We start from the raw sequence: 41,389 nt of genomic DNA on the forward strand, positions 1-41,389 counted from the left end.
TCATTCGTGCCAACAGTCGATTAAGTTCCAAACAGAATGGCGCACTACACTAGCTCCTGCCCAAACTCATAGAGTGCAGCTTTGAACTGCTCTTCCATCTCCAGATTGAGCATGGCGTTGCTCAAAGTGCGCCCCACGAGGAATTCCAGCGACAGATAGTAGATACGTTTGGCATCGTGCTCGTAGTAGCGTTGCATCGTCTCCATCCAACGTTCGACAAGGCGGTTGCGCACGGTATGAGCGGTGGTTTGAAACCAGTCGCGCGTTGTCGCATTGCTGTGATATTTGCTGTTGGAATAGACCAGATGATCCGCAAGTGAAGCCTGAATCGCCTCTTTACTCATACCTGCACTTCGATGCTGTAGTTTGGCTTTGTTACTCATTACGACCTCCATAGTTTATGAATGTTCGTGATGCATATAAGTCCGCGTTGATTCTCTGCGCATGGATAAAGCGTGTCAACTCAAGTTGTCAACCACAGCGGAAGGTATTGAACCAGTCAAACGTAATATGAAACAGCGAGTCCATTAGCGCCTCACCAAACATCGACCACGACCAGTCAATTTTGGGCAAAACAAAAGCGAGCTGCTGATTATTAATGCATAGACTGGCGCAAGAAAATTGAATGTGTGATGCTTTGATGGTGGCGCAAAGAGTAATGCTTACCGAACACCATGAACAATGCATCCATATCAGGAAACATACTCCCAGCGATGAATGCGACTCTCGCAATGGGGACATCATCATCCAGTGCCCCCCAGAAATCCGGCACCACCAATCAAAGCGTGATGAACAATATTCAACAGCCCCCCTTCATTGTTATTTCGTGTAGACAGAAGTCAAGTATAGAAGAATCTATGTATTGCTCTTTACTTCAGGGAGGAATGCTAGGGATTTTAGGTGGTGGGGCGTTAAATGCGGGCTAAAGTCCAAATGGCAAGAATATTGCTGTAGATAACGTCTGCACCACGCGTGTAATGCCGCGCTGCATCTTTTCCGATAACGTAATTGCGAACATATCCAGGCTACCGATAATTTTGCCGAACTCACGTTCAAAGCTAAGATTATGCTCGTGGGCATTCAGTTCATTGGTGAACAAATAAAGCTGCCCTTTGTCATCGCGCTTATTGGAGAGCTGCCACACAACGATTTCCATGTTACGTGCGGCATTAAAGATGTTTTGCGGTTCTATGCTGTCGGTAAAATAAAACTCGGTTTTCCCGCCATGTGCTTTGATCAGCATCGTTTGCAGGCCTACTATCAACGACATTACCCGGTCGCCTTGGTAATCAGGCCGGAATGCCTGTTGAATAGCATTGGAGCCTTGTGCTTCGTTAATTTCCTTGAAACGCCAGCCATGCTGGTTTTCGAATATTGATTTCACCATCTCTTCCGCGTTAGCTGTGGTGTTTTTTCTAAGTTCGCGCGGATTCCGCTTGTATAGTTTTGTCATTAACGTACGCAGGATTTGGGTATTTTCACGTATCTCTACATCAGCCAAACGATCAATGTCTGATTTGCCAAGCTGACTCAGTAAATTTCGGTCACTATTTTGAGGAATGTGCTTGCTATTTTTGGCAGGTTCTGTAGTGGAGCAGGCGACCAGTAATAAGGCTGCGGCACTGAGGACAAGCCGACGGTAACCACATAGTAATTTTTGAGTCATGCGGTTTCGCAACTATCGTAATTGTAAGATCGTTAGTGAGTCGAACTGCGTTAGCATGGTAACCTCTTAAATGACCAAGGAAAGCAGTATAAATGAATCTACACATACACATTTGCGATGTGGCAATATTAATTCATGGCTTTAAAGAAAGCAGGTTTGAGTCAGACTCAAGGGCGCTTCTATAAAGCGCAACTTGGTGAGCAGCCACTTTGCGGCGATAAGATGGAAGCAGGGGCACCATGAATAGCGACCAAAGTTGGTAGCGGCATTACGGAAACCCTTTCTGGTTGGATTCAATTCCTGCTAGTCTTGCATCATAATCTGTTCATAAATTAATTCGTAGACCCGCCATGAAAAGTTACTTAAATCGCATTCTCACCGCCCGCGTCTATGACGTGGCTATTGAAAGCCCGCTGGATGTTGCGCCCAATTTGTCCGCGCGCATCGGAAACAATGTACTTCTAAAGCGTGAAGACATGCAGCCGGTATTTTCTTTCAAACTGCGCGGGGCCTATAACAAGATGGCGAAATTGACGTCGGCGCAGTTGAAGCGCGGTGTCATTGCTGCATCTGCCGGTAATCACGCGCAGGGCGTGGCGTTGTCGGCGCAGAAACTGGGGTGCAAGGCCATCATTGTCATGCCAGTGACCACGCCGCAGATTAAGGTGGAAGCGGTTGCCAGCCGTGGTGCGTCAATAATATTGCATGGCGATTCTTATTCTGATGCCTATTTGCATGCATTGGAGCTGGAGCAGAAACTCAAGCTGACCTTCGTCCATCCTTATGACGATTCCGACGTAATTGCCGGACAGGGAACGATCGGTATGGAAATTCTGCGACAGCATAGTCAGCCCATCCATGCTATTTTTGCGCCCATCGGTGGCGGTGGCCTGATCTCAGGTATTGCTGCTTACGTCAAAACGGTACGCCCGGAAATAAAGGTTATCGGCGTGCAACCATTGGAGTCCGATGCCATGAGCCGCTCAATTAAGGCCGGTCGGCGTGTCACGCTTGAGCATGTCGGCTTATTTGCTGATGGCGTGGCTGTAAAACAAGTCGGGCAGGAGACTCTCCGTTTGTGTCGTGAATTGGTGGACGAAATTATACTGGTGGATACCGATGCCATCTGTGCAGCGATCAAGGATGTGTTCGAAGATACCCGCACAAATCTTGAGCCTGCTGGAGCGTTGGCCATTGCAGGTGCCAAGCTGTATGTGGAGCGTGAAAAATTAAAGGGCAAGACGCTGGTGGCAATTGCTAGCGGTGCCAACATGAATTTTGACCGTTTGCGTTTCATCGCGGAGCGAGCAGAACTCGGTGAAAAACGCGAGGCTATTCTGGCGGTGAGCATACCGGAAACGCCTGGCAGCTTTCGCAAATTTTGTACTTTGCTAGGCCAGCGGAATATCACTGAATTCAACTATCGCTATGCGAACCCCAAGGAGGCGCATGTGTTTGTCGGTGTGCAGGTGAAAGATCAGTCTGAAACCACCAAGCTAGTTGCCACGCTGGGGAAGCATAAACTGCCCACGCTGAATTTTACTGACAACGAGATGGCCAAGCTTCATGTACGTCATTTGGTAGGGGGACATGCACCTGGTTTGCAGGATGAAATCCTGTTTCGCTTTGAATTTCCAGAACGCCCCGGCGCATTAATGACTTTCCTTAATAGCATGAACCATAGCTGGAATATTAGCTTATTCCACTATCGCAACCATGGTGCGGATTACGGCCGCGTGCTGATCGGCATGCAAGTGCCAAATCATGACAAGAAACCGCTGCGGATTTTCCTGGATAATCTCGGCTATCGTTATTGGGATGAGAGCGATAATCCGGCATACAAACTGTTCTTGAACTGACGGCTAAATTGTAATTAGTATGGGCGAACTTGATTCCCCTACTTATAAAATATGCAGCTTTCTTCCGTGAGTCCATGCTGGAAAGATTGTCAGGGTAGCTGTTCATAGCAACTTCATATTCTGCGGTTATGACTTAAACGGCGGAGAATATTTTTCGCCACACTGGATGGCATTCCGAAATCAATTCGGGTTCCGTGACGACTTATTCAAGTCAGCATCCGGTGGTGTTTGCCGCGTTCACAGCAAGAGTCTTGAACAGCTGCTGTGAAGTGTCTGCTGATATTTTAGAAAATACCGTTCACTTGAATCTATGAGCAAAGATAATCCGCCCATGACAACTCAGGTTATGAAACAGGCTATCAGACAACGTATAATTGCCGACCGTGAACAATTGACCGTGGCTGAGAGGGTATGCTTAAGTCGTGCCATCGCGGAGCGCATCGCAAACTTGAATGTTTATCGCACGGCCAATACGGTGCTAGCTTACATGAGCTTCGGCGCGGAGTTCTCCACCGAAGAATGGGTGCAACAGGCATTGCGCGATGGTAAGAGCGTACTATTGCCCAAGGTGAACCGCGCCACGAAAGAATTGGATATTTACCGCGTAACGAATTTGCGGACTGATTTGGCACCTGGCCAGTGGAATATACGAGAACCATTGGTTGAGCGCTGTGCCAAGATAAATTCTTTGCAAGAATTGGATTTTATCTTGTTGCCGGGAATAGCATTCGGATGCGACGGTGCGCGACTAGGTTACGGCGGTGGGTTTTATGACAAGCTGCTGGCGCGAATTAAGGATGCGAACCAGGGTTTATGTCCTGCGCTGGTCGCCGGGGCATTTACTATCCAGCTGGTTGAAGGTCTACCACAGGAAGCCACCGATCACAAAGTGGAATGGGTAGTGACGGAAAACGAGACGATACAGTGCGTTTCTGACCTGCCTCTGGGCAAATAGCGCGGCTTAACGCCATCACAAAATATACAGCTTGGTGCGTGCATCGACCAACAACAACGAGTGATAGAGAGTTGATATATGGCAGATTTACCTGATTCCGATTCACAGGAAACACAAGAGTGGCTGGATGCGCTGGACTCGGTGCTGGAGAATGAAAGCGCGGAACGCGCGCATTACTTGATCGGCCAGCTGATTCGAAAAGCGCATTTGGCCGGTGTCGCTCTGCCGATTAGCACAATCACGCCTTACTTGAACACCATACCGCTCGACAAAGAGCCGCGCTCGACCGGCAACTATGAACTTGAGCATCGCATTCGTGCTCTGACACGATGGAACGCGATGGTTATTGTGTTAAACGCCAATCGCGAGTCGTCTGAGTTGGGCGGACACATCGCTACCTTTGCTTCAGCGGCCACGCTTTATGATGTAGGCTTCAACCACTTTTTCCATGGCAAGACCGAAAATCACGGCGGCGATCTGATTTATTTTCAGGGACATGCTTCGCCCGGTATATACGCACGGGCCTTTCTGGAGGGCCGCCTCAGCGAGGAGCAATTATACAATTTCCGCCAAGAAGTAAATGGCGGTGGTTTACCCTCTTACCCGCATCCGTGGCTGATGCCCGATTTCTGGCAGTTCCCCACTGTGTCCATGGGCTTAGGTCCACTGATGGCGATTTACCAAGCGCGCTTCATGCGCTATCTGGAATATCGGGGTATCGCCAGTACCGATGGACGCAAGGTATGGGCATTCCTCGGTGATGGTGAAACTGATGAACCGGAATCACTGGGGGCGATTTCGATGGCCGCGCGTGAAAAACTGGATAATCTGATTTTCGTCGTTAATTGTAACCTGCAACGATTGGATGGCCCCGTCCGCGGCAATGGCAAGATCATCCAGGAGCTGGAAGGTGTATTCCGTGGTGCGGGCTGGAACGTGATCAAAGTGGTGTGGGGCGGGAAATGGGATCGTTTGTTCGCGAAGGACAAAACAGGACTTTTGCTAAAGCGCATGGAAGAAGTGGTAGACGGCGAATATCAGACATATAAATCCAAAAATGGCGCTTATGTGCGCCAACATTTTTTCGGCAAATACCCCGAGTTACTGGAGCTGGTCGCCGATATGTCGGACGATGAGATCTGGTATCTGGATCGTGGCGGCCACGATCCGCATAAAGTTTTTGCAGCTTACGCGGCCGCAGCAAACCATAAGGGACAACCCACCGTCATTCTGGCTAAGACCATCAAGGGCTATGGTATGGGTGAAGCCGGTGAAGCTCAAAACATCACCCACCAGCAAAAGAAAGTAGGCGATGAAGCATTGCGCAAATTCCGTGATCGCTTCAATATTCCTGTGACCGATGATCAGCTCAGCAAATTGCCATTCTGTCGTCCACCCGATGATAGTTTGGAAATGAGTTATCTGCGCGAGCGTAGCAAGGCCATGGGCACAGTACCCGATCGAAAAATAGTGGCAGAGCCTTTGCAAATCCCAGGGCTGGATGCCTTCGAAGTATTGCTTAAAGGTACCGAAGAGCGCGAGATTTCCACCACCATGGCTTTTGTGCGTATGTTGGGCATTCTGGTGAAGGACAAAAATATTGGCAAGCTAGTGGTGCCCATCGTGCCGGACGAATCGCGCACTTTCGGTATGGAAGGATTGTTCCGTCAGCTCAGCATTTTTTCTCAAGTTGGCCAGCTATATACGCCGCAGGATGCGGATCAGCTGATGTTCTACAAAGAAGATAAGGCTGGCCAGATTTTGCAGGAAGGCATTAATGAAGCTGGCGCGATGTCCTCGTGGATTGCTGCATCCACGGCCTACGCCAACCATGGTGTAGCAATGGTGCCGTTCTATATCTACTATTCCATGTTTGGCTTTCAGCGCGTCGGTGATTTAATCTGGGCGGCGGGCGACCAGCGTGCGCGCGGCTTTCTGCTGGGGGGCACTGCCGGACGGACCACATTGAATGGCGAAGGTCTGCAACATCAAGACGGTCACAGTCATCTGATGGCGGCGACCATTCCTAACTGTGTGTCCTACGATCCAACTTTTGCTTACGAGTTGGCGGTGATTATTCAAGATGGTATGCGCCGCATGTATCAGGAACAAGAGGACGTGTTCTATTACCTCACTGTGATGAATGAAAATTACGCGCATCCGGCCATGCCTGAGGGTTCGGAGACTGGCATTATCAGGGGTATGTATTTATTCAATGAAGGTAATGCTCAATCCGATACGACACTTACGGTGCAACTTCTGGGCAGTGGGACTATTCTGCGCGAAGTCATCGCAGCAGCTGAATTATTGATGAAGGATTTTGGCGTAGTTTCCGACATCTGGAGCGTGACCAGCTTCAATGAGTTACGTCGGGATGGATTGGACTGTGAGCGCTGGAACATGCTGCATCCCGAATCAGAACAACGTGTAAGTTATGCCGAACAATGCTTGGGTAAGCGCAAGGGGCCAGTAATTGCTGCAACGGACTACATTAAAAGCTACGCTGATCAAATTCGTGCCTTCTTGCCTGGCAAATACAAAGTTTTGGGCACGGACGGTTTTGGCCGCTCCGATACGCGTAAAAAGCTACGCCATTTCTTCGAGGTTGATCGTTATTATATTGCAGTCACCGCGCTGAAAGCGCTGGCTGATGAAGGAACGGTAGCCATGAGCGAAGTCAGCAAGGCGCTCAAACTGTACAATATCAATCCCGACAAACCGAATCCAACGACGGTTTGAGCGGGCAGGAGACACGCGTGGCAGAAATCAAACAAGTACTTATGCCGGACATCGGTGATTCTCAAGATGTGCCGATAATAGAAGTAATGGTAAAAGCGGGGGACAAGGTCAAGGCTGAGCAGTCCCTGCTTACCCTGGAAACTGACAAGGCTACAATGGATGTGCCCGCTCCATTTGATGGGGTGGTGAAGAATGTTAGCGTTAAAGTGGGCGACAAAGTATCGGAAGGCACACTGATTTTATTGATGGAAAGCAGTGCAACGGAAACGTCTGCTACAGTTAGCCCCACCACAACACCAGCTCCGGAAAAAGACGCTGAAAATTCAGGTGCATCCCAATCTGTTGCAGCACCTGCAGCACCTGCAACGCCCGCAGTCGCGCCGCCAACTGGTTTGCCAAGTAACCATACAGGCAAGGCGCATGCCAGTCCGTCCATTCGGCATTTTGCGCGCGAACTGGGAGTTGATCTCACGCGAGTAAAAAGCAGCGGAGAAAAGGGACGCATTACCAAAAATGACGTGCAGAGCTTCGTTAAAACTTCGCTTGCAAAACCGCAAGAAGGCACGGTTGGCGGTGGTTTACAGGTATCAGCCATGCCGATAGTGGATTTTTCCAAGTTTGGTGTCATCGAAACCAAACCGCTCTCGCGCATCAAGAAGCTTTCTGGTGCCAATCTTCATCGCAACTGGCTCTCCATTCCGCATATTACCCAGCACGATGAGGCTGATATCACCGAGATGGAAGTTTTCCGCAAGGAGCTGGGCGAGGAATACTCAAAACAGGGAATAAAAATTACTCCGCTGGTGTTCTTGCTTAAGGCTGTGGTGACAGCGATGCATCAATATCCAAATTTCAATTCATCATTAGATGCTAGCGGTGAAAACTTGGTGCTGAAAAAGTATTTTCACATCGGTGTGGCAGTGGATACGCCGGATGGACTGATGGTGCCAGTGTTACGTGATGTGGATCAAAAGGGTATAGTTCAACTGGCCAAGGAGTTGGGTGAGATTAGCGTCAAGGCACGGGAGAAAAAGCTCCCTGCAACCGCCATGCAAGGCGGCTGTTTCACTATTTCCAGTCTGGGCGGCATCGGCGGAACAGCATTTACACCTATAATTAATGCGCCAGAAGTGGCTATTCTGGGTGTATCCAAAGCGAGCGTAAAGCCAGTATTCAAAGAGGGTGAGTTTGAGCCGAGGCTCATATTGCCACTGTCGCTGTCATATGATCATCGCGTAATCGATGGTGCGGAGGCAGTCCGTTTCACGAGTTATCTTGGCAGCGTATTGTCCGATGTTCGCCGATTGGTGCTATAACCTGTGAATCAATCCCCCATCGGTATCTTGGGCGGCACGTTCGACCCTGTCCACAACGGTCATCTGCGTCTGGCACAGGAAGCGCTGGAACAATGCAACCTGGCTGCAGTACACTTTATTCCAAGCGGTACGCCACCGCACCGCACCGCGCCGCAAGCAAGTGCAGTGCAGCGTCTGGAGATGGTTCGTCTGGCACTGCAAGGCAACGCGGCATTCGTGTTGGATGATCGTGAAATATCTCGCGTCGATCCATGTTATACGGTGGACACACTTACTGCGCTGCGTGCCGCGCTAGGTAAGCAACAGCCGTTGTGTTTGTTAATGGGCGGCGATGCCTTCCTGCTGTTACACTCTTGGCATGAGTGGAAAAATTTGTTCGAACTGGCACACATCGTAGTCATGCAACGTGCCGGGCACCCACTTGGCAACATTATAAATGGGGCTAACGAGGCTTTGCGCGATGAATACAGGGCGCGCCTTGCTCCAGTGCCCCGCATTCTGCGTGACTCGCCTGCTGGAGCGATCCTGGTGGCAGATATGCCTGACCTTGAAATTTCTGCCACTGATATTCGTAAACGGTGCGCCCAAAATAAAAACATACATTACCTGCTACCAGACTTGGTAGCCGGTTACATTCAATTACATCACCTATATACCTAACATGCTAACCATAGAAGAAAAAATCCTGGCCGTAGTGACCGCATTGGAAGACATTAAAGCCAATGATATCAGCGTACTTGATACCAGCAAAAAGAGTCAGCTATTCGAGCGCATGGTAATTGCCAGCGCCAATTCACCGCGTCAAACCAGGGCGTTAGCTGATCATGTATCCAAACAACTCAAGCTACGCGGCGAGCCAGCACTCAGCATAGAAGGTGAAGAAAGCGGGGAGTGGGTACTAGTTGATCTCGGCGAAGTGGTCGTGCATATCATGCAGCCTGCAGTGCGCGCCTACTACCAGCTGGAAGAGCTATGGAGCATGCGGCATCTGCCGCCTAAGTCGGATAGCGAGACAATATGAAACTGTGGCTGGTGGCCGTCGGGCACAAGATGCCAGCCTGGATTACCACAGGCTTCACAGAGTATGTTAAGCGCATGACACGCGAGGCCCAAATCGAACTTATAGAAATAAAACCGGAGCCGCGAACCACCGGTAAGAGCGTAGCGCAGATGATGGAGGCAGAAGCGCTACGTATAGTAACCGCTCTGCCGAAGGAGGTGCTGCGCATCGCGTTGGATGAGCGCGGTGAGCATTTCTCCACCAAACAGCTGGCACAACAAATGCAAAATTGGATGGGCGGCGGACGCGACGTGGCCTTCATTATCGGAGGTGCGGATGGCTTGCACGAATCCATAAAAAACAGTGCGCAGCAGTTGCTAGCACTGTCAATTATGACACTGCCGCATGGCTTGGTACGTGTATTGCTGGCAGAACAGTTGTATCGCGCCCATAGCTTGATGCACAATCACCCTTATCATCGTGAATGATGCGGTCCGCTACTATAGGATTTTAAAAAGCCATGACTCCCCGCACTCGTATTTACCTCGCCTCGCAAAGCCCGCGTCGCCGAGAGCTGCTGAAGCAGATTGGGATTAATTTTGAAACGCTGCTGTTACGTTCTAGCTTATCCCGTAGAGTGGATGTGGATGAAACTCCACGCAAAGATGAGTCACCTGAAGCCCATGTGCAAAGGGTTTGTCAGGAGAAAGTGAATGCCGGATGGATGTTACTGCAATTCCGTAATTTATTGCCCCTCCCGGTTTTGGCTGCCGACACCAGCGTTATTTTAGACGGCAAGATTATTGGCAAGCCGCAAGATCGTGAACAGGCTGCAGCTACTCTACGTGTTCTTTCTGGACGCCAACACCAAGTATTGAGTGCCGTCGCAGTTTCCTTCGAAGAACGTACAGAAATGCGCTTGTCGATCAGTAAAGTAACCATGGCAACGCTAAACGAAGAGCGCATCCGGCGCTATATTCTCACCAGCGAGCCACTAGACAAAGCTGGCGCGTATGGTATCCAAGGCCACGCTGCGGCATTCATACAACACATAGAAGGCAGTTACTCAGGTGTAATGGGCTTACCCCTGTTCGAAACGGCTGAACTGCTGAAAATATTCGGTTATCCCACTCTGTGAGTGACGAAATCCTGATCAGCGTTACCCCGCAGGAAACCCGCGTTGCAGTAGTGCAACAGGGAATTGTGCAACAACTCCACATTGAGCGCGGCAGTAATCTCGGAGTAGTCAGTAATGTGTATGTCGGGCGCGTGAAACGCGTACTGCCAGGCATGCAATCCGCCTTCATCGACATTGGGCTGGAACGCTCGGCTTTCCTGCATGTTGCGGACATCTGGGAAAACCGCAATAACAGCGATGCTGCTAAGCCCATCGAGAAAATGCTGTACGAGGGGCAGAGACTGCTGGTACAGGTTATCAAGGACTCCATCGGCGGCAAGGGTGCCAGACTTTCCACGCAAATTAGTATTGCCGGACGTCTGTTGGTGTTGCTGCCGCAGCAGGGATCACACATCGGGGTATCGCAACGCATTGAGCATGAAGTCGAACGCGAACTACTACGCGCCAAGCTGCAACAGTTGCTGCCTGATAATAGCAGCGGCGGCTACATCATCCGCACCATGGCGGAGACTGCGACAGACAAAGAACTGTTCGCCGACATGGAATATCTCAACAAGCTGTGGATTAAGCTCCAAGAGCAAGCGAAAACATCTTCAGCGCCTTTTTTGTTATACCAAGAGCTCAACATCAGTCTCTGTGTGTTACGTGATTACGTCAACGAAGGTACCACGCGAATCTTGGTGGATTCACTCGAAACTTATCAACGAATGGCTGCCTTCGCACAGGATTTTATCTCTAGCGCGATGTCTCTGCTGGAGCACTATGTCGGCGAACGTCCGCTATTTGAACTGTATGGAGTAGAAGAGGAAATTGAGCGTGCGCTGTCGCGCCGCGTGAATCTCAAGTCGGGAGGTTATATCATCATTGACCAGACTGAAGCACTCACCACGGTCGACGTTAACACCGGTGGTTTCGTTGGCTCGCGTAATTTTGACGACACCATATTCAAAACAAATCTGGATGCTGCACAAGTCATAGCGCGCCAGTTACGCCTGCGAAATTTGGGCGGTATCATCATTTGTGATTTTATTGACATGCATAACCAGGAGCATCGTGATGCCGTGCTGGAAGAATTAAAAAAGTCGCTAGCATGCGATCACACCCGTATCACTGTTAACGGTTTCTCCACTTTGGGACTGGTGGAAATGACGCGTAAACGTACGCGCGAAAGTCTTGCGCACACACTATGTGAGTCCTGCCCCACCTGCGATGGACGCGGCGAAGTCAAGACTGCGCAGACCATATGCTACGAAATTGTGCGCGAAATTACGCGCGAAGCGCGCCAGTTTAACGCTCGAGAATATCGCATCCTGGCTTCGCAACTGGTCATCGACCTGTTTCTCGACGAAGAATCGCAAAGCTTGGCTCGGCTTTCTGATCATATCGGTAAACCGGTGTCACTACAGGTGGAAAACTTGTATAGCCAAGAGCAATACGACATTATTTTAATGTGATTTTTGCTGCAATATCTATGCTGAGCGCGGCTTGGTTAGCTTAAGCACCATGACAGGAATCGGAAACTGTGGAACAAGATTCGATTTTCAGGAATGCGAATATTCCTGTTATCGCAGAGGTTTGTGTTAACTGCTTGATAGAAAATGTAAACCACTGGCGGCGATCATGGTGCACCCAGCGTGCAACCAAGGCTCAAAAGTTCGCACAAATGATGAGTTGTCGCCATTTGAACACTATTTTTAGTGAAAGCTATACAATCTTAGAATGCTGTTGGGATAAATGTACGATACAAAAATATTCAACATGTGGTTTAACCAACAGCCTGCCCCATCTTGAAAATAGGCAAGTACATCGCTACCACCATACCGCCGATTAGTGTACCTAGCACCACCATGATGATGGGCTCCATCAGGCTGGCCAGCGCCGCCACTGCATCGTCTACTTCCGCTTCAAAAAAATCTGCCACTTTGTTTAACATGCCATCCAGTGAACCTGCTTCTTCTCCTATTGCTACCATTTGCAGTACCAAGCTGGGGAATACTCCTACATCTTGCATGGCTGCCGTCAGGGTGCCGCCTTGACTGACTTCCCGCTGGATTACTTTGGTCGCATCAAAATATACCACGTTGCCAGCTGCGCCTGCTACCGAGTTAAGCGCCTCCACCAGCGGCACTCCGGCGGCAAACATGGTTGCCAGTGTGCGTGTCCATCTTGCTATGGAGGCCTTACGGATTACGCTTCCGAAAATTGGAAGTTTGAGCATTATTCTATCCATGGCATCCTGCATTTTTTTGCTACGCTTCCAGAAATAGAAAAATGCGTAAAGTCCGCCTCCTAAAATACCAAAAATCGCCCACCAATAAGCAACGAAAAAATCGGAGATACTCATCATAATTAGCGTAGGTGCGGGCAAGTCTGCGCCAAAGCTGGAGAATAACTGTTTAAACGCGGGTATTACAAAAATCATAATTACTGCGGTGATAATAAAGGCGACTGCAATAATTGCAACTGGATACATTAACGCGCCTTTGATTTTGCTCTTGATAGCCAGCGTTTTTTCCTGATAGGTCGCCAAACGTTCCAGTAAACTGTCCAGAATACCAGCGTGCTCACCTGCGCCTATCAAATTGCAAAACAGATCGTCAAAATACAGTGGGAATTTACGGAATGCCTGTTCCAAGCTACTACCAGTTTCTACGTCGGTTTTAATGTCGCTCAGCAGGCGGGAAACAGAAGGATTGTGGTGTCCTTTGCCTACAATGTCGAATGATTGTAGTAGAGGTACGCCGGATTTCATCATAACTGCTAGCTGGCGCGTAAACAGGGTGAGATCTTTCTCTGTGATTTTTTTCCCTCCACTAGTGCGGGATTTTTTTATACGGGTAACATTTATGCCTAGACGCCTCAGCTGAGTGGCAGCAACGGCATCGCCGACAGCACGTACCTCACCTTTTACCAGTTTGCCGGATTTATCCTTACCCTCCCATTGATATTGGGATTCTTTTTTTTTCAGTTTTTCCGCTGCCATGGCGTTTCCTTAATGACAATTTGCTACAAAGTTAAGCAATCTGTTAGGGAGTATAAAGTTGCTCAGTGCAGGATGATCAGTATGTGACAGCCTTGGTTCATTAAAGCAGCTTGCGTTTACTAGTATCGGACATTTCAAGCCGAGCTTTAATTGCTTTGTAAATATGCGGCTAATCCTCAATAATTTTGGTGGCAGCTCTGTGATGATTTCGGTCCTCCTTGCTACATACAAGACCTGGGGGCTGGCTTGTCTAAATTGGGCAATCTGGCGAAATTTTAAGAGTAACGCCCCCTTCGCAGGCTACTGACTCGGCAATTAAATGTTCAACTTAATTGCCAATTTGATGCCATGATTGAGCATGGAACGACAAGACAGAAGGACACTCTCGATGCAGGCATTAGCCGAAAGGCGCAGGTGTGCAGTCAAACTTCGGGAAAAAGGAATGCGGGTGAACGAAGTTGCACGGGCATGTGAGCTATCGCGTGGGACGGTCATCGCTGCGCATAAGACATATTGTCTGGGTGGCTGGACGGGGATGGCATTAAAACCCTGCGGGCGCTCCACGGGAGCAGGACGAAGGTTGAATACTGAACAGGAGCGCGAAGTTCAGAAACTGATTCGCGACGAGACCCCTGACCAGATAAAGATGCCTTACGCCCTGTGGGGTCGAACGGCGGTGATTGCTGAACGCGCTAAAGTAGAAAACGCTGAAATCCACTGGGGAGATGAAACTGGATTACGTAGCGATGACGTGCGCGGACGTTCTTTTGCACCCAAAGGGAAAGCCCTCGTGGTGCGAGTCAACAGCAAACGCGAAAACGTGGGACTTATCTATACGGTCACGAACCAAGGCAAGGTCAGGTGGATGGTGCTGAACGGTGCGTTGGATTCAGATCGGCTCATCGTATTTCTGAAGCGATTGGAGAGAGATGCCAAGCGCAAGGTATTCCTGATTCAGGATAACTTTCGAGTCCATCATGCCAAGCTGGTTAAGGCATGGCTAGCAAAACATCAGGACGAAATTGAAGTATTTTATCTGCCGAGTGACAGTCCTGAGTTGAATTCAGATGAAATGCTCAATGCCGATCTCAAACAGGCAGTGACGACCAAGGCACCTGCCCGAACAAAGGGCCAACTTCTCAAGACGACTACCAGCCAAATGCGCAAGCTACAGAAATTACCCGAGCGTGTAAAAAGTGACTTTGCACATACTCCTGTAAAGGATGCAGCTTAAGTTCAACAATTTATTGCCGGATCAATAGTTGTCGCTTCAAAATTCAACTATGAGGCGTGGAGGCAACAATGGTAATCACGCAGGCGTTATTCAGGATATATCTTCGTGGCGAGCGGACGGTGAAATCGATCGCGGAAGAATTCAACATCAATTTTCACCCGTTAAAAAATTGGATGAAAAGAAAAAATAGATTGCTATTGGTGTATCGGTCAAACAAGAGTGACGTCCCCATAATTTGCATGCCAAGCAGTAGCTGGTGGCGTTGCATGACACCCATGCCCTGTCGGGGGTGAACCATTGAAATCTGGTGTAGCTAAAACGGCATATTTACCTATCACCTCACCAAAGAGAAAGCGGATTTGTAAAGACTGCAACAGGCAGCAGTGAAATCCGCGACATGAAAGATGAGAACGAACGGCCCAAGCGTGATTTAACCAGCAGAACGCCTATTGGCGGGGGCAGCAATGCTACCGTCACCCTGTATGAGCTTGACCAATACCACTTTCGAAGGCGCAGCTGAGGCCAATCAAAATGCGCTGCAGATTGCCATCGAAGCCAATCTGACTGAGCTGGTAAAACACGGTTATTGCGATCTGGAGGTGTGGCGAAACAGGGTGTGGCAATTTGATGAAACGCAGGCTAGGACGATCAATACTATCGGCGATGAGCCGATCCGATCGGAGCTAGTACAGGTGAATTGCTCTGTTTTATCTTGCACGGCTTGATACGCCTGCAACTTCTTCACACAATAATTTTGCCGCTATCACCACGTACTTCAACTGCGCGAACTTGCGCGGCCACTTTGTCCAACACGCCGTTTACGAACTTGTGCCCGTCTGTACCACCAAAAGTTTTGGCAAGTTCTACCGCTTCGTTGATTGCCACACGGTAGGGGATTTCTGAAAGGTATATTAATTCATATGCGCCGATCAGCAGCACGGAAAACTCAATCGGACTGAGTTCATCCAGGGTGCGATCAAGATGCATGGCAACTGCCGTCTCAAGAGCGGCATGTTGTGTCAATACACCACGCAGCAGCTTACTGAAAAACTCTACATCGTAGCGCCCCATTCCCTTTTCAGCGCGAATTTGTTTTTCGATTTGCTCTTGGTCGTCGCTAGTCAAGCGCCATTGATAAATACCCTGCAAAGCTAGTTCGCGCGAGCGGCGGCGCGAATTTTTGGGAGATGCTTTCGCTTTGACTGCTTCTTCGCTCATGCCAATTCCTTCAATAAATTTGCCATCTCAATTGCCACTAGTGCAGCTTCTGTGCCTTTAGTCGTCATGCGTTCCTCTGCCTGCTCATCGACATCGGTTGTAAGAATGGCATTGGCGATGGGCAAGCCGCCATGCAGCTGCACTTCGTTTACCCCGCGCGCGGATTCATTCGCTACAACTTCGAAGTGGTAAGTGTCCCCGCGAATTACCGCGCCCAGCGCTATAAGCGCGTCGAACCTTCCACTTTGTGCCATGCGTTGCAGCACCAATGGGATTTCCAGTGCGCCCGGCACGCTTGCCAACGTGATGTCCGCATCGCTCACACCTTGCTGGACAAGCTGCGCTCTGCAAGCAGCCAGAAGGCCTTCGCAAATTACAGAATTGAAGCGGCTTTGTACGATACCAATGCGCATTCCTGCACCGTTCAAATTTTTTTCGATTTCTTTCATATTTATCCTGATAGCTCGCCCAGCTTACCTTTGTCAGGAAAAACTGAAAGTGCTTGTAATGTGATGAGCAATTGGAGATATACCTGAATTACTCGTGCGGTGCATAACCAACAATTTCCAGACCAAATCCTGTCATGCTCGGCAGCTTGCGCGGGGTAGCTAGCAGGCGCATCTTGCCGACATTCAGGTCGCGCAGAATCTGCGCACCAATGCCGTAACTGCGCAAATCCCACTGGGGGATATGGTGCGCCTCAGGCGTTACTTCAACACGTGCTAATAAGTCACTCGATGTTTCGTTGCGATGCAATAACACCAACACCCCGGCGGATGAATGACTAATTTTCAACATTGCATCATGCACACTGATTGAATTCGTGAAACTTGCCTGTTCCAGAAAATCCAGTACTGACAGCGGTTCATGCACGCGCACCAGCGTCTCAACTTGCGGCTGAATATCACCCTTAACCAAAGCCAAATGGGTGCGCTGCGTAGTTTTGTCCACATAGCTGATCAGATCGAATGCGCCATAAGCAGTTTGCACTGACCGTGTTGCGACGCGCTCGACGAGCTTCTCGTGCTGGCTACGATGCTCGATCAGGTCGGCGATAGTACCAATTTTCAAGCCATGCAGTTGCGCGAACGCTATCAGGTCAGGCAAGCGTGCCATCTCGCCGTCATCTTTTAAGATTTCGCAGATAACCGAGGCGGGGGTCAGCCCCGCCAATTGCGCCAAATCACAACCCGCTTCGGTATGACCCGCGCGCACCAGTACACCACCTTTTTGTGCCATCAGCGGAAAAATATGTCCCGGCTGTACGATGTCTGCCGGCTTGGCATTCTTACTGACAGAAGCCTGCACGGTGCGAGCACGATCGGTTGCAGAAATCCCCGTTGTAACGCCGCTCGCTGCTTCAATGGAAAGTGTGAAATTGGTTCCCAACGGTGAACCATTGTCGCGCACCATTAACGGCAGGTTAAGCTGCTTACAATGTGCGTCGGTCAAGGTAAGACAAATCAGCCCGCGGCCATGCTTGGCCATGAAATTTATTTTTTCAGGCGTAACGAATTCGGCGGCAAACAACAGATCACCCTCGTTCTCACGATCTTCCTCGTCCACCAGCACTACCATGTGTCCGGCGCGAATTTCGGCAATTATTTCTTGTATTGGTGCAATATCTGTCATGTTCACTAACCCTGTGCTTGCATAATACGTTCAAGGTAACGCGCAATAAGGTCAATTTCCACATTGACCTTATCCCCGGCACGCAACTCGTTCAGCGTGGTCACCTCTAAAGTGTACGGAATTAAATTCACGCTGAACATATCACCTTCAACCTGATTCACTGTCAGACTCACCCCATTGATTGTGATGGAGCCTTTTACCGCGATGTATCTAGCCAATGATTGCGGCACACGCACGCTAAGTTTCCAGCTTTCGTCGAGATCAGTGAATTCCACCACCGCACCCACGCCATCCACATGCCCACTCACCAGATGTCCGCCCAGCCGGTCAGCCAGGCGTAGCGCTTTTTCCAGATTGACGCGAACACCCTGTATTTCCAGCCCAACCGTACAATTCAATGTCTCGCGCGACACATTTACGCTGAAACGATTACCCTCAATTTTAACGACAGTCAGGCACACGCCGTTCACAGCAATACTGTCGCCAAGTTGTACATCATCCATGCCGAGCGCACGAGTGATTACGGAGAGATCCAGACCCCCATCACGGTTTTCCGTGCGTTCAATGATGCCTACGTCTCCGATGATGCCACTAAACATGCTGCACTCGAATCAAGTCCCACTCCCCTGAAAGCGTATCTAATCTAACCAAGCACATATTCATTTATGGCGCACTCGTGACACGATGCGTAAATCCTTTCCGACATTACGCACATCCTGCCATTCCAGTTCTACGCACTGATCCAGCATAGTCAATTCACCCAGTTGCGCCATACCGCGCGCCATATCACCGAGCAACTGCGGTGCCACATACAGCACCAATTCGTCCACCAGTCCCGCTTGGAGCAGCGCGCCATTCAATAGACTGCCCGCTTCCACCAGCACTTCGTTGCAGCCGCTTGCAGCCAGATCGCGTAACATCACAATCAGATCTACACGCCCACACGCATCCGGCAACACAACTACGCGCACACCCGATTTTTCGAGTGCGGCCATTTTTTGGAAGTCTTGTGTTGCAGTGTAAACCACCGCATTTCCTCCGCACAGGATGCGTGCTGTTAGCGGCAATTGCAGCTGGCTATCCAGCACCACACGCAATGGCTGACGCATGGCTTTTATCTCAGAGACACCCGATTTCGGCTCATGTATGGCCAATTGCGGTTCACGTACATTAAGCTGCGGATCATCAGCCAGCACTGTACCGATGCCGGTAAGCACTGCGCAGGAACGCCCGCGCCAGTGTTGAACATCTTGCCGCGCTGCTGCGCCAGTAATCCACTGGCTCACACCATTATTCAATGCCGTGCGACCATCCAGACTCATGGCTATCTTGCTGCGTAGCCACGGTAAACCACGCGTCATACGTGAGGAAAATCCAATGTTCAGTTCACGCGCCTCACCTTCCATCAATCCGCACTCGACCTCGATACCTGTAGCGCGCAATTTTTCCAGACCTTGTCCTGCCACCTGCGGATTAGGGTCTTGCATTGCTACTACCACGCGTGTCACACCTGCACCGATCAACGCGTCGGCGCAAGGAGGCGTTCTGCCCTGATGGCTGCAGGGCTCCAGCGTAACGTAAGCAGTTGCCCCGCGCGCCGCCTCCCCGGCGGCGCGCAACGCATGCACTTCCGCATGAGGTTCGCCAGCATATTGGTGCCAACCCTCTCCCACGATTTTGTCATCGCGCACCAGCACACAACCGACTCTCGGATTGGGGCTGGTTGTATACAGTCCACGCTCTGCCAGGCGCAACGCACTAGCCATCCACAAACTATCTTGCGTAGACAGCATGTTTAACTCACTCGAGGTTTGGACTTTACAGGCGATTTGCGCACTGCCTCGACCGCCTCAGAAAAATCTCTCACATCCTGGAAGCTTTTGTAAACCGACGCGAAACGAATGTAGGCCACCTTGTCCAGCTTCAATAATTCCTTCATCACCATCTCACCGATTTGCCGGGAGTCGACTTCACGTTCGCCGAGAGCGAACACACTTTGTATCACGTGATCTATGGCCGCATCCACCAGTTTGGTGGGAACCGGACGTTTATGCAGCGCACGATTAAAGCTGGTGTTCAGCTTTTTTTCATCGAACTCAGCGCGCATGCCGTTCTGCTTGACCACCTGGGGCATTCGCAGCTCGACTGTTTCATAGGTGGTAAAGCGTTTTTCGCAAGATAGGCAGCGGCGGCGGCGGCGGATGCTATCGCCCTCCTCACTTTCGCGTGTATCCACCACTTGGGTGTCGGGGCCTTTGCAAAATGGACATTTCATAAGGTTAAAGAATAAAAAGCTGGAGTTGGCAGTCGAAAAACGAAAGTTGAGGCGTAATGAAGCGAACAAAAAGTCATAGTGCCTCGGTTTTTCTTAGCTCTCTTTCCTTAGTCTCTCCCTCCCTATTGTTACGCTAACCATACACTGGAAATTTCGCGCATAGCTGCTTCACATCTTCCGCCACGCGGTTGATCACCTCATCATCATTCGGTGCATTCAGTACATCCGCAATCAGGTGCGCCAATTGCTCCGCCTCCAGTTCTTTAAAGCCGCGCGTGGTCATGGCTGGGCTACCGATGCGAATACCGCTGGTAACGAACGGCTTTTGGGGGTCGTTAGGGATAGCGTTCTTGTTCACCGTGATGTGGGCTCGACCCAGCGCCGCTTCGGCTTCCTTGCCGGTGATGTGCTTGGATTGTAGATCCACCAGAAACATGTGGCAGTCGGTGCGTCCGGACACAATGCGCAGGCCACGTTCCTGTAAGACCTTGGCCATCACGCGGGCGTTATCAATCACCTGTTGCTGGCATTCCTTGAATTCCACACTCATCGCCTCCTTGAACGCCACGGCCTTGGCGGCGATTACATGCATCAAGGGGCCACCCTGTATACCAGGGAATATTGCGGAATTGAGCACTTTTTCAAATTCTGCCTTAGCCAGGATAATGCCGCCACGTGGGCCACGCAACGTTTTGTGGGTGGTGCTGGTGACAAAATCAGCGATACCCACCGGGCTGGGATAAAAACCGGCCGCCACCAATCCGGCATAATGAGCCATGTCCACGAACAAATATGCCCCTACGCTGTCGGCGATGGCGCGGAAGCGCTTCCAGTCGATCACTAGCGCATAGGCGGAAGCACCGGCAACGATCATCTTGGGCTTATGTTCCTGAGCCAGCTTTTCCACTGCGTCGTAGTCAATCTCTTCTTTTTCATTGAGACCGTAAGCAATTGCGTGATACAGCTTGCCACTAATACTCACAGAAGCGCCATGAGTCAGATGGCCGCCATGTGCCAGTGACATGCCCAGAATGGTATCGCCCGGCTTGAGTACTGACATATATACCGCCTGATTGGCTTGCGAGCCGGAATGAGGCTGGACATTGGCATATTCAGCACCAAACAAAGCTTTTACGCGATCAATAGCCAGCTGTTCCGCCACGTCCACGTATTCGCAGCCGCCATAGTAGCGCTTTCCGGGATACCCTTCGGCATACTTGTTGGTCAACTTGCTGCCCTGCGCCTCCATCACTGCCGGGCTGGTGTAATTTTCTGAAGCGATCAACTCAATATGATCCTCCTGACGGCGACTTTCATCTTGGATCGCTGCCCATAATTCAGGGTCGGCATGAGCTATAGTGTTTTTGATAGAGAACATGACTGATTTCCAATAGGTCAATGAAGGAGAAAAGGCGTGTATTTTATCACGTTGGCTGGGAACAAACTTGTTACAGCCTTGTGAGCGCATGCACTATAAAGTGCACATCACTTAGTAGACCCGAGTCTCACCAGTAAGAAATGGGGGGTTATCAGCTGTACACGGCAAAAATGAGATCGTTGATAACGATGCATCGCCGTGCTTTGACTGGCTGTTTTTCCGTTGATGGGGCTTTGTGAAGCTGTAAAAATAGTTGGATTGGGTTGCATTACAGATAATAAATAATTGCTTTACATTAAATGGGATGTTTTTCGCTACGGTCGGTCCACTCTGGTATGAAGCTGGGCACGGCATCCAACTTTCTTTTTGTCGAAAGCAAAACTCCGAATGATTCCGCGAGTACGGATACCCGACCCGAGGCGATCCTTTTAGCAGGATCGGGCGGAGCACTGTTGCGCTAGCATCGCCTCAATTTGCTCCGAAGACACGGGCGGACTGAATAAATAGCCTTGCATCTGGTCGCATTCGAGCGATCTCAGCAATTGCGCCTGCTTTTTTGTTTCAACCCCTTCTGCGACTACCTTCAGATTTAGCGAGTGAGCCAACAATATGATGGTCGAGACAATAGCTCTGTTTTCCACGCTGTTTTCTATATCGACGATAAAAGCGCGATCAATCTTCAGTATGTCTATCGGAAGTTTCGCGACGTAGGCAAGCGACGAGTATCCCGTTCCAAAATCGTCAATTGCTATGAGTACGTTCATATCCCTTAGTGCTGCGAGTTTCATGATATTCCGTTCAACATCCTCCATGATCAGGCTCTCAGTGATTTCCAGATCGAGTCCATGCACATTCATTTGGTCTGCGCCAATGACCTGCTGTACAACGGTAACAAAGTCTTTGTGCCTGAGCTGGATGGACGAAACATTAACGGCGATGCGCGGGGGCTGTAATCCTGCCGCCTGCCATCGACGGTAGTCCTCCATGCTTTTTCTGATGACCCATTCTCCGACGTCGAGTATCAATCCGGTTTCCTCCAGCAGCGGGATAAATTCTGACGGTGGTACCATACCTCTTTCTGGATCGTTCCATCGTATCAGCCCTTCCAACCCATTGATATGTCCGGTCATGAGATCAACCTTTGGCTGGTAATAGAGTACGAACTGCTTTTCTTCCAATGCCTTGCCAAGCTTGTTTTCAAGGAACAGTTTTCCGGCAACCCGGTCATTCATCTGCGGCGTATAGAATAAATACCGTTCCCCTGACGCCGTCGCTTTGTTGAGTGCTGTTTTCGCATTGATTAACAGCGTATCCGCATTGTCTCCATCGTTCGGGAACAGCGCTATGCCAGAACGGATGGATATGCGCAGATCGGTTCCGTCCACTGTGAAAGGCTGCTGGAAAAGCGGAATGATGGTTCGTTCCAGAAGGTGCAAGGAGTCAGACTCATCTTTCACGTCTACGAGCAAAATGGTAAAGCTGTCGGGACCCGTGCAGGCCACCAGATGGGGCTCCACAACTGCGGTTTTCAGACGCTCCGCAGCCAGCTTAAGCAGGGAATCACCAGCCTGGCGTCCTAGCGTGTCATTTACATTGCGGAAGCGTTCCAGCTCAATATATATAACCACCAGGATCTCGCAATCCTTTTTAGCGGCGTTCACCTGCTGATTCGCACGGTCGCAAAAAAGCGTGCGGTTGGGAAGCTCTGTCAGAGCATCGTAATAGGCCAGATAGTCGAGTTTTTCTTCCTTGGATATGTAATTAAGCGCAAAGGAAACATCCCCGGCCAACTCGTTCAAAAGTCGCATTTCATCGTCTGTAAAATAGCCCGGGGCTGCCGCATAAAATGCGATTAATCCCACTGACTGATTTTCCACCTGCAGCGGCAAAATCACCATCGAACCGTAGCCACGCGACAAGGCCTCTTTCTTGTACTTAACTCTCGAATCCGACTTAATATCGTTGACAATGATTGCCTTCCCGCTGAGCAACGCCAGTTTGGCGACACCTTCGGGTAAGTGGTGTGAGCCGCATCCCACTGCTTCCAGATAGCCGTCGTTATGACCCGCCCATATCTCAGTACTGGTGTAGTGTGTGTCCGGTTGAACGAGACCAATCCACACCATCATGAATTGACCATGCTCCACGGCGATATGACAAACCTCTTTGAATAATTGCGGACAGTCGTGAATGCGCACGAGCGCGGAATTGATACCGCTCAACACCTTCTGAATGCGCGAAAGCTTGGCAAGCTGCTCAAACGAACGGCTCGCGCGCAGCATGTATCGTACGCGATAGCCCAATATCGGCCAGTTGATTGGTTTCTGGATGAAATCCGTGGCACCGGACTGATAGGCGCGGTCGATGGACTCTACATCGTTGAGTCCTGTCATCATCAGTATCGGGACATGCTGTCCCGCCGACATTGCGCGCAATTCACTGCACACGGCGAATCCGTCCTTGCCTGGCATCTGCACATCAAGCAGCACTATGTCAGGCGTATCACCACTGAATGCCGCCAACCCGGACGTTCCGCTCTCGGCTTCAATGACCCGCAAACCACACTGCTCGAGAACCACACGCGCCAACAAACGCATGGCCTCATCGTCGTCAATTATCAGCGCAAGTGGTGCACGCACGGAAAGGCTCTCGTCCTTCATATCGGGTTAAATTGCATTTGAAGAGCAAGTATCAATTTGGTGTATTCTTCCTGAATTAACCCAAATCGCGCCTGTGCTTCTTCGTACTTACCGTCGCGCGCGTAATGTTCCATCTCTTCGCACAAGGTAGCCATCCTGAGCGCGCCCAGATTGGCGCTGCTTGACTTACAGGTATGCGCTGCTCGACTCATCGCGGCCCAATCACATCGAACCTCTGCGTCCCGTATAGCATCGAGGAGCTTGGGCGTATTTTCCAGGTACAACGTGATTATCTTGTTCAAAATATTTGGAGTTCCTGGCCGCTGTAGGGCACGTATCCTGTCCAACGCTTGGAAATCAAGCAGTCTGCGATCCGCAATCGGAGCGATGGCAACGGATGGCAGATCTGGAGTCTGAGCTGGTGAAGGCTGACCCCCGCCTACGGGCAGCCAACACCGCAGCACCGCAGCCAGTTGCTCATGAGTGAATGGCTTGGATAGATAGTCATCCATCCCTACGGCCAGACATCGTTCGTGGTTGCCGATCACAGCATCGGCTGTAAGGGCGATGATCGGAACACGACGCGCGCTTGGAGCCCCATCGCTAGAGGTGGAGGACATGGCTGCCAAAGCTTCTTGTCGGCGAATCTCTGTAGTAGCGGCAAAACCGTCCATTTCCGGCATCTGGCAGTCCATAAGGATCAAGTCGAAGGCATCGTCGGAAATTTTACTGGAAAATGCCGCCACAGCTTTCCGCCCATTGTCCGCAACCTCTACCTGCCTACACAAGTCCTGCAGCATGGCTATAGCAACTTCCTGATTAATCGGACTGTCCTCAACCAGGAGCACTTTCGCATTCAAGCAAGAATAGCTACGTGCTGCAAAACTGAAAGCGGCGAACTCATCTGTTTTTTTGGGCGTATTCGTAAATGCGACGATGCAATCGAAAAGCTGCGATTGAGACACCGGCTTGCTCAATACGCCAGCGAGGTTTAGCTCGCACGCAACTGCATCAGAGACTTCGTGACTCATGGAGCTCAATAACACGAGTTTTAGCGAAGTATTCTTTGATGAATTGCGAATGCGCCTGGCAAGCTCCAGACCAGTCAGATCAGGCATAGTTGAATCCAGAATCGCGAATTTGTATGGTTCGCTTGCGTCTAGCATTGCCAGTACTTCGGTGCCGTTGGCCGCTATATCGACATTTATTCCCCATGCGCCGAGCTGCCGACAGAGGATTTCGCAATTCGCTGCATTGTCACCTACGATCAGGCCACGCGCACCAGGCAGGATAGACGGAAATTCCATGGAATGAGAAGTCGCTTGCGACGATGGTGCGCATTTTTTTAGATGTGCAGTAAACCAGAAGGTCGAGCCCTTGCCCACTTCACTTTCGAGTCCGATCTCGCCGCCTAACATCTCCGCAAGCTGCTTTGAAATGGTAAGCCCCAATCCTGTGCCGCCGTACTTGCGAGTGGTACTGGTATCCGCCTGGGAAAAAACCTCGAAGATTCGAGCTTGCGCATCCATTGCGATACCAACCCCGGAGTCGCTAACCTCAAAACGCAACAATACTGCGTCGGTCCGGTTTTCAACGATTTTTACCCGAATTATAATTTCGCCGGTTTCAGTGAATTTGATGGCGTTGCCGATCAGGTTGGTGAGTATCTGCCGCAGCCGCCAGGGATCGCCTATGAGTGTGTTGGGCACACCGAACGCAAATTGATAGTGAATCTCAAGCCTCTTGGCCTGGGCAGGTTCGGCAAGCAGTCGCATCATTTCGTCAACCAGGTCGCGCAGGTTGAACTCAACGTTTTCAAGCTCCAGCTTTCCGGACTCGATCTTGGAAAAATCAAGAATGTCGTTGATAAGCTTGAGCAGCGTCTCGCCGGAGCGCTGCACAATTTCCGCATAGCGCCGCTGCGGACCGAGTAATTTGGTGCTCAGCAACATCTCGGCCATCCCCAACACGCCGTTCATCGGCGTGCGAATCTCATGGCTCATCCTGGCCAAGAACGCGGATTTGGCATGATTTGCCGCTTCTGCGGCTTCCTTGGCGGCAATGAGTTCCTGTTCATTGCGCTTGCGCGCGTCATACGCAAGCTTTGCTTCACTCTCCCGCTTCGCTGTCTGCGCGAGCTTCCAGCTCACGCGGCCCAAGGCCGCGATGAAGAGCATTAGCAGCAAGCTTGCGATCATCGCACGCAAAACAAACGTCCCAGCTTCGGCGCTGGAAGCCGCCAATTGTTCCTGCTCCGAAACGCCAACGACCAAGGTAAGTGGGAATGCATACATTTGCCTGATGCCGGTGAAGCGAACCACACCGTCCCACGTGTTATTGAACCTATGCGAGGTCACGGTGTCCTGCATGGCACCGGTCGCAAGTAACTTGTCATTGTTAAATTTGTCGCCGGAAAACACTGCGTCGCCCGTGCGGCGAACCCAAAACACGCCATCCTCCGTTCCTACAAGCCCCAGCAATCCATGATCTCCCAGCTTGTTTTTTTCGTAACCGCTGACGAAATAGGCTGCATCCGTCGTCAAGGTTACGATTCCTGCGAGGCTTCCATCGGGCGCGTTTATACCGCGACTGAATTCCATTCTCCACTCGCCGTTCTTAGAGTGTTGCGAAGTACGGCTAATCCTCAAATCAGGTGATTTAAGATGATATGCGTAGTTCTCAACCGCATCAGCGTTCATGTCTCCGGCACGGGTACTCGCGATTGATTTCCCGCTTGAGTCCGTAATACTTATTGCAAATAGCAGATCTGGAAGCAGCAAGTTTTTTTGACTCAGAGCTGACAGCACCATCGGATCGCCGGATGACTCATAAGCGTACTTTACAACTTGCAAAGTGTGATCGATTTGGAGCAAGTTGCGTAGCATCTGCGCTTCATATGTATCTACAAGTTCGATAGCTGTAGCCTGTACGCTGCGCTCGGCGTTCGCCCGCTCGACCTTGATCAGATTAAATGTGCCCCCCCAGATCACTGCAAGACAAATGGCTGCTATCACAGGAAACAGGATTTCAGGCTCTGCCAAGCGACTGAACCAGCGGAGCAAGACGGCGGATTTAATGCGGGGCAGATTTAACGAAAGCATTATATTCCTTCAGCTTCCTCAGTTAGGCTGGGCAATACCATAAAAAATTTATGCTCCGGTCGAAAGGACAAAATCAGAAGATGACACTGGTTCAGAGACATCTCAGGGAAGCCATTGATAATTCCGGCGGCCTTTTTCCCCAGCGGCCTCATCGCTTACATAACAACTAAATGCCGCGCTGAATCTTTTTACTCGTGTTGTCTTGAGACTACAATTGTTAGACTCACCCATAGGCCGCAGCACTGCCACTATTGGGGAAACAATACAGTGACATTCCTATCGACCTGGCTCCTGTCTATATAGCAGATGACGTTTGGCTTTTCCGCAACCAGTCGCTTCGCCCCTGCTTCTGTAGCGACCTCTCGTGGCGGCTGGCCCCTGCCGGTAAAAATTAGTTTTGACCAGTGGGCTTTGATTTGCGCCTGGGACTTGCCGATTAGCTGGGTGTAGAACTCTTCGCGTAGCGGAGAGTTCTCGGCGAGATCACACGGTATTGCCGGGGTGCCGTCGGGAAAACGAGCGGACCGTCCCAAATAAATGTCTGTCAATTGGTTTAATGTCAGCGAAGTCACCGAGCTTTTGGCTGAAACCACGGCCACCACATCCGCGAATGCGGAAGCAGGGCTGGCGATCAGGCAGAGAATCAGCATGATCGCAGCGCTCATTTTCAACTTGAATGCCATGCGTTCCATAGCGTTCAAAATATGAAATCCAAAGCGATGCCGACTGCGCTGACCTTACCGCCAGGCTGGAAGTTCGGCTGGACGTTACCCAGCCTTCCGCTCGAAGTCGAATCCAGCATCATATAATCGTACTGTGCCTTGAACGCGATGTTCTTCATGAAGTCCCAGCGTACGCCAACAGCTAAGCTTTTCTGCCCGAATGCCCCGGCAGTCAGTGTACGATTGATCCCATCATTGAGTGCCGCCGCACCGGCGGCGAGGGAGGGAATAACCGCCAATGCGGTGACCGGAATTTCTGCTTCAGACTGCTTTTCGGGGCTCAGCTGCGCCACCGTCATATAGGGAGTGAACTTGCCAATTCGGTAACCCGCTGTGGCATACCATGCCGTGGATTTTGCCAGGAACGAATATCCGTTGAAATGGGCTAATTCTGCCATGAGCAGCCACTGGTCGCGGTCATAGCTTGCGCTGAATGAAAAAAATGAAATCAGCGCGTTTTCGAAGCGATATTTATTTGATAAATTGAGCGATTGACTACCTATCGAGGCAAAACCGGGAATAGCAGAGAGTGTATTGCCGAATTGAGTTAATCCTTCAAAAAGCGCGTCAGTCTCCGGAGTATGCAAATCGACTCGCGCCCGCGAATAGGACGCACGCAGAGTTATCGGTCCGTAGTCCAGCGTATTCGCCAAGGATATACTATTCTTTACCTTGGCAGTTCCGGAATTCGGCAGCTTCGGGCTGATCTCTCCGTAGGAGAGATGCACCATGTTCATCGCTTCGCCAACGCCGAACCGGTAATTTACATCGACACCGTCTTTGTTGATAAACGGTAAAAGCCCGTAGACTTCTTGTGGTGGCCGAATCCACAGATTAGCATAGCCCACCAGGCGTGAATCCGACACCATAAATGGCGTCGTTACAGTGCGGCCGACCCGGATGTCGAAATCCGGGGTGAACTGGTACTTCAGATTAGCCCACTCGACGCTAGGTTCGTAGCTATTGTTATACTGATGCTTGGAAACCAGCTGAAGGACGGCGGAAAATTTGTCGCTAAATCGCGCGTCGGCCTGCACGCCTAACTTCGTGTCCACACCCATGGCCCAACTACGTGTATATCCGGCGCCATTCGGTTCGAAGGGCCCGTGCGTAAAATCAGCATTTTTTGCATTCGAGTGAACGCCGCCAAGCGTACCGAATCCGCGCAGTTTAAAAGTAGGGCTCTCCCCGTCGTCGGAAGCACACGCGGTCGGAGCCGTGGCTCCAGAGAATATGACCGCAGCGATGAAGGCACACCGTATTGAATTGAATATGTCGATATGTTTCAAAATCTTCTCATTTGCATCATCTCGCACCTATGTGCTGGACTTATAGCGGCTAAATGACAATAGACTTTAGGGACAGTTGAATTAAAACGAATCTTATGTGTTTTGATTGCGGCTGCAATGCTCGCAAAATATAACTTAGCATCTTTGCGCAAACTGACAAGTTACCATTGCCTGCCTTTGCGAGCCTAGTTCATATGCGGATCGCACTTCTGTCTTGGAGCAAGCATTGGTTTTTCAAAAGATATCCTCAGCCATCGCAATTCGTTCGCTTTAAAGTCTATGATCAAGAATGAAATTTCTGTTCTGGTGCACCCATAAACAAACAGAAATAAACAGACGCTAACCTTATTATTGGTTATGTAGTTCAGCCTCAAGCTACGCGGAAACTGTTACCGATGCGTAGCATTTGTACACGATCAAGGTTTTTCGCTAATGCCACCTGGCGGTTATTGCATTCTTGAACTGGTAGGCGACCTTGATATTTTTCCATAAACCGGGCACTAAATGCTTCGAACTTTTCACAATAGTTTCCGCGCGACTGGTGGGCTATTAAAATATCCTTACATACTGCCAATTTAAATCCTGCTAAATAGGCTGCGAAGGTAAAATCGGTGTCATAGATATGAAAACCATCGAAATTTTGTTCATCGAAGCGTATTTCATTCACCACTCGTCGATTCACGGCAAAGAAAAACCCATCCAAAGCTTGAATCCCTTCAACGACCACCGAAGCTACCCCGCCCCATACTGACAAGTCGAAACGATTGCCAGGCCATACATCATCAGTGACCGGGTAGGCAACAATTCCGTGCATGTAGGGATCTCCTGCGTATCCCCAATTGCTGGCGACTAAATGATTCGTGCCGGCGCAACCGACCAAATCATAAACATGAAGATGTTGGCGCAAACGAGAATGAAAATCGGTCGTAATTATCTCGATATCATCATGGCAAAAAATCAGAATATCGCCCCGGCTTTGATTGATGCCACGGTTATACCCTTCGCAGAGTGACTGTGCGTCATGGATGCCGATAATCTCAAACGGGGTGTCTCCCAGTAGCTCAGTGTAGTTTTTTGAAATAAACGCGAATTTTTCTGGTTTTATGCTGCAAATGACTATTGAAATCATGTTACTTGGCACCGTTTCAATTGATATATAGCTATTAGCCGCTGCATCGCACGTTGAATTCAGAGTGATAGAACGATTCCATTTGACGTAATGACGTTTCCATCTCGAAGATTTTATTGCTACCGGCAATGATTCGTTGCACAACTTGCTGGCGCCATGCACTGTCTGTGCCGATCTTGATGGCTTTTTCTATATAGTCCGCCTGGTCTTTCGCTATAAGTTCATTCAGCCCCATACATTTCAGCATTCCGTAGCTTTGTCGACCACGCATAAATTCTCCCGGCAAAGTTATCACGGGTAAGCCGCAGGCAAGCGCATCCAGTGTTGTGTTGCCGCCGGACCAATGCAGGGTATCCAGCATCACATCACACAGCATATTGACGCGAAGATAATCATCATGTGCCATTGAAGGCAGAATAATACCGCGCCCTTGCGGCTCCAAATCGCGCGTGCGCAGTGCTTGCGAAAATCGGGTAAACAAGGTGTTGGTGATGTTGGGGTGGCGACCGGCAAACAGCACGATGACGCCATCCGGGTCACGTTCAAGTATGTGAGCCAGCAGTACATCATTGTCTGGATGAATCTTGAATAATGATTGCGGGCATAGATACAGCGTCTTACCTTCGGGTAACGCAAAGTCGGCGCGACTCGCGGGCGTAAGCAGCACAGGCTTACTGTAATGCGTGCCTAGACCCTCAAGCAATATTAGTTTTTCTGAATATTGAATCTCGGCGTTATCTGGCTCCATTGCAGCGCTGGAAAAATAGTAGTCGATATTTGCATGGCCGCTGGTTACAGGGTGCCCCCAGCCAGCGCATTGCAACGGTGCCAATCGCATGGCAGCCAGTAGGAAACTGGTGTTATCCATGCCCAGCTCCGGGTAAACCAGGACATCCAGGTCATCCGCCAGCACGGATGCAGCAATACTATCCGGCGAAACAGGTCCCGCGACAAGATGGCGAAAATGGTCGCAATCGTCGACTATCTCCTGGGTGACATGATCTGTTTCTGAGCGGGTATGGTAGACAAAAATTTCAAATTGCTCACGATTTAGCCGCGTGATCCAGCTGCGAAAATACATCCCGACCGTGCAATTTCTGAAAAAACTGGACAGATAACCAATGCGCAAACGGCGTCCAGCTGCGTCTTTTTTCATGCGCGGCTGCATGAATTGCGGTGCGATTTTCACCAGCATGGCAGAAACAAAATTCGCATAGTCTGTTTGCAAATTCTTGTCGTCTAGACCTTGGTAGGCCAAGTAAAAGTTGCTCCAACGCAGGTCGTCCAACAACCTCTCGGGCTCGTTGTGAGAAATAAAATTCGGAATATTTGCGTGCAAAATTTTCAGGCCATTAGCAAATCGCTGACGCGCTTCCAACAAACCAGCCTGATTACGGTATACGGCGGGCAACGATAGCAAGGCACCGAGTGCCGATTTCAATTCATGCGGATTCACCGTTTGCGCTTGCCGATATGCCGCAAGCGTTTGTTCGATTCGGCCTTGCTCCCAGAACACGCGGGCAAGTTTGTTGAGTTCCGCGCCATTCTTGCCTGGCCTCAGTCTTACGGCATGAGTGAAGCTGGCTTCCGCTTCATCGAGCTTACCCAGTTGGTGCTGAACAGAGCCGAGATAGCTGCAAGCCTGAACGTGATCCGGATTCAAACGAAGCACATGGTTGAAACTGGTTTCCGCCAAATTGAGTTGTGCCATGTCCAGATATGCGATACCCAGGTTGTAATGAGCCAGCACATAATCTGGTTTCAGCAGAACAGCCTGAGTAAACTGCTGCTGAGCGCCAACGAAGTCACCCAGCGCACGAAGCGAGGACCCCAGGTTGTTGAAAGCTCCGGGGTAATCCGGTTTGTGATGGATTGCATCGCGAAAATTTGCAGCGGCTTGCTCAAAGCGTTTTTGGTCATGCAGGATGATGCCGATATTGTTGTAAGCCTCGGCATAGTCTGGCTGCACGCGAATTGCATTTTGCAGGCTAGCGATGGCTTCATCTGGCCGGTCCAGATCTTCCAGCGTAAGTCCGCGCAGAAAATGATTGCGCGGCTCTTTTGGGCTGAGAACGATGGCTTGATCAAGGCACGCCAGAGCCCGCTCCAAATCACCGGCTTGCCGCGCCAGTGCGGCAGCCTGCTGCAGCGCCTTGGCCTGATTCAATATATCGGCGCTATCAGTCATGGCTGCATAGGATATTCATCCTAAGGTACGATGCCTTTCTGCAGCAACGCCTGCCGGTAGGCCTCTTCCAGATGACGCACATGATCATCCATGTTGACTAGCGGCGAGTCGGACATACCGCGCCGGATAGCATCCGTAACACTGGCATAGAACGTTTGATCATTGGCAAGGCGTTTGGCGATGTCGATAAATTCCTGTTCGTTGCGGGCAATCGTTGCCGTTACGCCAAGATTCGTCAGAATACTGAAGCCGGTGCGTTCGCCATGTCGTTCCCCGCACAGCGTGACCACCGGCACACCCATGTCTAGCGCTTCCAGCGTGCCATTGACGCCACCATACGGCAATGTATCCAGCACCAAGTCAACCATGGTATAGCGCGCCTGGTTGTGGGATTCATCCTTGCCAAATGGAATAAAAACAACGCGATTTTCTGCTATGCCAGCTGCCTTGAGCCGTTGCAGATAACTGACTTTCGCTTCAATGTTATGCGGCGAGAATGCAAGTATCGCGCCCGGCAATGCTTCCAGCACCTTGTGCCACAACGCGAGACAACGCGAACTTAACTTTATCAAGCTGACGAAAGCACCCAGTACGATAGTGTTCTTGCCTATGCCAAATTTTTTGCGTTGATAGTTGTGCTGACTGGCGGGCGCGATGTGACGATAAGGAAATACGCAGCCCTGCATCGGCAACAGGCGCTCCAGCAGATACGCCTGATTTGCTGAAGTGTCAGCGTATTGATCCGTTAACTTGAAATCAATGCTATCCAGTCCCACGGCTCCGGCGCTGGCGATGTGGGTAATCTGCAAGCGCGCTGGCTTATGCGCCAGTATCGCTGGCAGACTTCCCTTAGTGTGGGTAGACAGATCCACCAGGATATCCAGGTTGTCCTCGGCAATACGATTGGCCGCACTGAGCGCATCCAGATTTGCGATGCCGACAAACTGATGACTGCGAGCACGAAAACGCTCGGTCCATGCATCTTGCTGCGATGACAGCGAATAGCAGTACACCTCGAATTGCTCAGTATCATGCCGGGAAATGGCCTGATATATCATTTTCCCCATCACATGATCGCGCAGATCGGCGGACAAATAGCCCAGCCGGATTTTGCCGCCAGCGGCGCGCGCGGATAGCGACAATTGAGGGGTATATGTTTGCTTGCTCAACTGGTTGTAGCGCTGGTACAGGGCGAACAAACGCTCTGGAGGAAAATCAAAAGCCAAAAGTATAAATAGCATTTCCTCCAACCGGTCCAGTGCATCGGCGGTGTTGAGGAACGCATATTTTTCGCTCAGCAAGTCATCCAGGTACGATTGCTGCTGTTCGACTTCACCCAGATACTGGCAGGCTTGCAGGCCATACGCCGCGAGCATGACAGAGGGTGGCGCGTGGCGGCGAAACTGTTTAAAATTTTCCAGCCATTGATTGATTTTACCGGCATCAAACAAGACATCGCCCAGATGGTAATAAGCAGACGCATGATCCGGCTGAAAATGCAAAATTTGCTGGTAGCACTTGGCAGCGCGTGCGGCCATGCCTTGCTGCTGGAATAGTACGCCCAAGTTGAATAATGCCTCGGTATTGTTTGGCTCCAGTGCCAAGGCACGATGATAGGTGGCCAATGCCTCATCCGGCATACCTTGTTTTTGATATACCACGCCAAGATTGAAGTATGCAGATGCTTCCTGTGGCTGACTTTGAATCGCCTGCTGCAATGTCGTGACGGCTTGCGGCAGCTGGCCGGCCCCGGTCAGGGCACGGGCCAGGCCGTTCAGCGCTGAAAAATGGCCGGGTTTGACTTGCAGCGCCTTGTTATAGCCGGCGACCGCATTTTCCAACTTTCCCTGCTTCAGATAAAGGTTACCAAGTGCCAGATGCGCATCCAGATAGCTCGGGCTAACCGCTATCGCACGTTGAAGTTGCACGATGGCATCATCTTCCTGGCCGGTTTGTTCCAGGAGCATGCCGTATAAATAAAGGGCGGCGGCATGGTCGGGCTCAAGCAATAGTACCTGCCGGTAATTGTCGGCCGCTTCCACCAAACTGTTGGCTTGATGGTGCCGCACTGCTTGCTGGAACAGCACTTTGCTATCGTCGTTTGCAGCTGAGTCTTTTAGCGGACATTGGGCGATAGCATGGCGATAAGCATCTTCCAGATGCCGGGTATACGCATCCATATCAACCAGCGGTGAATCGGCAAGACCGCGCTGTATCTTTCCCACCACCGTGCCGCGCCAGTCGGCGTCGTTCGCCAGTCGGCAAGCAAGTTCGATATATTCGGCTTCACTGTGAGCGATAGTTTCAGGCACACCGAGGTTCACAAGAATACTGTAGGAAGTGCGTTCACTATGTCGCTGGCCGCACAATGTAACCACCGGCACCCCCATATCCAGTGCTGCCAGAGTGGTATCACCGCCGCTGTAGGGGAAAGTATCAAGGGCCATATCTAGCAGCGCATATCGTGCGCGGTTAAACTGCTCTTCCTTTGCTGCTGGGATGAACTTTACTCGTGCCGGATCGATTCCGGCCGCAGCAATTTGACGTAGATAGCTGGCTTTTTCATTTTCTTTCAGGGGCGAAAATGCCAGCACGGCATGTTCGACTCTCGACAAGATAGTAGCCCAGGTATGCAGGCTACGCGGGCTGAGCTTCATTATGTTCGCGAATACGCCCAATACCACTGCATTATCCGCAATGCCTAGCTCGGCCCGACTTAAATGTTTATCCGAAGCGGGTTCAACATGGTGAAAGGGGAACAGGCAGCCTTCCATCGGCAACAGCTTTTCGATCAAATAGGCCGCATTTTCCGGCACGTCGGCATATTGGTCGGTCATCTTGTAATCAACCGTATCCAGGCCGATGCCACCGTGCGCGCCAAGATGGGTGATCAGTACCCGTGCCGGTTTGTAGGCGAGAATCAAGGCATTGGAATAGGATGTGTGGTTGCACAGGTCGATCAGAATATCGAGGTCGTCTTCGGCGATCATCTTGGCGGCCTGCTGCGCGGACAGCGTATGCAAATCTACGAACTTATCACTGATCGTGACAAATTGAGTGGTAAGGGTATCTTTCTGACTAGCCAAAGAATACAAATACAATTCAAATTGACTGCGATCATGGCGCGCCAGCACTTCGTACATAAGCTTACCCATCACATGCACGCGAAAATCAGCTGACAAATAACCAATGCGCAATTTTGTTCGCTGCGTCGACCGGTATGGCGATACCAGCGAAAATTCGGAGAAGTGCTGGCGTTTCACTGCCTGATTGTATGCCTGGTACAAGCGCAGTAGCTGCGCTTGTGGCAAATCGAAGTACTGTGCCACACCTAAAATATTATCCAGCACCCCGATGTCGCCATCGTTGAGTGGATGCGCATACAAAGCTTCGAGGTAATTTTGTTCGCGGGTGAAGTCGCCCAGATAACGACAGGCGGAAAGCCCGGCCACAAAAAACCAGTCGACTTTGTTATCCAGGGACTCATACTTCCTGAATGCATCCAGCCATTCTTCGGTGCGGTCGAGGAGCTTGAGTAGTGTACAAAGATTGTCATAAGCTTCCGCATAATTAGGCGCAATGTCCAGTGCCGCCTGGAAATGCTCCACCGCCAGGCTGGGCCTGTTTTGTTTTTTAAGTATCAGACCTAAATTGAATTGCGCCTGGGGTAGCCTGGAATTGCTTGCCAAGGCGCGGCTGTAAGATTGCCGGGCATCGTCCAGGCGTTCCAGGTTTTGCAAGATATTGCCCAGATTATTGTGTGCTTCGGCAAAACCAGGATTGATTTCGATGGCACGCTGGTAGCTGGTAATCGCCGCATCGGTTTGATTGAGGTATTGCAGCGCCAGTGCCAAATTGTAATGACACTGTGGATGTTTGGGCTGTAACGCCAGAACTTGTTGATAAAACATCATGGCGTCCACTAGCCGTCCTGCTTGATGATGTTGCACTGCCTGTTGAAACAAATTGTCGGGATTATTCATGGATGATTAATTACAATTGTTATCAGTAACTGAAATGGATGGTCGAGTATTTAATGCTGCTGCAAAAAAAATTGCTCCAACTGGCACAATGGCGTTTCATCAGCAAAGATGACGTCGCTATGTGTGGTTATGCGCTGCACAATTTGCTGATGCCATGCGCTATCCGTGCCGAGTCTAGTTGCTATTTCTATATAATTTTCGTGATCGTTTGCGATCAGTTCATTCAAACCTATACACTTCAACATACCGTAGCTTTGTCGCCCGCGCATGAATTGGCCCGGCATCGTTACCACGGGTAAACCACAAGCCAGCGCATCCAGCGTTGTGTTACCGCCGGACCAATGCAGGGTATCAAGCATTACGTCACACAGCATATTGACACGCAAATAATTTTCATGAGCCATGCGCGGCAAAATTTTAATTTGGCCGCTTTTCTCCATCCCGCTTTCATCCATTACACTTTCAAGCCGCTTCATGAAAGCATGGGTAATTGAAATATCAGTGGCCTGAAAAAATACCAGCACAGCATTTTTATTGCGTGCCAAAATTTCCAGCATCAGCTTATCGTTATCGGGATGAATTTTATATAGCGATTGCGGGCAAAGATAAAGAACGCGCTCCTCTGGCAATAAAAAGTCTGAGCGCTTAACTGGTGAAGGACGTACCGGTTTTAAATAGTACGTTCCGATTCCCTCCAGCAATATTAATTGCTCACTATAGTGAGCCTGCGCATTTTCTGGCTCCATTAAAACACTGGAAAAGAAATAGTCTATATTGACATGGCCGGTGGTAACCGGATGGCCCCAGGCAGTACATTGTATTGGTGCCAAGCGCATCGCTGCCAATACCGATGCCGCCTGATCCATACCAATTTCCGGATAAATCAAAATATCCAGCTGGTCTTTTTTGACCTGTCTGCCAAAGTGATCAACATCGCCAACAAGATGTTTATAGCAATCAGAAGCATTGCTAAATTCTTGAGTTACCTGATCCTGAATATGCCCAATGTGATAGCAATAAACTTCAAATTTATCCCGGTCAAAAGAAGTAACCCAGCTTTTAAAATAAGACCCGACGGTGCTATCGCGCATAAAACTCGACAAGAAACCAATACGCAAACGCCTTTGGCTGGGGAAGGGATCTTGTTTTATAGGCTGCATTAAATCTGGAGCCACAACCCGAAGAATATCCGCCACAAATTGTGCATATTCCACTTGCAAAAACCTGTCATCTTGACCTTGATATGCCAAGTAAAAATTTGTCCAGCTCAATCCTGAAAATAATTCTTTTAATTCTAGTTGAAGGAAATTTTCGGTGTTATCACGTAAAGTCTTCATACCCTTGGTGTAACGTTTGCGCACTGCGGACAATTCTGCGGCATTGGAATAAATCGCGGGCAACATCAGATGAGCACCGATGAATGCCTTCAATCCGTTTGGCTTCAATGACAAGGCATGCTGATAAACGGATGCCGCTTCAATATTTTTGCTCTGCTCTTTTAAAGAATAAGCCAAGTTATTTAGCACTTGGATATTATCTGGATCGAGAAAGAGCGCTCGGCGTAATACTTTCTCGGCCTCACTCATCTTCCACTGCACAATGAGAACATGTCCCAAGCCCAAATGGGCATAAATGTTATCCGGCTGAAGTTCAATGGATTTACGATAACAGCTCTCAGCCTCTTTGATTCTTGCTTGTGATTGATATGCGCTGCCCAAATTATTGTAAGCGAGCACATAGTCTGGTTTTAGCCGAACTGCTTCAAGAAAGGCAACCGTTGCCTCATCAATTTTCCCCTGTAAATTAAGTGCACTTCCCAAGTTATTCCAAGCTTGGGAAAAATCGGGAAGTAGTTTTAACGCTAGTCTAAAATTAGCAACCGCTTCATCGAGCCTCCCTTTAATTTGATATAGCGTACCCAACTGATAATATGCTTGGGCAAAACTTGGATTCAGTTCAAGTGCTTTACAAAAATATTCTGCTGCTTCGTCAAACCTCCCTTGCGCCTGCGAAACAAAACCCAAAGCTAGCCAATAATGCGGCTGCTGTGAGTTCGCCCGTATTGCCTTATTAAAATAATTTATTGCTTGTTCGAAATTTTTTGAATTAAACGACTTCAGTCCCATCTGGTAAAGAGCCTCTGGATTAACAGAAGCATCTACAGGAATCGGCTGGTTTTTATTTTGCATTTTTGATTACTTAAAAATTTTATTATGCATGACGCATATACATGAACGGCATTAATTACTCATAGATCATGGATCTTGATGAGCACATCATCTGGGTAGTTCTTATCGTTTTAGTATGCCCAATATCACAACCACATAAAACCCTTCCCCATCAGAAAGTGCCGAAAATTTTTTGAGAATGAAGTGAGATACGGCACCATGAATTTGGCAAATCTCCAGATAGCAGTGATTGCGTATATAATTTGCGGCGAATACGAACAAGGGAAAGAGGGTAAAACAGTCTTTTGTACGCTAAACGAGACACGCCTCAGCCATGACTTGAACAGACATCAAAGCAATGCCAAAAATAAGGACGCAGTATAGCAAAAATGCTGTCCTGTCAGATTCTGCAGTGCTATCTGTTTATTTGAACGTTCCGAAATAATACCTGTTTAGACACAAAGAGCTTACCGAAAATAGCATTATCTCAACTGACCATGATTCATTGCTATAGAAAATTCGCGCTCTTCTTGCCAAGAATGCGGTCAAAAACTAGCCTTCATAATCTCGTAGCTTTGCAAATAACAATGGTCATCCAAATTCAATGACATTAATCTCTGCCCTTTAAACTAAACTTACCGAAGAGTCCAAATGAATCAACCAAACAATATTGATCCTGCAGAATTAAATGTCCAGCCTATCGCAAACATTTATCAAGCGGGACAGATCATAAAAGTTCAGATGAACCTTCAAGTTCGGGAAGTCTGTATCTTTGATCCTGTAATGCGCTTGTTCATTCGTTCTGAAGGAACTGACACCCATTTGGTGGCTACTGATACGCATCTAGGTGGAGTATTTCTGCCTTGGTTGCCACGCGGCGAGTTCTGCTTCAGTTTTGATTGGCCAGTATCACTCCCTCCGGGCAGTTATGAACTTGGCGTTTCATGGGGCACGGTAAGCAAGGTTCGTATACCGGATTCATTACAATTGTTTTCCATCCACGGAGTTGAATCAGCACAACAGGTCTTATTGGGTACGTGGAGTATTGAGCCGGAAACGGAAGCTCGTATAAACCAGCTGTCATGGCGTCAAGGTATGACTAATTGGTTTCATCGTCATTTTTGTCATGCTGCCAAAGTCATTGGAGAACTTTGTCTCGCCAACTCTGAAAAACTGCAGGGCAGAATTCTGGATATCGGTGCGGGAGAAGGCATTACAGATCTGAGTATCGTTCTGCGCTATCAGCCGCAAGAACTCGTTGCCCTGGATATTGTGGACTACATTCAAGAATTACCCAGAGTCGCACAGGAAAACGGATTGCCTTTACAATCCATGCCAGACAACTTTACTTTTTTACAGCAAAGCTGCGAGGAAATTCCCTATGCCGATGAGAGTTTTGACGTAGTCATATCTTGGGGTTCGCTTGAACATATTGCAGGGGGATATCGAAAAACATTGGATGAGGTATATCGAGTGCTGAAACCGGGTGGTTTATTTTTCGTCGCCCCTGGCTTGTACTATTCAGCAATAGGAAGCCACTTGGGTGAATTTGATTCAACCCCTCACCTACACCTGCGCATTCCAGAAGCTGACTTAAAAGAAATGGTAATGACCACTAAACCTACGATAATGGATCGTTCTGGCTTTAATGTCACCAATGAAGATTATTGGCGTTTTTATAAAGAACTTAATCCTATTCGCCTGGCTGATTTTGAAAAAGAATTGCGAAGCTATGGATATATTTTACTTCGCGCCGCAATCAGAACCAGCGAGGTAGTTGAATATGATGCGGCATTACAGCCGTATAGCATTCTGGATTTGGCCGTAGAAGAACCCTACATAGCTGTTCAAAAACCGGAAAAAAATCTCAATAATTAACAGTCTCGATTTTTGTCGTCAATTTTCGGTTTAGACATGTTGTTGTTCTTTACGTCATATGAAAAAAGATAGTAGTGATCGATTTCATCAAGGGAAATTAATTCTGAACGCGCAGCGACCACGAACGTGGAGTTATCCCTTGAGAATTCCAATTAAGCCTTCCGGCGATTTCCAATGTAGCCCACAAATAAATCGCGGCAGACACCACAGATCATCTTGATTTGTTACATATCGGCCATCAGCTGAGAACGCAGCTGCCAAACCATGCTCGTCAATGTGATTGGGCAAGTATACTTTTATAAGGTAATCGTTGTAATGACCGTAAGGAAATGCAAATAAAGGGACTGAAAGTCCATTTGTCTTTTTTGAAATGAAAGCCGAAGCGTCGCGAATCTGAGCGTTCGCATCAGCATATGTTGCAACTTCATGAAAGCTGCCACGTATTTCTGAAGATAGAACAACACTCGGAACGACGGGGTGTACATGATCCCAACTATGATTTCCGATTGAAATCATCCCCGTTTTGGAAGCGCTTTCCCACCAGTCATCACCTAACCAGTCTTCATTCAGGAACGTATAACCACATTCTGGACTTCGCGTCATAGCTTGACGCGCGAACGGAGAAGCAATTACGAAGCTAGTCGCGCTTAATCCTGGCTGGACATTATTATCGTGTTTAGCTCGAAACGTCATCATTTCGTTATAAAAGCTTCTCTGGTAACCGTGAATTGGGTGAATAAAATCTTTGTAGTCGAACACTGGGCCATCATCAAAGGTGAGTGCTACATAAATTTTTTCGTCATTTCCCGACCGCTCCCCCGCCTGATAACGACTAAGTTTCTCGACTAGTGTAGTGAACCGTAATTAACGGAACTAATAACAATGGTGCCTGTCTCATT

At 49.6% G+C, this 41,389-nt stretch carries 31 protein-coding genes; 12 read left to right on the forward strand and 19 right to left on the reverse strand.

What is annotated here, in order from left to right; translation table 11 throughout:
• Window positions 1–44 precede the first annotated feature (44 nt).
• Together MJ769_RS11760 and MJ769_RS11765 are read right to left on the reverse strand one after the other, a co-directional pair.
• Window positions 45–383, reverse strand: coding sequence for a hypothetical protein (locus tag MJ769_RS11760; protein ID WP_239237330.1), 339 nt, complete (start codon window positions 381–383; stop codon window positions 45–47).
• 539 nt (window positions 384–922) lie between these two features.
• Window positions 923–1,666: a hypothetical protein gene (locus MJ769_RS11765; RefSeq protein ID WP_239237331.1), complete on the reverse strand. Its 744-nt coding sequence runs from the start codon at window positions 1,664–1,666 to the stop codon at window positions 923–925.
• Window positions 1,667–2,016: 350 nt separating this feature from the next.
• Here MJ769_RS11765 and ilvA point away from each other — a divergent pair, with 350 nt between their 5' ends.
• From ilvA to rng, 9 genes are all read left to right on the forward strand, one after another.
• Window positions 2,017–3,525, forward strand: a complete 1,509-nt coding sequence (gene ilvA, locus MJ769_RS11770; protein WP_239237332.1) for a threonine ammonia-lyase, biosynthetic — start codon at window positions 2,017–2,019, stop codon at window positions 3,523–3,525.
• Window positions 3,526–3,856: 331 nt separating this feature from the next.
• The gene (locus MJ769_RS11775; RefSeq protein WP_239237333.1) at window positions 3,857–4,480 is read left to right on the forward strand and encodes a 5-formyltetrahydrofolate cyclo-ligase; all 624 of its coding nucleotides are present in this window, start codon (window positions 3,857–3,859) and stop codon (window positions 4,478–4,480) included.
• A 78-nt stretch (window positions 4,481–4,558) separates the two neighbouring features.
• Window positions 4,559–7,219 (forward strand): pyruvate dehydrogenase (acetyl-transferring), homodimeric type, encoded by a 2,661-nt coding sequence (gene aceE / locus MJ769_RS11780; RefSeq protein WP_239237334.1) that lies wholly within the window; start codon window positions 4,559–4,561, stop codon window positions 7,217–7,219.
• 17 nt (window positions 7,220–7,236) lie between these two features.
• Window positions 7,237–8,535 (forward strand): dihydrolipoyllysine-residue acetyltransferase, encoded by a 1,299-nt coding sequence (aceF, locus tag MJ769_RS11785; protein ID WP_239237335.1) that lies wholly within the window; start codon window positions 7,237–7,239, stop codon window positions 8,533–8,535.
• A gap of 3 nt (window positions 8,536–8,538) precedes the next feature.
• Entirely contained in the window at window positions 8,539–9,195 is a 657-nt protein-coding gene (gene nadD, locus MJ769_RS11790; RefSeq protein WP_239237336.1) for a nicotinate-nucleotide adenylyltransferase, read from the forward strand.
• Window position 9,196: 1 nt separating this feature from the next.
• Window positions 9,197–9,556 (forward strand): ribosome silencing factor, encoded by a 360-nt coding sequence (rsfS, locus tag MJ769_RS11795; protein ID WP_239237337.1) that lies wholly within the window; start codon window positions 9,197–9,199, stop codon window positions 9,554–9,556.
• Complete coding sequence (rlmH, locus tag MJ769_RS11800; protein WP_239237338.1) at window positions 9,553–10,023, forward strand: 23S rRNA (pseudouridine(1915)-N(3))-methyltransferase RlmH; 471 nt, start codon at window positions 9,553–9,555, stop codon at window positions 10,021–10,023. The genes rsfS and rlmH overlap by 4 nt, the downstream gene beginning before the upstream one ends.
• 32 nt (window positions 10,024–10,055) lie before the next feature.
• Window positions 10,056–10,673, forward strand: coding sequence for a Maf family protein (locus MJ769_RS11805; protein WP_239237339.1), 618 nt, complete (start codon window positions 10,056–10,058; stop codon window positions 10,671–10,673).
• Window positions 10,670–12,127, forward strand: coding sequence for a ribonuclease G (gene rng, locus MJ769_RS11810; RefSeq protein ID WP_239237340.1), 1,458 nt, complete (start codon window positions 10,670–10,672; stop codon window positions 12,125–12,127). The genes MJ769_RS11805 and rng overlap by 4 nt, the downstream gene beginning before the upstream one ends.
• A gap of 311 nt (window positions 12,128–12,438) precedes the next feature.
• Here the strand turns inward: rng and MJ769_RS11815 are convergent, their stop codons facing one another.
• Window positions 12,439–13,656 (reverse strand): type II secretion system F family protein, encoded by a 1,218-nt coding sequence (locus MJ769_RS11815; RefSeq protein WP_239237341.1) that lies wholly within the window; start codon window positions 13,654–13,656, stop codon window positions 12,439–12,441.
• A 358-nt stretch (window positions 13,657–14,014) separates the two neighbouring features.
• Here MJ769_RS11815 and MJ769_RS11820 point away from each other — a divergent pair, with 358 nt between their 5' ends.
• Entirely contained in the window at window positions 14,015–14,890 is an 876-nt protein-coding gene (locus MJ769_RS11820) for an IS630 family transposase (protein ID WP_239237342.1), read from the forward strand.
• Window positions 14,891–15,372: 482 nt separating this feature from the next.
• Entirely contained in the window at window positions 15,373–15,615 is a 243-nt protein-coding gene (locus MJ769_RS11825) for a hypothetical protein (RefSeq protein WP_239237343.1), read from the forward strand.
• A 16-nt stretch (window positions 15,616–15,631) separates the two neighbouring features.
• Here MJ769_RS11825 and nusB read toward each other — a convergent pair whose 3' ends face one another.
• The 15 genes from nusB to MJ769_RS11900 all read right to left on the reverse strand — a co-directional run bounded on the left by nusB (window position 15,632) and on the right by MJ769_RS11900 (window position 38,633).
• A complete protein-coding gene (gene nusB, locus MJ769_RS11830) occupies window positions 15,632–16,108 on the reverse strand; it encodes a transcription antitermination factor NusB (protein ID WP_239237344.1) in 477 nt (158 codons plus the stop codon).
• Entirely contained in the window at window positions 16,105–16,557 is a 453-nt protein-coding gene (gene ribH, locus MJ769_RS11835) for a 6,7-dimethyl-8-ribityllumazine synthase (protein ID WP_239237345.1), read from the reverse strand. The genes nusB and ribH overlap by 4 nt, the downstream gene beginning before the upstream one ends.
• Window positions 16,558–16,645: 88 nt before the next feature.
• The gene (gene ribBA, locus MJ769_RS11840) at window positions 16,646–17,740 is read right to left on the reverse strand and encodes a bifunctional 3,4-dihydroxy-2-butanone-4-phosphate synthase/GTP cyclohydrolase II (protein WP_239237346.1); all 1,095 of its coding nucleotides are present in this window, start codon (window positions 17,738–17,740) and stop codon (window positions 16,646–16,648) included.
• Window positions 17,741–17,745: 5 nt separating this feature from the next.
• The gene (locus tag MJ769_RS11845; protein WP_239237347.1) at window positions 17,746–18,339 is read right to left on the reverse strand and encodes a riboflavin synthase; all 594 of its coding nucleotides are present in this window, start codon (window positions 18,337–18,339) and stop codon (window positions 17,746–17,748) included.
• Window positions 18,340–18,399: 60 nt separating this feature from the next.
• Complete coding sequence (gene ribD, locus MJ769_RS11850) at window positions 18,400–19,533, reverse strand: bifunctional diaminohydroxyphosphoribosylaminopyrimidine deaminase/5-amino-6-(5-phosphoribosylamino)uracil reductase RibD (protein WP_239237348.1); 1,134 nt, start codon at window positions 19,531–19,533, stop codon at window positions 18,400–18,402.
• Between the two features lie 2 nt (window positions 19,534–19,535).
• On the reverse strand, window positions 19,536–20,015 hold the full coding sequence (gene nrdR / locus MJ769_RS11855) for a transcriptional regulator NrdR (protein ID WP_239237349.1): 480 nt from the start codon (window positions 20,013–20,015) through the stop codon (window positions 19,536–19,538).
• Between the two features lie 133 nt (window positions 20,016–20,148).
• The gene (gene glyA, locus MJ769_RS11860) at window positions 20,149–21,393 is read right to left on the reverse strand and encodes a serine hydroxymethyltransferase (RefSeq protein ID WP_239237350.1); all 1,245 of its coding nucleotides are present in this window, start codon (window positions 21,391–21,393) and stop codon (window positions 20,149–20,151) included.
• Between the two features lie 428 nt (window positions 21,394–21,821).
• Window positions 21,822–24,053, reverse strand: a complete 2,232-nt coding sequence (locus MJ769_RS11865) for an EAL domain-containing protein (protein WP_239237351.1) — start codon at window positions 24,051–24,053, stop codon at window positions 21,822–21,824.
• On the reverse strand, window positions 24,050–27,133 hold the full coding sequence (locus tag MJ769_RS11870; RefSeq protein WP_239237352.1) for a response regulator: 3,084 nt from the start codon (window positions 27,131–27,133) through the stop codon (window positions 24,050–24,052). The genes MJ769_RS11865 and MJ769_RS11870 overlap by 4 nt, the downstream gene beginning before the upstream one ends.
• Before the next feature lie 248 nt (window positions 27,134–27,381).
• The gene (locus MJ769_RS11875) at window positions 27,382–27,834 is read right to left on the reverse strand and encodes a phosphate ABC transporter substrate-binding protein (protein WP_239237353.1); all 453 of its coding nucleotides are present in this window, start codon (window positions 27,832–27,834) and stop codon (window positions 27,382–27,384) included.
• Window positions 27,831–29,144, reverse strand: coding sequence for a hypothetical protein (locus MJ769_RS11880; protein ID WP_239237354.1), 1,314 nt, complete (start codon window positions 29,142–29,144; stop codon window positions 27,831–27,833). Before MJ769_RS11880 ends, MJ769_RS11875 begins: the two co-directional genes overlap by 4 nt.
• 370 nt (window positions 29,145–29,514) lie before the next feature.
• On the reverse strand, window positions 29,515–30,273 hold the full coding sequence (locus tag MJ769_RS11885) for a glycosyltransferase (RefSeq protein ID WP_239237355.1): 759 nt from the start codon (window positions 30,271–30,273) through the stop codon (window positions 29,515–29,517).
• Window positions 30,274–30,307: 34 nt separating this feature from the next.
• Entirely contained in the window at window positions 30,308–32,461 is a 2,154-nt protein-coding gene (locus tag MJ769_RS11890) for an O-linked N-acetylglucosamine transferase, SPINDLY family protein (RefSeq protein WP_239237356.1), read from the reverse strand.
• Between the two features lie 20 nt (window positions 32,462–32,481).
• Window positions 32,482–36,444 carry an O-linked N-acetylglucosamine transferase, SPINDLY family protein gene (locus tag MJ769_RS11895; protein WP_239237357.1) on the reverse strand — a complete coding sequence of 1,321 codons (3,963 nt, stop codon included), beginning with the start codon at window positions 36,442–36,444 and terminating at the stop codon, window positions 32,482–32,484.
• 50 nt (window positions 36,445–36,494) lie between these two features.
• On the reverse strand, window positions 36,495–38,633 hold the full coding sequence (locus tag MJ769_RS11900; RefSeq protein WP_239237358.1) for an O-linked N-acetylglucosamine transferase, SPINDLY family protein: 2,139 nt from the start codon (window positions 38,631–38,633) through the stop codon (window positions 36,495–36,497).
• 630 nt (window positions 38,634–39,263) lie between these two features.
• Here MJ769_RS11900 and MJ769_RS11905 point away from each other — a divergent pair.
• On the forward strand, window positions 39,264–40,490 hold the full coding sequence (locus MJ769_RS11905; protein ID WP_239237359.1) for a methyltransferase domain-containing protein: 1,227 nt from the start codon (window positions 39,264–39,266) through the stop codon (window positions 40,488–40,490).
• Between the two features lie 132 nt (window positions 40,491–40,622).
• On the opposite strand, the gene MJ769_RS11910 is transcribed toward MJ769_RS11905, so the two are convergent.
• Window positions 40,623–41,282, reverse strand: coding sequence for a polysaccharide deacetylase family protein (locus MJ769_RS11910; RefSeq protein WP_256445723.1), 660 nt, complete (start codon window positions 41,280–41,282; stop codon window positions 40,623–40,625).
• Window positions 41,283–41,389 lie beyond the last annotated feature (107 nt).

It is taken from the genome of Candidatus Nitrotoga sp. BS, from assembly GCF_927797785.1.
GTDB lineage: Bacteria > Pseudomonadota > Gammaproteobacteria > Burkholderiales > Gallionellaceae > Nitrotoga.

Bases quoted from the DNA above. Each gene is read 5' to 3' on its own strand.
- MJ769_RS11760 (WP_239237330.1), bottom strand. From the start codon at position 383: ATGAGTAACAAAGCCAAACTACAGCATCGAAGTGCAGGTATGAGTAAA.
- MJ769_RS11765 (WP_239237331.1), bottom strand. From the start codon at position 1,666: ATGACTCAAAAATTACTATGTGGTTACCGTCGGCTTGTCCTCAGTGCC.
- ilvA (WP_239237332.1), top strand. From the start codon at position 2,017: ATGAAAAGTTACTTAAATCGCATTCTCACCGCCCGCGTCTATGACGTG.
- MJ769_RS11775 (WP_239237333.1), top strand. From the start codon at position 3,857: ATGACAACTCAGGTTATGAAACAGGCTATCAGACAACGTATAATTGCC.
- aceE (WP_239237334.1), top strand. From the start codon at position 4,559: ATGGCAGATTTACCTGATTCCGATTCACAGGAAACACAAGAGTGGCTG.
- rsfS (WP_239237337.1), top strand. From the start codon at position 9,197: ATGCTAACCATAGAAGAAAAAATCCTGGCCGTAGTGACCGCATTGGAA.
- rlmH (WP_239237338.1), top strand. From the start codon at position 9,553: ATGAAACTGTGGCTGGTGGCCGTCGGGCACAAGATGCCAGCCTGGATT.
- MJ769_RS11805 (WP_239237339.1), top strand. From the start codon at position 10,056: ATGACTCCCCGCACTCGTATTTACCTCGCCTCGCAAAGCCCGCGTCGC.
- MJ769_RS11815 (WP_239237341.1), bottom strand. From the start codon at position 13,656: ATGGCAGCGGAAAAACTGAAAAAAAAAGAATCCCAATATCAATGGGAG.
- MJ769_RS11820 (WP_239237342.1), top strand. From the start codon at position 14,015: ATGGAACGACAAGACAGAAGGACACTCTCGATGCAGGCATTAGCCGAA.
- MJ769_RS11825 (WP_239237343.1), top strand. From the start codon at position 15,373: ATGAGCTTGACCAATACCACTTTCGAAGGCGCAGCTGAGGCCAATCAA.
- nusB (WP_239237344.1), bottom strand. From the start codon at position 16,108: ATGAGCGAAGAAGCAGTCAAAGCGAAAGCATCTCCCAAAAATTCGCGC.
- ribH (WP_239237345.1), bottom strand. From the start codon at position 16,557: ATGAAAGAAATCGAAAAAAATTTGAACGGTGCAGGAATGCGCATTGGT.
- ribBA (WP_239237346.1), bottom strand. From the start codon at position 17,740: ATGACAGATATTGCACCAATACAAGAAATAATTGCCGAAATTCGCGCC.
- MJ769_RS11845 (WP_239237347.1), bottom strand. From the start codon at position 18,339: ATGTTTAGTGGCATCATCGGAGACGTAGGCATCATTGAACGCACGGAA.
- ribD (WP_239237348.1), bottom strand. From the start codon at position 19,533: ATGCTGTCTACGCAAGATAGTTTGTGGATGGCTAGTGCGTTGCGCCTG.
- nrdR (WP_239237349.1), bottom strand. From the start codon at position 20,015: ATGAAATGTCCATTTTGCAAAGGCCCCGACACCCAAGTGGTGGATACA.
- glyA (WP_239237350.1), bottom strand. From the start codon at position 21,393: ATGTTCTCTATCAAAAACACTATAGCTCATGCCGACCCTGAATTATGG.
- MJ769_RS11865 (WP_239237351.1), bottom strand. From the start codon at position 24,053: ATGAAGGACGAGAGCCTTTCCGTGCGTGCACCACTTGCGCTGATAATT.
- MJ769_RS11870 (WP_239237352.1), bottom strand. From the start codon at position 27,133: ATGCTTTCGTTAAATCTGCCCCGCATTAAATCCGCCGTCTTGCTCCGC.
- MJ769_RS11885 (WP_239237355.1), bottom strand. From the start codon at position 30,273: ATGATTTCAATAGTCATTTGCAGCATAAAACCAGAAAAATTCGCGTTT.
- MJ769_RS11890 (WP_239237356.1), bottom strand. From the start codon at position 32,461: ATGACTGATAGCGCCGATATATTGAATCAGGCCAAGGCGCTGCAGCAG.
- MJ769_RS11895 (WP_239237357.1), bottom strand. From the start codon at position 36,444: ATGAATAATCCCGACAATTTGTTTCAACAGGCAGTGCAACATCATCAA.
- MJ769_RS11900 (WP_239237358.1), bottom strand. From the start codon at position 38,633: ATGCAAAATAAAAACCAGCCGATTCCTGTAGATGCTTCTGTTAATCCA.
- MJ769_RS11905 (WP_239237359.1), top strand. From the start codon at position 39,264: ATGAATCAACCAAACAATATTGATCCTGCAGAATTAAATGTCCAGCCT.